This is a genomic window from Sulfuritalea sp., from assembly GCF_017302275.1.
Lineage (GTDB): Bacteria > Pseudomonadota > Gammaproteobacteria > Burkholderiales > Rhodocyclaceae > Sulfuritalea.
The window spans coordinates 171468-228459 of the sequence record NZ_JAFLDR010000002.1 but is presented as its reverse complement, the minus strand read 5'-3'; the positions used below and the strand labels follow the sequence as shown (position 1 = coordinate 228459).

The following is a 56992-nucleotide window of genomic DNA, read 5'->3' as shown; positions in this document are numbered from 1 at the left end:
GTTGATGACCTTGGCGGGGTTGGGATTGGCGGGCACGCCGGAAACCGAAAGGCCGGCGGCCCAGCGCATCCCGGCGATGATGTCCGAGTCGTAGCCGCCGCACTTGCCCAGGGCCCGCACCGGCAGGATGCGGGTGGCGCCGCCGATGCCGGCGATGCCGCGGCCGTTGTTGGTTTCGGCCCCGATGATGCCGGCCACCTGGGTGCCATGCCACGAGCTGGCATGGGTGCTGGCGGGGTTGCCGCACAGGGTGCGCAGGGCGGTGTTGGCCAGATCGGCCGACGAGAGGTAGTCGCCGGGATCGTTGGCGTCGGCGTCGCGGCCGGTGTCGCTGTCGCCCGAGAGCAGATCGCTGGCGATGAAGTCGTAGCCGGGCAGGAGCTTGGCGGCGAGGTCTTCGTGGTCGAAGCGCACGCCGGTATCCACCACGGCCACCACGACGCTGGCCGAGCCTGGGGTCAGGCTCCAGGCGTTCTGGGCGCCGGTGGCGGCGGGCTGGGTGCTGCTGGCGGCCTGCAGATACCACTGGTGGCTGAACAGCGGGTCGTTGGGTGTGGCGCGGATGGTCTTGATGCGGTCGGGCACCGCGTAGGCCACGTCGGATTCCTGGGCCAGCCGGGTGGCGAGGGCTTCCGAGGTGATGGGATGTCGCCATCGACGATGTACTGCTTGGCGCGGCGCACCGCGGCCTTGAATTCCTCTTCACCGAATTCGGATACGGCCGGAGCCGAGGGCACGCGCACGTCCTCGGGGATAGCCACCGGCGAGCGTAGCCGCCCGAGCAGTTCCTTGAGCCGCGCCTGCGCCTGTTTCCAGGCGCCGGGAAAGCCCGGCTCGGCATACACCACCAGACTCAGCTTGCCCGAGAGGTTGTCGACGATGGCGATTTCTTCCGAGAGCAGCAGCAGGATGTCGGGCACGCCTTCCAGGCCGGCGGCTTCCGGCTTGTGCGTCCGGGCCAGCTTGGGCTCGACGAAGCGCACCGTGTCGTAGCCGAAAACGCCCACCAGGCCGCCGCAGAAGCGCGGCAGGCCGGGCAGGTCGGGCACCTTGAAGCGGGCCATGAATTCCGAGATGAAACTCATCGGGTTGGTGTGGTCGCGGCGCTCGGCGACGCGGTTGCCGCTGAGCACCATGATCGCGCCGTCGACCACGGCGATGCGCGTGCCGGCGGCCAGGCCAATGAAGGAGTAGCGGCCGAAGCGCTCGCCGCCCTGCACCGATTCGAGCAGGTAGGAGTAGGGGCCGTTGGCCAGCTTGAGGTAGATCGACAGCGGCGTGTCGAGGTCGGCGAAGGTTTCGAGCGTCACCGGAATGCGGTTGTAGCCCTCCGCCGCAAGGCGGTTGAATTCGATTTCGGTCATGGGTAAAGCTCCGGAATAACGGTACTGCAACGACGGGCGCGGGCCGTGGGCCGGCGCGGGGAAGGATCAGCGGCGCGAAAGCGCGAAGGCGAGCCAGGGCCGCCAGGGCCAGGCCTCCGCCCCGAGGGCGTGTTTCCTTGTCGTATGCAGGTTGCGGTGGAGCATGGGGATCAAGCGGTCTTTCGAGAGTCGGTGCCGGCGATACGGCGATACGCCTCGGCCAGCGACGCGACTATAGCATCGCAGTCGATTCCCTGCACGTCCTCGCCCTCGTTGTAGCCGTAGGGGACGATGAACACCGGGCAGCCGGCGGCGCGCGCGGCGACGGCATCATGGTGGGAATCGCCGATGTGCAGGTTCTCGCCGGGCTGGGTGCCCATGCGCTGGCAGGCGTTCAGCAATTGCGCCGGATGCGGCTTCTTGTGCGCCAGGCTGTCGCCGGAGACGGCGAACTCGAACCAGGGCGCAAGGCCGGTGGCGACCAGCAGCGGTTCGGTGAAGGCCGCCGCCTTGTTGGTGATCACCGCCAGACGCAGGCCGGCATCGCGCATCGCCTGCAGGCCCTCGATCACGCCGGGGAAGATCGTCGAGCAACGTCCGTTCTCGATCGCGTAATGGTGGCGGAAGATGGCCTGGGCGGCTTCCACGCCGGCCTCCTCGAGATCGGGCAGGCAGCGGGCCACGAGCTTGGGGATGCCGCGGCCGACGAAGCTGGCGATGGTTTCCAGCGGGTATTCGGGCCGGCCAAGCTCGCGCATCATGGCGTTGGCGGCGGCGGCGAGGTCGGGAACGGTGTCGAGGAGGGTACCGTCGAGATCGACGGTGACGGAGCGTATCGGGTTCATGGGCGCGACGATAGCATGGTGCCGGCCGACCTTCGGCATGACCTGCCGATGGAGGCATAGCCCGGTTTTATGGGGCATGCGGACAGGGTTTCAGGCCGGCTTCAATCCCAGCATTTGGCGGGCCTCGGCCGCCGTTGCGACTTCGCGTCCGGCGCGACGCGCACAGGCCGCCAGCGCCTCGATCAGGGCGCCATTGCCGCCGGCCCGGCTGCCGTCGGGCAGGTAGAAGCTATCTTCCAGCCCGCTGCGCAGCATGCCGCCGAGTTCGGCCGTACGCTGGTGCAGGGGCCAGATTTCGGCGCGGCCGATCAGCGTGGTCTGCCAATGCGAGCCGGGGGCTATCCAGCGCAGCAGCAGTTGCAGCAGGTCGGCATCGGCCGGCATGCCGGATGCCACGCCCATGACGAAGTTGTATTCGGCGTGGTCCGCGAGTTGTGGTGACATGCCGGCCTTCTGGTACATCGCGACGGAACGCACGATGCCGACGTCGAAGCATTCGAACTCCGGCCGGGTGCCGGTCTCCTGCATCACGTCGAGGAAGGCCTGCACCTTCTCCACCGGATTGTCGAAGACCATCGGCGGCCAGGCCCAGCGTCCGTCGTCCTTCAGCTTCAGGTAGTTCAGCGTGCCGGCGTTGCAGGCGGCGACTTCGGGCTTCACGCGGCGGAGGCAGGCGGCGGGACCGGCGATGTCGGGGCCGATGACGCCGGTGGTGAGGTTGATGATGACGCCGGGGCAGGCGGCGCGGATGGCATCGACGATGGTTGCGGCGACTTCCGGGTCCCAGGATGGCAGGTGGCCCTTGCCCGGAACCTGCTGGCGCAGATGCACGTGCATGATGCTGGCGCCGGCGTCGTAGGCCTCGCGCGCCGAGGCCGCCATCTGTGCGGGCGTGACGGGCACCGGGTATTGCGCCGGGTCGGTCAGAACCCCGGTCAGGGCGCAGGTCAGAATGGCTTTGTCATGGGCAGGCATGGGGCTTCCTCGATGTCCAGTTCCATCAGTATCGCGCCGGCCTCCACCTGTGTGCCGGCCAGCACGCGCACCGCGGTCACGATTCCGGCGGCGCCGGCGGTGACGCGAATTTCCATTTTCATGGCCTCGATCACGGCCAGCGTCTGCCCGGCAAGCACCGTGTCACCGGCGCCGACTTCCAGGCGCGCGACGGTGCCGGCGACGCTGGCGCGGGCGATGGCAGGATCGTTGCGCTTTGCGGCGGACGGCAGCGGCGAGGCTTCGCGGAAGACGAAGACCGCCGCATCGCGCGCAAGGTGAAGCGTGTCGTCGTCGCGATGCAAGGTCGCGTGGCGGGTGATTCCGTCCTGGGTGTAGCGCAGGCGGCCATGGGCGTCGACCTGCCACTCGATCGCCGCAGCGCCAGCGCCGACTCTCATGTTCCGCGCCTCTCCGCCGCAACTCAGCGTCAAGTCGAATGCGGCGACGCTGCTTGGGCGCCAGCCCTTGGGTCCCGCGAACAGGGCCGCGGCCAGTCGCCAGTCGGCCTCCGTCGGATGGGGTCGTTGCAGGATGGGTTCGTCGCCGGAAGACCACTCGTCGAGCAGCGCCGTGTGCATCGTCGCGCTGCGAAAGCGTTCGTGATCGAGCAGGTCGCGCAGGAAGCGGCCGTTGTTCGCCACGCCCAGCAGCGGTGCATCTTCGAGTGCCGCGATCAGGCGCCGGATGGCGTCGTCGCGGTTGCGGCCATGGGCGATCACCTTTGCCAGCATCGGGTCGTACCAAGGCGCCACCCTGCCGCCTTCGACGATGCCGGCGTCGATGCGCACCCCCGGCCGCAGCGCGTCCGCGGGGCGGAAGTGCAGCACGGCGCCGGTCTGCGGCGCAAAGCCGGCGTAGGGGTCTTCGGCATAGAGGCGTGCCTCGATGGCATGGCCGCTGAACACGATTTCGTCCTGCGCCAGCGGCAGGGCTTCGCCGGCGGCGACGCGCAACTGCCATTCGACGAGGTCCAGCCCCGTGAGCATTTCGGTCACCGGATGCTCGACCTGCAGCCGCGTATTCATTTCCAGGAAGTAATGCCTGAGTTGGGCATCGACGATGAACTCCACCGTGCCGGCGCCGCGATAGCCCACCGCAAGGGCCGCGGCCACGGCATCGCGCCCCATGGCCTCGCGCAAGGCCGGCGTGACGATGGGCGAGGGCGCTTCCTCGATCAGCTTCTGCCGCCGGCGCTGGGCGGTGCAGTCGCGCTCGCCGAGGTGCACGGCGTGGCCGTGGGCATCGGCGAAGACCTGGATTTCGATGTGGCGGCCAGCTTCGACCAATCGCTCCAGCATCAGTGTCGCATCGCCGAAGGCGGCTTGTGACTCGCGCCGCGCGCCGGCGAGCGCCTCGGGCAGTTCCGCCGCTGAAGTGGCCAGCCGCATGCCGCGTCCGCCGCCGCCGGCGACCGCCTTGACCAGCAGCGGGAAGCCCAGTGCTTCGGCTTCGGCCATCAGCCTTTCGTCGCCCTGCTCGTCGCCGAGATAGCCGGGCACGGTCGGCACCCCGGCGGCGATCATGCGCCGCTTGGCGCCGGCCTTGTCGCCCATGGCGGCGATTGCCTCGGCGGGCGGGCCGATGAAGGTCAGCCCTGCATCGGCGCAGGCCTGGGCAAAGGTAGCGTTCTCGCTGAGGAAGCCGTAGCCGGGATGCACGGCATCGGCACCCGTGCGCCGGGCGGCATCGAGGATGGCGGCGACGTTGAGGTAGGACTCGGCGGCGGGCGCGGCGCCGATGCGTACCGCCTCGTCGGCCATCGCTACATGCGGCGCTTCGGCGTCGGCGTCCGAATACACGGCGACGCACCGATAGCCCAGCGTGCGCGCCGTGCGCATGACGCGGCAGGCAATTTCTCCCCTGTTGGCGACAAGGATCTTGCTGAATTTCATGGACGCGGCAGCGTGCCTTCCAGCTTGCAGATGATGCCCAGCATCACCTCGTCGGCGCCGCCGCCGATCGACACCAGGCGGCCGTCGCGCCAGGCGCGCGAGACGGGATTGTCCCAGGTGTAGCCCATGCCGCCCCAGTACTGCAGGCAGGCATCCGCCACCTCGCGGTCGAGCCGTCCGCATTTCAGCTTGGCCATCGAGGCCAGGCGCGTCACATCCTTGCCGCCGATGTATTCCTCGACCGCGCGCCAGGTCAGGGCGCGCAGGGCCTCGACCTCGGTGCGCAGTTCGGCCAGGCGGAAATGCACGACCTGGTTGTCGAGGATGGATTTGCCGAAGGCCTGGCGCTCGCGGGTGTAGGCGATGGTCTGGTCGATCATGTTGTCCATCATGCGCAGGCTGCTCGCCGCGCCCCACAGCCGCTCCTCCTGGAACTGCAGCATCTGGTAGGTGAAGCCCATGCCTTCCTGGCCGATGACATTGCGCTGCGGCACGCGCACCTCGTCGAAAAAGATCTGCGCCGTGTCGGACGCGTCCATGCCGATCTTGATGATCTTCTGCCGGCTGATGCCGGGCGAGTCCATCGGCACCATGATCAGCGACTTGTTGCGGTGGGGGCCGCCCTCGGCCGAGGTATTGGCCAGCAGGCAGCACCAGTCGGCCTGCATGCCGTTGGTGATCCACATCTTGCTGCCGTTGATCACCCAGTCGCCGCCGTCCTTCTTCGCCGTGGTCTTCACCGCGGCGACGTCGGAGCCGCCGCCGGGTTCGGAGACGCCGATGCAGCCGACCCTGTCGCCGGCGATGGCCGGGACGAGGAACTCGCGTTTCAGTTCGTCGGTGCCGAATCGGGCCAGCGCCGGGGTGCACATGTCGGTCTGCACGCCGATGGCCATGGGCACGCCGCCGCAGGCGCATTCGCCGAGCGCCTCGGCCATCACCATCGAATAGGAAAAGTCCAGCCCCTGGCCGCCGTAGGCCGGGTCGTACTTGAGCCCGAGCAGGCCGAGCTGGCCGAGCTTCCTGAACACCTCGTGAGACGGGAACTGTTCGGCGGCCTCCCACTCGGCGACATGCGGATTGAGCTCTTCGCGCACGAAGCGCAGTACGGTGTCGGCAAGCTGGCGGTGTTCGCTGGTGAGTTGCATGGAGGCTCCTTACATTCTGGCGACGCCAAAGGTATTGGGTCGCAGGGTTCGCGCTTCGCCTTCGGCGCAGACGTCGAGGCAAAGGCCGAGGATGCGGCGCGTGTCGCGCGGGTCGATGATGCCGTCGTCCCACAGCCGGGCGGTGGCGAACAGCGCCGTGGATTCGGATTCGAGGCGGCGGCGCAGGCCTTCGCTCATGGCCGCCAGCGCGGCTTCATTGACCGGCTGACCGGCGCGTTCCAGTTTGCCGCGACCGACGATTTCCATGACCTTGGCGGCCTGCGCGGCACCCATCACGGCGGTGCGCGCCGAGGGCCAGGCGAAGATGAAGCGCGGGTCGAAGCCGCGGCCGCACATGCCGTAGTTGCCGGCGCCGAACGACCCGCCGAGCACCACGGTGAGCTTGGGCACGCGGGCGTTGGCCACGGCCTGGATCATCTTCGAGCCGTGCTTGATGGCGCCGGCGCGTTCCGCCGCCGCACCGACCATGTAGCCCGTGGTGTTCTGCAGGAAGAGCAGCGGCGTCGCGCTCTGGTCGCAGAGCTGGATGAACTGCGCGGCCTTGGTCGAGCCATCGGGCTGGATAGGCCTGTTGTTGCCGAGAATGCCAACGGCGTGGCCGTGCAGCCGCGCGTGGCCGCAGACCGTGTCGGGCGCGCAGCCGGCCTTGAATTCGAGGAAGTCGGAAGCATCGACCAGGCGGGCGATGACTTCGCGCACGTCATAGGGTTCGCGGTCGTCGGCAGGGACGAGGCCGAGGAGTTCCTCTGTTGCGTATCGAGGCGCTATGAAAGTCGGCGCTGGCGGTACGCCGTTCCAGTTCAGTTTGTCCATCACCTCGCGCGCCGTGGCGATGGCGTGGGCGTCGTTCTCGCAGAGGTACTCACCCAGGCCGGTCACCGTGGCGTGGGTCTCGGCGCCGCCCAGGGTTTCTTCGTCGCTGTCCTCGCCGATCGCGGCCTTGACCAGCGGCGGGCCGGCGAGATAAATGCTCGAGCGCCCGCGCACCAGGATCACGTAGTCCGATAGCCCCGGCAGGTAGGCGCCGCCGGCGGTGGAGGCGCCATGCACCACGGCGATCTGCGGGATGCCGGCCGCCGAAAGCCGGGCCTGATTGGCGAAGCTGCGCCCGCCCTCGATGAAGATTTCGGCCTGGTAGATCAGGTTGGCGCCGCCGCTTTCAACGAGATAGATCAGCGGCAGCTTGTTCTCCCGTGCCAGCTCTTGCGCGCGCAGGCTCTTCTTCAGGCCCATCGGCGGGATCGTGCCGCCCTTGATCGCGCTGTCGCTGGCCAGCACCACGCAGCGCTTGCCGGCGACGGTGCCGATGCCGATGATGGAGCCGCCGCCGAGCACGGCATCCTTGCCGTCGTCGTCGTGCATGCCCAGCCCGGCGAGCGTGCAGAACTCGATGAAGTCGCTGCCGCGGTCGATCAGGCGCGCCACGCGCTCGCGGGGCAACAGTTGGCCGCGCTTCTCGAACTTGTCGCGCTTGGAGGCGGATTCCTCGCGCACCCTGGCTTCCAGCGCGCGCACCTCGGCCAGGCGCTCGGCCATGCGCGCGGCGTTGGCGGCGAAAGCGGGCGACGCAGCGTCGATCAGGGACGCGATGACCGGCATCAGTCCTCCTTCAGCACGTCGGGCGTGACGCCGCGATGGAAGCCGTCGAAGGGTGCGGAGCGGCTGTGGTCGGCAATCGGGAACAGCGGCGTGTCAAGCGGCGCGCCGCCGTCGATGGCCAGCGTGACGCCGGTGATGAAGGCCGCGCCGGGCGAGAGCAGGAAGCAGATCGTCGCGCTGACTTCGGATTCGGTGCCGAGGCGGCGCAGCGGCACATGGCGCTTGAGCCTGGGGATCATCTCGCGCACCGGGCCCTTGTAGGTGTCCATGCCGCTGGAGGCGATCCAGCCCGGGGCGACGGCATTCACGCGCACGCCGCTGGCCGCCCATTCGACGGCCGCCGTTTTGGTCAGGTTGGCCATGCCGGCGCGCGCGGCCCCGGAGTGGCCCATGCCGGGCATGCCGTTCCACATGTCGGCCGTCATGTTCACGATGGCGCCGCCGTGGGCCTGCATCGATTGCAGGTAGAGCTCGCGCATCATCAGGAAGCCGCCGGTCAGGTTGCTGGCCAGCACCGTCTCGAAACCCTTTTTGCCGATGGCCATCAGCGGCGCCGGAAACTGGCCGCCGGCATTGTTCACCAGGCCGTGGATGCGTCCGTGCCGGGCGACCGCGGCATGGACCGCGCTGTTGACGGCTTCCTCGACGCGGATGTCGAAGGCGGAAACCTCGGCGCGGCCGCCGTCCTCGGCGATTTCGGCGGCGACCCTGTGCAGCTTCTCTTCGGTGCGCCCGGTGAGGATCACCGTGGCGCCCAGCGCCGCCAGTTCGTGGGCGACGCAGCGGCCGATGCCGCTGCCGCCACCGGTAACCCAGTGCACCTCGCCGGCGAACAGGCCGGGGCGCAGCACGCTGGCGTAGCGCGAGAAGGGGATTTCTTCGTCGGGCGGGGAACTGCTCATGCACGAGTCTCCTGGTCTGGCCGGTGTTGATGTCGGCCATCCTAGCCACAGGTGCCGTTAACGTCAACAGGCGTCAGTAAGCGGCATGATCATCTTGCATGCGACATGTCTGCTTGCTAGGATGGCGCCATGACCGCCGCCCGCCGCCAGCTTCCACCCGCGCCCGATGACACGCTTTACGGCATCACCGAGCTTGCGCGCGAGCACGGCATTTCGCTGCGCGCGATCCGTTTCTACGAAGACAAGGGTCTGCTGGCTCCGCGCCGCATCAACGGCGGCCGCGCGTATACGCGGCGCGACAAGGTGCGATTGGGTTTGATCCTGCGCGGCAAGGCGGTGGGCATGTCGCTGGCCGAGATCGAGCACATTCTTTCGCTCTACGGCGAGCACGGCGAAGGCCATGCCCGCCAGCTCGACTACCTGGTGTCGCGCATCGATGCGACGATCGCGGAGTTGAGCGCGCGCAAGCGCCACCTCGAAGACATGATTTCCGAACTGGCCGCGGCACGCGCGCAGTTCAAGCGCACGCGGGCGGCGGAACGCCGCGCCGGCAAGGCCTGATCAGGCCTTGGCCAGTTCGGCGCGTAGTGCCGCGATCACCGTGTCGTAGCGATTGGGGTCGGAATCCCTGGCCGCGCCGAACACGGCCGAGCCGGCAACAAAGGTGTCTACGCCGGCCATCGCCACTTCACGGATGTTGGCCGGGCCGACGCCGCCGTCGATCTCCAGGCTGACATCCAGCCCGCGGGCATCGATCATCTGGCGCACCTTGCGTGCCTTGTCGAGCACGTAGGGGATGAACTTCTGCCCGCCGAAGCCCGGGTTCACGCTCATCAGCAGCACCATGTCGAGCTTGTCCAGCGTGTACTCGAGCACGTCCAGAGGCGTGGCCGGGTTGAACACCAGGCCGGGCTTGCAGCCGCATTCGCGGATCAGGGCGATGGTGCGGTCGATGTGTTCCGAGGCTTCCGGGTGGAAGGTGATGTAAGTGGCGCCGGCCTTGGCGAAGTCGGGGATTATGCGATCCACCGGCTTGACCATCAGGTGCACGTCGATCGGCGCGGTGACGCCGTGCTTCTTCAAGGCCTCGCAGACCAGCGGGCCGATGGTCAGGTTGGGCACGTAATGGTTGTCCATGACATCGAAATGCACGATGTCGGCGCCGGCGCGCAGGACATTGTCGACCTCTTCGCCCAGCCGGGCGAAGTTGGCGGAAAGAATGCTGGGGGCGATCCTGAAATTCCTGGCCACGGCGAACTCCCTGAAAAGTATGCGGCGATTCTACCGGCGCCGGCGCGGGTGGGATTCAGGATTTGTGATGGTTGGCATAAGCGCTGGCCGCAAGCCGTCGAAAAATCGCCGTGTAGCTAGCACCGACTCCGGTTTTGCTCAGGGCAGGCGGCCCGCGGCGACCATGCGGTTCAAAAGGGTGCCCTTCGACAGCCAGACTATCTGGTCGTCGAAATTTGTACCCTGTTGGGCATTGACGAAGGCGCGGTCGGCGGCGGTGATCGATCGCGGATTCGGGTTGTGGGTTTCGTCGGCGCCAGCGCCGCCGGTTCCGGCATTCTTGCCCAGCGAATAGATGACGGCGACGGCATCCTGTGCCAGGCGCGCCGACGGATGGCAGTACATGGTGGTCGTATCGGGCGCGGTGATGACCGGCGGGATGCGGACTTGAGCGCCACTGTTGCAGATTTCCAGGTCAGGAAGCAGTGCCGTGATGCCGGTGGTCTTCATGCCCGATACGGTGGTCAGGGCATTGGTGTTGGCGGTACTCACTGCGTAGCGCACCCGGTTGTCGATGTCGCTGCCCCAGCCATCGACCAGGTAGCCGCTGCCGTCGACAGGCGCCATGCCGACCGTGGCCGCGGGAAAGAAGCCATCATGGGGATTAGTGCAAACGCCGCCACCCACTGGACTTTCTACGCCGTTGCTTGCCGCGGATGCCGGACAGGGCAGGCGGTCGTTGGCCATGGCGAAACCCTGCAAGGCATCCCGCGCGTCGCTCAGGAGTTTCTGTGTGTCGCCGTAGGAGCGAACATCCTGCTGGGCCGACAGTGGCAGCAGCATGCCGCCCAGCAGCAGGGCGACGATGAACATCACGATGGCGAGTTCGACCAGTGTGAAACCACGCTGGGCAAGAGTCGGCGCCCCACAGGGACTTCCTTCGGTCGCTGGCGCTACGGTATCGTTCATGGCAGCCATGTGGTGGCCCGGTTGGTGACTTCGATCAATTGGCCACGGGCGGTGAGATTGTTGGTGGTTGGGCGTTCCGCGGTGGTGAAGCCGAGGCGAAGATTGCGGAATGATGGTCGGTAGCACCTGTTCTCGGGGAGAGGGCTGCAGCGTTGTCCGGTCGGGCAGGCTTGCCCGCTTGACGCACATTCTTCCATCCGTTCATCGTAAATCGTTGCCGAGTGCGAGACAAGGGGCTTGAATGTCGCATCTAGCACGCTCATGGGCCGCGTTGTGTTGGCCAGCGCGATCTGTCGCGGGGTCAGTGCCTTGGGGGCGGCGACGGCCGGCTCCATGCTGCCGGGCTGGGCCGACAACTCAAGGCCGAAACGGTAGGTGTCGTTGTCGATGCGGGTGATGACGTGGGTACCGTTGAACTCCGTCGGTACCGCGCCGGCAATGACCACCGTGGCGCCGTCGGAGAGGCCGTGGTTGGCCGAATACACCGTGGCCTGGTCCGTGGTGCCATCGACGTTGAGCCAGGTGATGGATGATATGTAGGGTCCGGGGTTCGGGGTACCGGCGGACAGCGTTGCCGTGAATCGGTCTGCGTCGATCTTGGTGATCACGAACTCGCCGTTGTAGCCGGCGGGCACGGCGTCCCGGATTACGACGTAGGTCGGGTTCGCCGCAGTTCCTGTTTCCAATCCATGGCCCGCCGCCGTGACCGTCAGGGTCGGCGCCGAGCCGGGGTTGTAGCTCATCGCTGAAATGCGCTTGGCGGAATGCGGCTCGATCCAGAACTGCACCTGCACTGCCGTGGTGCCGTCCTTGGCATCGACCGGCTCGGCGAAGCTGCGGGTCACTTCGACGCGGGCGTGGAATTCGCGTTGCGAGACGTCGGTGACGCCCATGCGGTCGAGTGGCGCGATGCCGGGGATGACGGCCGGGTTGGTGACATAGGGAAGCACCGGCGCCGGGTTGCGCGGGCCCGGGCGCGGCGACGGGTCGGTGGGCATCGGCGTGTCCGGCGTAAAGCTTGAGAAGTCGTCGGCCTGGTCATGGACGTTGTCGTCCTGCGTCGGTTGGGTCAGCGCCGCACCATAGCCCCAATAAACGATGGCGATATGGCTGCTGTTATCGTTGCTCTGACCACCGCAACTGCTCGTGTAGCAGGGATCATTCCGGCCGTTGCGCAGGGTGTCGCCACCCTCGTCGAAGTCGCAGGCCGGTCGTCCCGCGGCATTTATGTAGGGCGAGTTGCACTGCCGCGCCGTGTCGAATTCGATGGCGAGTTTCGGCGCCTGGATGTAGGGCGTGGCCGCATTGCCGTTGTCGCCCGAGTAGCCGAGGTGCTGCCGCGCGGCGCCGCAGACGTTGGTGCCGTTGCGGTCGCCGTCGATCAGGGCAAAGGTGAAGCCCTCGCCGACGCGCCGGATGCGGAAACGGAAGAAGCTGCGCAGGCCCGAACCGGCGGCCTGTATCTCGGGCGTCCAGGCACAAGCGTAAAGCGCGGAGGCGACGGCGCCGTAGCTGGACTCGTCGCCCGCGCTGCCCAGGGTCAGCACACCCGTGCCGGGGGCATAGCTTGCCAGGGCGATGCTGCCCGCATCGGTCGCCACGGCCGGTGCGACGACCGTCAGGCTGGCTCCGGACGGGATGCAACGCACGATGTCCTGGCCGGCGGTTTGCGTCGCCGATGCGATCGCGCTTACCTGGGAAAACTGGCTGGGCCCGGCAAAGGCCAGGGCACCTGTAGTGATGAATCCCGCGAGGTTGTTGCCTTCCAGGTAGTTGGCCGGCGTACTCCTTTCGGTAGCCGTGCTGCGGGACTGTCCGCTGTCGCGCTGGCTGGCTAAAAGCAGCACGCCCGGACAGGACGCAGTCGTGTCGTCGCCCGCGGCCGGTGTGTTCTTGGTATCCGTCACGTTAAAGGGCGACACGGTTTGCACCGCGACGAAGATCTGGTCCGAGTAATGGCTGAAATAGCCGCGCGGATTCTGCGTGCTGTCGTAGCAGGTGCTGGCCGGAATGCGACCGACGGTCTTGTCGGTCGGCGGCGTGAAGCCGGTCAGGGGAATGGGCGTGAGGCTGCCACTCGCCGCGATCTGGTCGCGCAGGCAGGTCGTCATGCGATCGAGCATGGCATTGATGTCGGTGCGGAAACTCGACGACTTGCGCAGCGCGCCGAACAGGTCATCGCTGGTTACGGCGAGGCCCTGGTCGTTGGCGACGGTGGTGCAATTTGCGCTGCGCTGGCATTTGCCGTGCAAGACGTTGGCGGCGTCCTTTTCGATGCTGCCCTGGATCGCCACCGCCATCGGAGTGACGCTGGCATCGACGCTGCGGTTGCCGGGGAAATAGACACTGGCGCCGCCCTGCACGGCGGCGATCGATGGGTCGAGGTAGTTGGCCGGATTGTAGTTGCCGCCGCACTGCGACACGATGTCACCGGGAACCGCGGACGCGCTGCGGTCCTGTCCCGTCAGCGGCGGGCCGGGCGCGAAGATGATCGCCACCGGGCGATCGTGCGGGCGGGTGGCGAGCGCGCTGGCGAGGTCGGACGAGGTGCCGCCGGCGACGACGACGTCTATCTGGCCGAGCGTGTCCCAGTTCATCGTGCCGGCATTGGCCAGGCTGCGGTGGCCACCGGACACGATATACCAAAGGCATTCACCGTTGCCGTCGCGCAAGGGTTCCGTGCCCAGCGTGCGCCACGGAAAGCGACCGATGTAGGTATGGCCGGTGGTGAGCCCCGCGGGGTTCAGCTTGGCGCAGCCTTCGCCGGGGCAGGGGGAATTCACGAGGGCGCTGTTCTGGTTCTGCGCTTCGCCGAGGTCCGGCATCGGCAGGTAGCCGTAGACGCTGTCGGTGCCGGTGCCAGCCTGGTATTCGCGGTACTGCAGCGCATAGCCGAGCAGGGCATCGCGCGCCAGCGTGAGGGCCTTGTCGGTTTTCTGCTGGGTGTTCGCGCGCAGGATTTCCGGCGACAGGTTGCTGATGAAGAAGTAGAGGCCGCCGATCGTCAGCAGTGCGATCAGCGTGATCAGCACGAATCCTCGACCGGACCGTGGCGCGGCACGCCAGTTGCGGCGACGACGGTGGGTCACGGCGCTACCTGCCGACTTCGAGGGGGGTGTCCAGCTCGGAGGCCGATTCCGGCGCGGCACGCATGCCGGAATCGGCATTCGGAACCTGGGGTCTGGGCGGGAATGGCCGATGGCTACCGGTGATCACGATGCCTTGGGCTCAGCGCGCGGTGTCGCGGTTGCCGGGCGTTACCACCACACCGCCACCGAGGCGGGTATTGCGTTCTCCGGTGGCCCGGTTCAAGGCTTCGCCAACCTTTAGCCTGGCGGGCGCTTCCTCGCCTGGCGCCAGCAGGGCGCTGCCTGGTGTCTTCGCCGAAACGGCCGCACTGACGCCGGTGCGTCCGCCGTCGTTTTCGTTCTGCGCCTGGCGGTTGATCCAGACGGTGGATTTTCCGCTGGAGCGTTGGACGACGCCGTCCAGGCTCATTGTGGTGCCCTGCAGCGTCTGCGCCTCCCGGACGTTGTGGGTACGCTGGCGTTCCAGCGCGAGGCGCCGTTCCGGGGTGAAGAACAGGCGGCCCAGTTCGGGCGTCTCGGCGGCGCCGGCGGGTGCGAGCAGGGTCAGGCAGGCCAGGCCCGGCACGATGCGCGATGCGATGTTCATTTGGCGTCCTTCAGCGTAATCCATTCGAGCGTGCATTCGGCCTTGACTTGGGCGCTGTTGCTGCGTTCGGTCGCGCTCGGCGGAAGCCGCTGCATGTTGCAGGACCGGATCTGGATCAATGCTTGCACCGAACTGCGGATATCCTCGATGAGGCCAATCAGCTCGGCCTCATGCAGCAATTCGGCCTGCAGGCGCATCTGGCTGGACATGAACAGAAGGCCGCCCGCGGCCGCTCCGCCCGGGAGTATTGCACTCTCCACCGGGCGTTGCGGCGTGAATTCATAGTCCAGGCTGAAGACGCGACGCGCCACCTTGATCCGGGCGATGGCTTCGATCCAGTCCAGACGCTTTTCCGGTCCGATATAGCCACTCGACTGGAGTTTCTGGTAGCGGTCGATCTTGTCGCGCAGTTCGGCCTGTTCGTCACGAGCCCGTGCCAGTTTGGTCTGGATGTCGCCACGCGCGGCCGTGGCCTCCTTGAGCGCCCTGTCGCTGCTCTTTTTCATCTGCAGCGCGGTCCATACGGAACCGCCACCAACCGCGCCCATGAGAATGAGGAATGAGATTGCCCATTGCAGGCGTCTGAAATCCTTGGCTTCCAGTTTCATGGCGTGTCCTGCGCTTCCTTGCCCGTCTTTCCCTCGACACGCTGGCAAGCCGGAAATGGGTTGGCAAGCGCCATGGCGACAGGGGAGGGGAACATGCGGCTCATGGGTTTCTCACAGGGTCCGCGCGATGCGCAACGAGAACTTCGGCTCTGCGGCGGGCTGCGCCTTGTTCGCGTCGCTGGCGCTGCGCAATGGTTTGTCGGATTCGATATCGAAGGGGCGGCTCAGTACCCGGACATCGGTCTTGGCGTCGCGCAGCCGCGAGGCAAAGTTTTCGATCAGTTCGATCTGTGCGCGTTGGTCGCTGACCATGACCAGAGGCAGTTGCCCCTCGAGTTCGAGGATGGCCCATCCCGCTCCGACCGCCGGCACGACGGCAGGCGGAGCGGATGTGCCGGACGCCGCGCTGCCCGGTGCTGGCGCCGCCGCGTCGAGCACGTCGGCCAGTTTCCAGCTCAGGCGCACGAGCTCGATCCGTGGGCTCTCGTTCAATGCGCGGCCCAGATGCGTCAGCAGCGGCGTCATGGCCGGCATGCGCTTCTGCAATGCCTCGTGGCGACCGGTCAATGCGCGCAGGTTTTCCGGGGTCAGGTTGATCTTTGGCAGGTCCGCGAGGAGGCCGTTGTAGCGCTGGGTGTCGGCGCCGGTCGCAATCCGGATGGTATCGGTCCGGTCCATCACTTCCTTGATTTCCAGGGCGGACTTGCCGGCATACAACAGGCAGCCGGCGAGTATGAGCCAGCCCACGCTTGTGATCGCCGAGCGGATCTGCCACAACTTGTGGAAGCGAGTAACTCTTGCCGGCGCGAATTGCTGGGGCGGTGTCTTGGTGATCAGGCAGTGAATGAACAGCTTGTCGGCGCTGCTGTCATTGAGTGGGTCCTTTAGTCCCTGCTTGCGCGCGGCCGCCGAAAGATCGATGAATTCGAACTGGAGTTCGGCGCTGCTGTGGCAGAAATCCTGCAGAGCCTGCATCTGCGCGGAATGCGCGAGGACTACGGTACGCAGTGTGGTGCCCCGCGGCAGTTGGCGCTGGGCGACCAGGTACTGGTAGATCTTGGCCGACTCGTTGGCGCATGCGCGACCGATTTCCTCCACGCTTTGCGTCGCAAGCTGCGACAGGCGCGAAAAGTGCAGCCTGCCGCCATCAAGGAAGCTTTGCCGCACGCCGCCATGGGTCAGGCTGACGAACAGCACCGTGCCGCCGGCGCCGACAACCTGGGGACCGCATCCGGCGAGTACCAGCGGGATCGAATAGACGCCCGCAAGCATCGCCTCGGCGGCTTCGATGGCTTCCAGCCATGGCGTGAAAGACTCGATGCGGGTGAGCGCCGCGAACAGGATCTTTTCGTCGCGCCGGCCGCCTGTCGCGCGGCCCAGCGGGATGGCGGTCGCCAGCGGCGTATTGTAGAAGTACTGGCTGAGCCTGCGCTGCAGCAACGCGGCGCGGTCGCTGCCCTGCACATAGGGCAGATCCTCCAGCTGGAAACCCTCGTCGCCCGTGTCGGCCAGCAGGTAGAACAGGCTGGCGCGATGCTTCTTGAGGTAGCCGGCGAAGGCTTCGATGCCCACCGGTTCCGGACTGAATTCGCCTTCGACCTTGATCCGGCCGCCGTTCCAGTGGTAAGCGGTGAGCGAGGACCCGTCGAGCAGGAGTATGCGTCTGGCGGCCATCAGGTCTTCATCTTCGTAATGATGTCGTAAATCGGTCCGAGCACGGCGATCATGATCCAGCCGAGTATGAGGCCGATCGATACGGTCATGACCGGTTCGATCATGGCCTGGACCTTTTCGATGGATTCGCGAACGTCGCGATTGTAGAAGTAACTGACGTTGGTCAGCGCCGTGTCCAGGGCGCCGGTGTTTTCACCGACGCGCAGCATGCGCAGGACCAGCGGCGGGAATATTCCGGCGTTCTGAAAGGCGACGGTCACGTTTTGACCCTCGGCGATGAAGCCGCCCACCCTTTCCAGTCCTTCCCGTATCACCAGGTTGCCGACGACTGCCTCGGTGGATTTGATCGAATCGAGGATGGTGATGCCTGATGAGTACATCATGGCGAATACCGAGGAAAAGCGCGACAGGATGATCTTGCGCAGGATGTCGCCGATGTAGGGAATGCGCAGCTTGAAGTCGTCGAAGCGGTAGCGTGCCGCATGGCTGTGCTTGACCAGAAAGTAGACCACGGCAGCTACGAGGGCGGGCAGTCCGATCACGACGAACCAGTAGTTGACGAAGAACTCGGAGGTGGCGATCAGTATCTTGGTCTGGGTCGGAATTTCCTGCCCCATGTTGCGGATGAAGCCGGCCATCTTCGGCACCAGGTAGATCATCATGAAAAACACGATGGCCACCACCACGGTGCCGAGGAACGCCGGATACATGATGAGCTTCTTGGTGTGGGCCGCCAGCTCATCCTGCCACTTCAGCGATTCCAGCAGGTTGTTCAATACTTGCGGCAGGGCACCGGTTTCCTCGCCAGCACGGATCAGGCTGACCATTACTTCGTCGAAGGTCTGCGGGTGTTCGGCGAGCGCCTGGGAAAGGGTCTTGCCACCTTCGATGCTTTCGATCATTCCGGCGATGACTTCGCGAAAGCGCGGATTCTCGATGGAGTCGCGCAGGTCGGTCAGGCTTTCGATCAGCGATACGCCGGCCCGCGCGAGCTGTTCCATGTGGAAGCAGAAGTTGATAAGTTCCGGGCGGCTGATTTTGCCGCGATTCATCAGTCCGCCCTGTTTCACCGGGTCGCCGTTGATGAAGTCGAGCTCCATGCGCTTCAGGCGCATTTCGAGGTCGATCTGGTTGATCGCTTCGAGGCGGCCCAGAACCATGCGGCCCTGGCCGTTCATTGCCTTGTAGGAGTAAAGGGCCATGATGCGTCCGGCTTCGCCGCGCTTACATCCGCTCGGTCAGGTCGATGACCCGGCCGACTTCCTCGACCGAGGTGGACCCGTCGAGTACCCGCCGCAATCCGTCGTCGGAGAGAGTGCGGAATCCCTTTTCGTGTGCCAAGTTGCGAATCTCGCGTTGCGGCGCCCGGCGGCTGATAAGGTCGTCGAGGTCGTGGTCCAGGCGCAGCATCTCCATGATGGCGATGCGGCCTCGATAGCCCTGGTAGCCGCAGTGGTCGCAACCGGCCGCGCGGTAGATGATCGGCGCCGGCTGGCCGCTGCCGACGCCGATAAGCTTGCATTCATGGGCTTCGGCCGGATAGGGCTTGCGACAGTGGGTGCACAGGCGGCGCACCAGGCGCTGGGCGACGATACCGATGATGTTGCCGGCCATGATGTCGGGCAGGACGCCGATGTCGAGCAGGCGCGGGATGGCGCCCAGTGCCGAGTTGGTGTGCAAGGTCGAATACACCTGGTGGCCGGTCATCGCCGCGCGAAAGGCCATTTCGGCGGTATCGGCGTCGCGGATTTCGCCGACCAGGATGATGTCCGGGTCCTGGCGCATCATCGAGCGGATGCCGTTGGCAAAGTCGAGTTTGGCGGATTCCGCCACGGAGGTCTGGCGAATCATCGCCATCGGATACTCGACCGGATCTTCGAGGGTCATGATGTTCACGCCTTCCTCGTTGATGTGGTTGAGCACCGAGTAGAGCGTCGTGGTCTTGCCGCTGCCGGTCGGGCCGGTGACGAGGATGATGCCTTCCGGACGCGCCACCATCAGCTTCATCAGGCTCATCTGCTGGTCGTCGAGCCCAAGCCGGTCGAGCGGCACGATGCCCTTTTGCCGGTCGAGGATGCGCAGGACGATGTTTTCGCCGTGGATGGTGGGTTGCGAGGCGACGCGGAAATCGACGGCGCGACCGCTGATGTTGATTGAAATGCGGCCGTCCTGCGGGGCGCGCGTCTCCGCGATGTTCATGCCGCTGATCACCTTGATGCGCACGGCCATCGCCGCCCAGTAGGTTTTGTGCAGGGCGCGGATCTGGCGCAGGATGCCGTCGATGCGATAGCGGATGCGCAGGAAACTGGCTTCTGGCTCGAAGTGGACGTCCGAGGCATCGTGCTTGACGGCGTCGGTGAGCAGCGCGTCGACCAGGCGCACCACTGGCTGGCTGTACTCGTCGAGCGAGGCCGACAGGCTGCGGTAGTCTATTTCGCCGGTTTCGATCTCGTGCAGGATGCCGTCGATCGAGAGTTCATGGCCGTAATACTGGTCGATGGCGCGGGCGATTTCCGATTCGCCGGCAATGAGCGTGTCGACCAGCAGTTCCGGGTGGATCAGGGTACGCAGCTTGTCCAGCGCGACGATGTCGTTTGGGTCGGCGATGGCGATCTTCAGGCGCTGTTCGCGCTGCGAGTAGCTCAGCGCGAGGAACATGTGGCGCTTGGCGAGTTCGCGCGGCACCATGCGCAAGGCATCGGGATCGATGATCGAGTTGGCGAGATCGACCGACTTGTGGCCCAGCGATTCGCCCAGGGCGTCGCGCAAGGTAGCTTCGGATACGAATCCAAGGGCGACCAGCAGCTTGCCGACCGGCTGGTTGGATTTCATCTGCTCGAGCAGAGCGATCCTTAGCTGATCCTCGCTGATCACGCCTTGCGTGATCAGGATCTGGCCTATGGGTCGACGGGCAGAAGGAGAATTCATACGGCTTTCATTATCCCGCATCTGCCGTCTTGGGCAAGCCCTTGTCGTGGGACATGGAATGGAAGCGGGCAGCTCCGGGATTCGCTGTGCCGGGGGCTTGCCGGCATCGATGGTTTCAAGCCGTTGTCAGGCTTTCTGGTCAGGGTAGCAAGGCTTTCAGGCGCGCGGCAGCCTGTGCCTTGTCGAACCCGGCCGGGCGGTTTTGCGCGGCGGCGATGGCCTGGCCATAGTACTGGGCGGCCAGCTTGTTCTGTCGCAGGTGCTCGAGGCTGATCGCGAGGTTGTAAAGGATGTCGGGATTGTCGGGTTCGGCGGTGTGGGCACGGAAATAGGATTGCTGAGCTTCGTTCCAGCGGCCATGGCGCGCATAGAGGTTGCCAAGGGAAAAATGCGGCGCGGCCAGGTCCGGTTGGGTGGCGGCGAGCGTCTTCAGGCGACTTTCGGCGGCGCCGGGATCGGCCTGGCCCCGGCTGTTGATCAATGCTGCCTGAGCCACCGTGTCCTGCGGGTCGGCTTCGGCGATGCGGCGGTAGATCTGTTCGGCTTGCTCCATTCGTCCCTGGCGCAAGGCGATCGCCGCCAGGCCGTGCAGGGCATCCGGATTGCGTGGATCCGCCTTCTGCGCGCGTTCGTATTCAGTTTGTGCCGCCGCCAGATCGCCGCGGTTGAACGCGTCGAAGCCCTTTATCAACGACGGGTTGACCTTCAGTGGCACCTTGGTGACGCGAATCGGGCTGTCCTCGTCTTGCGGTGGAACCGCCAAGGTTGAAGGACGACGAACCCGAGCGACAGGTTTGGTTGTCGTCGCCGCAGCATCTTCTTCATCATCGTCGGGTGCGCGCTTGCCGGCTGCGGTCACAGTAACGGGTGCCGCCGGCGCGGCGGCGATCGGCGATGCCACGGAAGTCGGCGCTGACGACACGGCGGCCGGCGCTGCCGTTGCGGCTATCGGGGCGCTGGGCAGCGGCCCGCGACTGGCGACCAGCGACGATTTCGGCTGCAACTGCCACCAGAAATATCCACCGATGCCACAGATGGCAAGCACCGTGATCGCACCCACCACCACGGCAAAGGTCTTGCGCGCCGGCGTCGTATCCGCCTGCTTGGCGGCGAAAAGGTTCTGGGCGGCCGTTTTCCCAGTGGGCGGCGTGGAATTCTTTTCGGGCGCGTTCTTTCGCGGCTCGGTGGCGGCAACCGACAGCGGTCGCGGTGAGCTCTCGATCCCAGGCGCCTGCGGTGCAGGCGTCACCGGCTGGGCGCCCTTCAGGCGTGCGGTCGCCGCCAGCTCGGCTTCGGCGAGGAATCGCGCGTCGAGTTCTTCGAATTGCGACGATTGCGACGGAACGGCCGGGGTCGGGACGCCGACTTCCGGCAGAGCCAAGGTCGAGTCGGTGAAATCGGGCTCGGTTAGCGGTTTGAGGCTCAATTCGCCAGCGCCCTCGGGCGCCTTGGCATCGCCTGTGTCCTCGGCATGCCCCTGGCGCTTTGCCAGTTCGGCCTTTTTCAGGGCGTCCATCAACAAGCTCATTGCGCGCCTGTTCCCTGCGTGTCCATCGGTTGTTGCATCCGGCGCGGACTGTCGGCAAAGAAATCCTTGGTCGGCAACTGGCCCCGGAAGCTTCGATAGTCGCCGTCGATGCTCGGATCGCGAATGATGGTGGGCTTGAGGAAGATGACCAGTTCCGTTTTGGTGCTCGAGTCGTTTCGATTGCGGAAGAAATTGCCGATCCCGGGAAGGTCGCCCAGGCCCGGAACCTGGTTGGTGGTGTTGCTGACCTTATCCTCCATCAACCCGCCCATCACCGCCACCTCTCCGTCGGAAAGGCGCAGCATCGATTCCATTTCGCGAGTCTGGATCTCCGGCACTCGATTCACAAACGCCAGACCTGGTGTCGGGTCGGGTTTGCCGTCACCCTTTTGGCTGGAGATCGTCGGGCGGACGTTGAGCAGGATAGTTCCGTTCTCACTGACCTGGGGCGTTACGCTCATCACCAGCCCGACCGACACGGACTGGGCGGTGGAGGTAATGATGCTGACGGTACCCGTGGCGGTGGTGGTCGTGTCGTTCTTGATGTTGAAGTAAACGACGTTGTCAACCACTTTCAGCATGGCTGTCTGATTGTTCAGGACGCTGATCTTCGGGCTCGACAGGACACGGACCTTGCCGAAGTTCTCCAGCAGATTGAGTGTCGATGACAAGCCAAGGCCTGGCGCGACGAAGTTAAGCAAGAAAGCGAAGGCCCCGGGAGGCGTCGCGAAACTACCGGATGCCGTGGCGAACGGGTCCGGCACGGCGCCGAGAACGAGACCGGTCGGATTCTGCGCCGCGGAAAACCCCGCCTGCGGATTGCCGGGACGCAAGGAGCGCAAGCTCTGCCAGTTGATCCCCTGTTGGTAGGCGTCGCTCAAAGTGACTTCCGCAATGGTGGCTTCGATGATCACCTGGCGTCGCGCGCTGGAGAGCACCATGTCCAGATATTCCTGGACTTTTTCGTGCTGCCGGGATGTGGCGCGAACCACGACGACACCGGCTTCCGGGTTAACGATGATCGATGCGGCTTCACGGAAGGTCGTTCGCTTGACGACGGTCGTGCCCTGCTGCTGGAGGGTTGCCGGATTCGGACTGCCGGCAAGGTTGGTGGTGGTGCTTCCGGACCGAGCGGCGCCTTGGCCGCCCTGGGCGCCGGTACCCGTGGTGGCCTGCTGGTCCGAGCGCTCTATCACGGTTTCGCTGGAACCTTCGGGAAGGATCTTGTCACTTTCGCGCAGGATGTCCTTCAGGTTCTTTTCCAGCGACTGCCAGAAGTTGTTCTGCGCGGTGCTCTTGACGGATGTGCTGGAGTTGTTGCCGCCACCCCCGGCGGCGGAACCCCCTGTCGCACTGGTGCTGGTCGAGGCTATCTGCGTATTGATGGATACGGCACCGCTCACCTCACGCGACATATTGACGTAATCGACCCTGTAGTTGCGCAGGAAGGGCGAATCGGGCATCACTACCAGATTCGGACCATCCAGTTCCCAGCGCATGTCGACTTGCTTGGCAACGCGAGTCAGGATTTGCTGCAACGTCTGGTCGATCGCGTTGATGGTAACGACACCGTTGATTCCGGGATGGATGTCGATGTTGAGTTTCGCGTCGCGCGCAAGTGCAAAAAGCAGATCCTGAACCGGGATGTTGCGAACCACGACCGAGTAGGCCTCGGTTTTTGCGCTGGCCTTCGGTCGCGCGAGGCTCACCGTGGCGGCAACAGGTTGCGGAATTCCCGGACTCGGCGCGGCCTGAGCTTCGGCGCGAATGTGGCCAGAGGACGGCGATTGCGGCGGCAGGCTGCCGCATGCTGCAAGCATCGCGCTTGCGACGAGCGCAACTCGTAACGGCGGGATCAGAAGTGGGCGCAAACGAATCCCCGATCAAGTAAAAAGCCAATCTTAGGATAGCACATTATGTATACACGGCAACTCAATGATTTGATTGGGAGCATAGGTGCCTGATGGGTGTTGTGATTTTGCACTAGCGTAACCGGAGTACCTGGCGGGGGTAGGGCTTGCTTGCCTTCAGGGATTTGGGCAAGTTGCGCAGCGCCATCGCCGCAGCCGCACCGCTTGCATAGCTGCCGAAAGTGACGCCGAAGCGCGGCGCTCCGCTGAGTTCGGAAAAATAGACGTGGACGTTACCGAATTCCTCGTTCTCGCGCTTCACCTTTTGCAGCAGTGTTTCAATCTCGGCGTGTCGCCTGGCATCCGCGTCATAAACCTGGACGAACCAATGATCATTGGGCACCTGCTCAAGCCAGGTGCGCCCCGCCTCAAGGCGCTCGCTGGTGAGGGGGCCGACCTTGGGCATACCCGCTGGTTGCAGGAAGGCGGGTTTGGCAGGTATCGGGCTCGTGGTGGCCGGTGTCGAGGGTTCGCTCGCGTCGGCTGGAACTGCGGCGGTCGCAGGCACGGCGGCTGGCGCGGCGGCGCCTGTCGTCGCAGCGGTGCCAAGCGTGGCCGATCCGGCCGTCACGGGGGTGGCTGTAGCCGGGGAAGGATTACCGCTGCCGGTCACCGGCGTGGCGGTTGCGGCGGGAGGCGTATTGCCGGCGATCGTGTGTGGACTGACCGGATCCGGCGATTTCGTAGCCGCCGGTGCCGGGAAGTTGCCATTGCTCTGTGCCGAGAGCAACCAGACGACACCGGCGAGGATTGCGATGCCGATTGCGGCTGCGATCCAGGCATTTCGCCCGATGTTGCCGACTTTTCCGCCATAGGTGGCTTCGCTGAATTCGGAGTCGCGGATCGCAGCCTGGACCTCCTTGGGGCCGATCTCGTGGCTGCCCGAGGAAAAGGCAGCGAGCAGGGACTTGTCGGCGAGGATGTTGATACGGCGCGTGAGGCCAAGCGAACTGCGCTCGATCATTTTCAGCGCCGGCGGCATGAAGACGCTCGGCCCGCGATAGCCTGCGGCGCGCATGCGGAAGTCGAGGTACTGGCTGATGTCATCGCGCAGCAGGGGCGCCAGGCCGAAGTTGTGGGTGATGCGCTCCTTCAGCTGCCGCATGTCGGGACGGGCAAGTACGTCATTCAGTTCAGGCTGGCCGAACAGGACCAGCTGCAGGAGTTTGTGGCGGTTGGTTTCGAGGTTCGACAGGAGGCGAATCTCCTCGAGGGTTTCCACTGGCATCGCATGGGCTTCGTCGATCAGAACCACGACCTGACGGCCCTCGCCGAACGAAGCAATCAGGTGGTCTTGCAGGGCCCGCATCACCGCCGAAGTCCGCGCATTCTCGGCAATGCTGAGGCCGAGTTCGTCAGCGATGGCAAACAGGATGTCGTCGCGAGACAGCGACGGGTTGGCCAGATAAATGATGTTGACGTTCCGCGGCAGGCGTTCCATCAGCACCCGGCAGAGCATGGTCTTGCCGCTGCCGACTTCACCGCTGACCTTGACTATGCCTTCGTCGTGGGTGATCGCATAGACGAGCGCGTCGAGCGTTGCGCCGCGATTGGCCCCGTCGAAGAAAAAATCGGTATGGGGCGTGATGCGGAACGGCGGCTCGTTGAGTCCGAAATGTTCGAGGTACATGGCGTCGGGCGTTCGTGCGGGGCAGTATTCCGGTCAGAAAAGGCTGCGGTTGGGGCCGGGCCGCTTTTCGCGGGTCAGCGCGTCGATGCGATTGTAGAGCGTGGTTCGATTCACACCGAGCAGGCGCGCCGCCTGGCTCATATTGTTGTGGGCCAGCTGCTGCGCCGCTTCGATGTAAGCCTCTTCCCAGAGCCGCAGCGTGGCATCCAGGTTGAACTCGTGCCGGGTCTGGAGGTCGTTCAGGGCAATTGCCATCAATTCCGCCCGGCCGGCCAGGGTTGGCGTCGGTGCAATGCCGCTTGCCCGGGGTTCATTGCCAACGTCGAGTTCGGCTTCCAGTTCATCGACGCCGACTTCCCTGCCGGCATATTTTGTCGTCAGGCGAATGGCAATGTTGCGCAGTTCCCGCACGTTGCCGGGAAAGGAATAGGCAAGCAGCCGTTTCGACGCGGCCGCGGCAAGCTGAAATAGTTGCAAATTTGCTTGAGCCGCGTAAATCGAACGGAAGTGCTCCAGCAGCAGCATCCGATCGTCGCCGAGATCGCGCAACGGCGGAATCGAGATCGTGAACACAGATAATCGATGGTAAAGATCGGCCCGGAATCGGCCTTCGCGGACCTCCTTCCTCAAGTCACGGTTGGTCGCCGTGACGACGCGTGCCGACGAACGCCGCGCATGGGTTTCGCCGATGCGTTGGAATTCGCCGTTCTCGAGGACGCGCAGCAGTTTGGGCTGCAAGTCCAGGGGCAGTTCACCGATCTCGTCGAGGAACAGGGTTCCGTCCGAAGCATCCTCGAAATATCCGGCGCGGGGCCCGCTGGCGCCGGTAAACGCGCCCTTGGCATGGCCGAACAGCGTCGCTTCGACCAGGTTGGGCGAAATGGCCGCGCAATTGAGCGCCAGATAAGGCTTGGCCGCCCGCTCTGACAGTCGATGCAGTGCGACGGCAGCGAGTTCCTTGCCGCTGCCGGATTCGCCTTCTATCAGTACCGGAAACGGTGAACCGGCGAACTGTCGAAGCTGGGCACGTAGTTTTTGCAACGGTTCGCTGACCCCGATCAGGCCGTCTTCGACCACGGTAGAGGTGTCTCTAAAAGACAACACCCGCTGTATGAGTTGGCGCAGCATTTCGGGATCGGCGGGCTTGGCTACAAACTCGGTAGCGCCCAAGGCACGCGCGTGACGGGCATTGGGTTCATCGCTTTGTCCGGAGAGGACGACGATTCGGGTTTCTGGAGCGTGCGCCAGTATGTCCGCGATCAAGGCGAAGCCCTCGTCGGGTCGGTGCGGGGTCGGCGGCAGCCCCAGGTCGATCAACGCCAGCGCCGGGGCAAGGCCTCGCTCGCGCAAGAGCTTGACCGCTTCGCTGCGGGTGGCAGCGGTGCTGACGGCGTATTCCCGGCCCAAAAAATAGCCCAGCGCGTCGACAATGAGGGGGTCGTCGTCGACGATCAGAAGCGGGGTTTTTTCTTGCGGAGAGTTCAAGGAGGGGAGTCGGGCAAATTTGATCGAACCATCATAAATCGAATCACCGTCGAAATTTCCGGTTTGTTAAGGTCCTCCAGCCGTTACTTCGGCAATTGTCCCACGTGTCGCCGAAGGCGATTCTGCTAAAATTCGCAGCCGCAAGTCCAGCTGAAAATCCACCGGCGTCACAATGTCCTCGGACAATCTTGTCGAAATCCGCGATCTGAACTTTACCTACGATAGCCGGCCGATCCTGACTGGAATCAACATGATGATTCCTCGCGGCAAGGTCGTGGCTGTGATGGGGAGTTCCGGTTGCGGAAAGACCACGACGCTGCGCCTGATCGGCGGACAGCTCAAGCCGACGTCCGGCGAGGTCAGGGTCGGTGGGCAGGTCGTACATCAGCTTGATGCCGATGGGCTTTACGGATTGCGCCGTCGGATGGGGATGCTGTTCCAGTTCGGCGCCTTGTTTACTGACATGTCGGTGTTCGACAACATCGCATTTCAGATGCGGGAGCATACCGATTTGCCCGAGACCGTGATTCGCGACCTGGTCTTGATGAAGCTGAATGCGGTGGGTTTGCGCGGCGCACATGACCTGATGCCGGGGGAACTGTCGGGCGGCATGGCGCGGCGGGTGGCGTTGGCGCGCGCCGTGGCGCTCGACCCGATGCTGATCATGTACGACGAACCATTCGCTGGCCTTGACCCGATTTCGTTGTCGATCATCGGCGAATTGATTCGCAAGCTGAACGACGCGCTGGGCGCGAGTTCCATCGTAGTCACCCACGACGTGCAGGAGTCCTTGAAAATCGTCGATTACGTCTATTTCGTTTCCGCGGGAAAGATCGTGGCCGAAGGCACGGCGGATGACATCAAGAACTCCAAGGTGCCCTATGTGCATCAATTCGTCTGGGGCGAGGAAGATGGCCCGGTGCCGTTCCACTATCCGTCCCGTCCCTATGGCGAGGAACTGATGGAACGGCGAGCGCGACATGGATAACGGCCTGTCTGGAGCCCTGCGTGGCCTGGGGCGACGGGTGACCTCCCGTATCTGGCGCCTCGGCTATGCCAGCCGCTTCTTCCTGGCAATCATGCTCAATTCCGCCACGGCGCTGCGGCGCGTGCACCTGACGATGCGCGAGATCTATTTCACCGGCGTGCTTAGCCTGATCATCATCCTCGTGTCCGGCCTCTTCGTCGGCATGGTTCTCGGCCTGCAGGGCTACGACACCTTGCAGCGCTATGGCTCGACCGAGGCACTTGGAGTCCTGGTGTCGCTCTCGCTGGTGCGGGAACTGGGTCCGGTGGTCGCGGCCCTGCTGTTCGCCAGTCGTGCCGGATCGGCGATCACGGCCGAGATCGGCATGATGAAGGCCACCGAGCAGTTGTCGGCAATGGAAATGATGGCGGTCGATCCCATTGCCAGGGTGGTAGCGCCGCGTTTCTGGGGGGGCGTGATTTCAATGCCCTTGCTGGCGGCGCTGTTTTCAGCCATGGGTATCTTTGGTGGCTATCTGGTCGGCGTGCAACTGATTGGCGTCGACGAGGGATCGTTCTGGTCGCAAATGCAGGCGTCGGTCGATTTTCGGGAAGACATCCTCAATGGCGTGATCAAGAGCTTCGTCTTCGGCATCATCGTCAGCTGGGTCGCCGTATTCGAAGGTTACGATGCAGAGCCCACCGCCGAGGGTGTGTCGGGGGCGACCACGCGCACCGTTGTAACATCGTCGCTGGCCATTCTGGCTGCCGACTTCATTCTCACCGCCTTCATGTTTACAGGGACATGACATGAGTCGCACGACACTTGACCTCTGGGTCGGATTTTTCGTTGCCGTCGGACTGGGGGCGCTGCTGTTCCTTGCGCTGAAAGTTGGCAACATGGCGTCATCCAGCAGTGGAGATACTTATGCAATCAAGGCCAAATTTGATAACATCGGAGGCCTGAAGGTGCGTGGTGCCGTCAAAAGCGCGGGTGTCGTCGTCGGTCGGGTGGGGGAAATCCGGTTTGACCCGGAGGCTTACCTCGCCGTCGTGACCATCAACGTCGATACCCGTTACAAGTTTCCGCGCGATACGTTTGCAACAATCAATACATCAGGTTTGTTGGGAGAGCAGTACATCGGATTCGAAGTGGGTGGCGATACGGAAATGCTCAAGGCGGGCGATACGATCAAAAAGACGCAGTCCGCAGTGGTTCTTGAAAAATTGATCGGCCAGTTCATGTTCAACAAGGCCGCCGAGGATGGCGGCAAGAAGTAGTCAACAGGTGACCGAATAGAATGAATAAAACGCTGCCCACCCGTCTGAAGTCGGCTACCTTGGCGCTGCTGGCGGCTGGACTGCTGGCCGGATGTGCCAGTTCCGGCAATCCCAAGGATCCGATCGAAGGCTTCAACCGAGCCATGTTCGCCTTCAATGAAGGGCTTGATTCGCTGATAGTGAAGCCTGTTGCCACGGGGTATGACGCAGTACTGCCTTCTCCCATCCGGACCGGAGTCACCAACTTTTTCGGCAACATTGACGACCTTTTCATCGGCGTGAATAACCTGTTGCAGGGGAAGATCCCGGAGGCGTTTAGCGATCTGGGGCGGGTCGCGATCAATACCACGATCGGCTTGCTCGGCGTTCTTGACATTGCCACGGATGCGGGACTGGAGAAACACAATGAGGACTTCGGCCAGACGTTCGGTCGCTGGGGCGTCGGCAACGGCGCCTATGTGGTGATTCCCGTTTTTGGGCCGCGCACGGTGCGCGACACGGTAGGTCTGGTTCTGGATGTGCAAGCGGATCCGGTGGCGAACCACAGGCCGAAGGGCGAGCGCGATTTTGCCCAGGTGCTGCGCTTGGTAAATGGTCGCGCCAATCTTCTTGCTGCCGACAAGGTCGTCGAGGAAGCCGCGCTGGACAAGTATTCCTACGTGCGCGACGCCTATCTACAGCGTCGCCGCAACCTGATTCACGACGGCAATCCGCCGCGCGAATCGGAGGCGAGCCTTGACACCGATCGATCGCTTTCGGTCGATGCTCGATTGGAAGAACCGCGTGCCGAGGCACCCTCTGGCGGCGCTGTTCTGGTCGTTCGCATGGAACCCGTCGATACCAAGTAGCGCAACTACCGGGGGTGACACCCCGTTCCCGAAATTCCAGGAACCCACATGAAATACCTGTTTGCAATTCTCTGCGGCTTTATTGTTGCCACGACGCCGATGGCACAGGATGCCACCGCCCCCGATGTCCTGATCAAGACGGTCACCAACGAAGTACTCGATATCGTCCGCAAGGACAAGGACATCCAGTCCGGCAATACGCGCAAGGCGATCGATCTGGTGGAAGCGAAGGTGCTGCCACACTTCAACTTCACGCGCATGACCCAGCTTGCAATGGCCCGCGATTGGCGCCAGGCCAATCCGGCTCAGCAAAAGGTTCTGACCGACGAGTTTCGCCTCCTGCTGGTGCGTACCTACTCGAAGGCGCTGACCGAATACAAGAACCAGACCATAGGCTTCAAGCCGTTTGCGTTGAAACCCGGGGAGACCGACGTCAGGGTTCGCACCGAGATCAAGCAGTCCGGTGCTGGCAAGAACATCGAACTGGACTATTTCCTTGAAAAGGCCAGTTCCGGCTGGAAGGTTTACGACATCGAGGTCGGCGGCATCAGTCTCGTGACCAATTATCGGGAATCGTTTGCCGCCGAGGTTCGCAATGGCGGTATCGACGGTCTGATCAAGTCCCTGCAGGCAAAGAACAAAACCGGCGAGGCGACGTCGGTCAAGAAATGATCCGAATCTCCGGCGATTGCGTCGAAGTATCGGGCCCGATGACCATGGCTGGAGCGCGCGCCTTGCTCGCGGAAGGCGAGGCGGCGATCGCCGCCGAGGTGTCGGCTTTTGATCTCAAAGCGGTCACCGAAACCGATTCGTCCTGCCTGGCTGTCGTCTTCGGCTGGACGCGTGCGGCCATGGCGGCCGGGAAATCCTTGCGCGTGCTGAATCCGCCGCAGAGCCTGCTGAGCCTGGCCGCCGTTTACGGCGTCGCCGATCTGCTCCCGCAGGGCTGAGATTTCAGCCGCTTCGGCTTTCCGATTGACGTGATGTCGGTCGCGATCCGCATTCAGCAGGTCTCCAAGTCCTTTGGAGCAGTCCAGGCGCTTGATCGGGTCGACCTCGAGATCGAACCCGGTGAATTCTTTGGCTTGCTTGGCCCCAATGGCGCCGGCAAGACGACCCTGATTTCGGCACTGGCCGGTCTGGTCCGCGCGGACCACGGCACGCTTCGCGTGATGGGCCACGACGTTCAGTCCGATTACCGCGCGGCGCGCCGCCAACTCGGCGTCGTGCCGCAGGAACTGGTGTTCGATCCGTTCTTTACCGTTCGCGAGTCCCTGAAGATACAGTCGGGATATTTCGGCATCAGTAACAACGACGCTTGGATCGACGAGATCCTGGAGAATCTCGGCCTCACGCCGAAAGCCAATGCCAACATGCGCATGCTGTCCGGCGGCATGAAGCGCCGAGTGCTGGTGGCCCAGGCCCTTGTGCATCGCCCGCCGGTAATCGTGCTCGATGAACCGACCGCCGGTGTCGATGTCGAACTGCGCCAGACCCTGTGGGCCTTCATCAGACGCCTTAACGAGGCCGGCCATACCATTGTCTTGACCACGCATTATCTGGAGGAAGCGGAGAGCCTGTGCAGCCGTATCGCGATGCTCCAGTCCGGTCGCGTGGTCGCGCTCGATACGACGGCCAACCTGTTGCGCCGTTTTTCGTCCCATACCCTGCGCTTGCGCAGTCGCGGCGAAATGCCTGTGGACCTGGTCCTCGGCGCGGCGCAAAGCGGCGGCTGGTGGTCGTTGCCTTTCGATCGTTACGAGGAGGTGGAGTTGCTGCTGGCACGCATACGCGAGGCCGGATGCGGCATCGAGGACCTGGAGATCGGCAAACCCGACCTGGAGGAGGTCTTCGTGCGCGTGATGCAGGGTGAATCGAAGGGCGGGGGCGGCTGAGATGGGCCATGGCTTTTCCACCCTGTTGTGCAAGGAAGTGCTGCGTTTCTGGAAGGTGGCGTCGCAGACCGTCGCGGCGCCTGTGCTCACTGCGCTGCTCTACCTGCTGATCTTTTCCCATGTGCTGGAGGGCCACGTGAAGATTCACGGCGTGGCCTATACATCCTTCCTGATTCCCGGGCTGGTGATGATGTCGGTATTGCAGAATGCCTTTGCCAATTCCTCGTCATCGCTGATCCAGTCCAAGGTGACGGGGAATATTGTCTTCGTCCTGCTGCCGCCAATTTCCTACCTTGAATTCTTCTCGGCCTACGTGCTCGCCGCCGTGGTGCGGGGGGTCGTCGTCGGGACCGGCGTCCTGCTGGCCACCTGCTGGTTCGCTCCGCTCCACTTCGCAGCGCCGTTGTGGATCCTGGCCTTTGCCCTGATGGGCGGTGCGATCCTCGGTAGCCTGGGCGTGATCGCCGGTATCTGGGCCGAAAAATTCGACCAGCTGGCGGCATTTCAGAACTTCCTGATCATGCCCTTGACCTTTCTCTCGGGCGTGTTCTACTCGATCAATTCCCTGCCGCCATTCTGGCAGCAGGTGTCGCACTGGAACCCGGTCTTCTACATGATTGATGGCTTTCGCCACGGCTTCTTCGGCGTGTCCGATGCATCGCCGTGGCACAGTTTCGCCGTGGTCGCAGCATGCTTTGCGCTGCTGACCGCATTTACCCTGCATCTGCTGAAGCGTGGCTACAAGCTGCGCGCCTGAGGAGTTGGAACATGCTAGACCCAAAACAAATCGAGACCTGGATCGCTGCCGGTCTGCGTTGCGAACATCTCTCGGTCGATGGCGACGGGCACCATTTCGCCGCCGTCATTGTCAGCAGCGAGTTCGCCGGGCTCAATCGCGTCAAGCGCCAGCAGCGCATCAACGCGATCCTGAAGTCGCGCTTCGACTCCGGTGAATTGCATGCGCTGTCGATGCAGACCTTCACCCCAGAGGAATGGAAAGCCAATGGATAAACTGCTGATCGCCGGGGGTATCCCGCTTTCGGGCGAGGTGGCGATATCCGGCGCGAAGAACGCAGCGCTGCCATTGCTGTGCGCGGCGCTGCTGACGAGGGAGCCGGTGACTTTCACCAACGTGCCGCATCTGAACGACATCGGCACCATGTTGAAGCTGCTGGCGCAGATGGGCGTCAAAGTGTCGCGGCAAGACTCAAGAGTCGGCGCCGGCGACACGGTGACGCTGGATGCTTCCGGGCTGATCAATGCCGTGGCGCCCTACGAAATGGTCAAGACCATGCGCGCCTCGATCCTCGTACTCGGCCCGCTGGTCGCTCGCGCCGGCGAAGCCCGCGTTTCGCTGCCTGGCGGCTGCGCCATCGGCGCGCGGCCGGTGGACCAGCACATCAAGGGGCTGGCCTCGATGGGCGCCGAAATCGGCGTGGAGCATGGTTATGTGCACGCGCGCGCCGCGCGGTTGAAGGGCGCGCGATTGTTCACCGACATGGTGACCGTCACCGGTACCGAGAACCTGATGATGGCGGCCTGCCTGGCGCAGGGCGAAACAGTGATCGAGAACGCGGCGCGCGAACCGGAGGTGGTGGATCTGGCCAACTGCCTGGTCGCCATGGGTGCCCGCATTTCCGGCGCCGGCGGCGACGTGATCCGCATCCAGGGTGTCGATGCCCTGCATGGCGCGACACATCGCATCATGCCCGACCGCATCGAGACCGGCACCTACCTGTGCGCGGCGGCGGCGACGGGTGGCACGATACGGCTGACGGGCGCCTCGGCGACCTCGCTCGACGCCGTGATCGACAAACTGATGGATACCGGCTGCGAGATCGTCGCCGAGCGCGATGCGATCCGCCTCAAGGCGCCACGGCGCCTTGCCGCCGTCAGCATTCGTACCGCGCCCTACCCGGCCTTTCCCACCGACATGCAGGCCCAGTTCATGGCCATCAACGCGGTCGCAGAAGGCACCGCCGTGATGCGCGAAACCATATTCGAAAACCGCTTCATGCATGCCGTGGAACTGATCCGCCTAGGTGCCGACATCAAGATCGACGGCAACACCGCCTTCGTCACCGGCCGGCCGAAACTCGACGGCGCCACGGTGATGGCCACCGACCTGCGCGCCTCGGCCAGCCTGGTCATTGCCGGCCTCGTGGCACAGGGCGAAACCCTGATCGAACGCATCTACCATCTCGATCGCGGCTACGAAGGGCTGGAGAAAAAGCTGGCAGCTTTGGGCGCCGACATTCGACGGGTAAAATGAGTCGATGAGCGGATTAACCATCGCCCTGTCCAAGGGCCGCATCTTCGAGGAAACCCTGCCGCTACTGGCGGCGGCCGGCATCGTGCCGGCCGAGGATCCGGAAAAGTCGCGCAAGCTGATCATCGCCACCAATCGCGCCGACGTGCGCGTCGTCATCGTGCGCGCCTCGGATGTGCCGACCTATGTGCAGTACGGCGCGGCGGACATGGGCATCGCCGGCAAGGATGTTCTGTTGGAGCACGGCGGGGCAGGGCTCTATCAACCGCTAGACCTCCAGATCGCCAAGTGCCGGATGTGCGTCGCGGCACCGGCCGGATTCGACTACGCCGCCGCCGTGCGTCGGGGAGCGCGCCTGCGCATCGCGACGAAATACACCACGGTCGCGCGCGAGCATTTCGCCGGCAAGGGCGTGCATGTTGATCTGATCAAGCTGTACGGCTCCATGGAACTCGCTCCGCTGGCCGGGCTGGCCGAAGCCATCGTGGATCTTGTCTCCAGCGGCAGCACGCTGAAGGCCAACAATTTGCTCGAGGTTGAGGAAATCATGGACATCTCGGCGCGCCTGGTGGTCAACCAGGCCTCGCTCAAGATGAAGCGCGAACGGCTGCAGCCCGTGATCTCCGCCATCGAGGGCGCGATCCGATGATTCGCCGTTTCACCAGCGCCGACTCTGGTTTCGCCGCGACGCTGGACGCGTTGCTGCACTTCGACAACTCCACCGACGAGGCGATCGAGCGCACGGTCGCGGAAATCCTCGGCCGCGTGCGCGGCGAGGGCGATCCGGCGATACTGGATTACACCCGCCGGTTTGACAAGCTCGACATCGGCAGCATGGCCGAACTGGAACTGCCGCGCGCCGAGTTGAGGCATGCGCTGGATCGTTTGCCGGCGGCGCAGCGCAAGGCACTCGAAGCCGCTGCGCAGCGCGTCACCAGTTATCACGAGCGACAGAAGTCCGAGTCCTGGGATTTCACCGAAGCCGACGGCACGCGCCTGGGGCAGAAGGTAACGCCGCTCGATCGCGTCGGCCTGTATGTGCCCGGCGGCAAGGCCGCCTACCCGAGTTCGGTGTTGATGAATGCCCTGCCGGCCAAGGTGGCGGGAGTCGGCGAACTGATCATGGTGGTGCCCACGCCGCGCGGCGAGAAGAACGCGCTGGTGCTGGCGGCGGCCTGCCTTTCCGGCGTGGATCGCGTATTCACCATCGGTGGTGCCCAGGCCGTGGCGGCGCTGGCCTACGGTACGCAAACCGTGCCGCAGGTGGACAAGATCGTCGGCCCCGGCAACGCCTATGTCGCCGCCGCCAAGCGCCGCGTTTTCGGCACCGTTGGCATCGACATGGTGGCCGGTCCGTCGGAGGTGCTGATCATCGCCGATGCCACGGCCAATCCGGATTGGGTGGCGATCGACCTCTTCGCCCAGGCCGAACACGACGAATTGGCGCAATCCATCCTGCTCTGCCCGGATGCCGGCTTCATTGCCAAGGTGGCGGCCAGCATCGAACGCCTGCTGCCGACCATGCCGCGACGCGAGGTCATTGCCGCTTCGCTGAAGGGCCGTGGCGCGCTGATCCAGGTCGCCAATCTCGACGAAGCCTGCGAAATCGCCAACCGCATCGCCCCCGAGCACCTGGAGCTTTCCGTATCCGATCCCGGCCCGCTGGTCGAAAAGATACGTCACGCCGGGGCCATCTTCATCGGCCACTACGCCTCGGAATCGCTCGGCGACTATTGCGCCGGCCCCAACCATGTGCTGCCCACCTCGCGCAGCGCACGCTTTTCCTCGCCGCTCGGCGTCTATGACTTCCAGAAGCGATCGAGCATCATCGAGGTGTCGGCCGCCGGAGCGCAAACGCTAGGCCCGATAGCTGCGACCCTGGCGCACGGCGAAGGTCTCACCGCGCACGCCAATGCGGCGGAGTTCCGGCTGAGGTAGTCGTTCGGCGCCGTGTCGCCGGCGCCGACTTCCGGGCGTCGCCGCCAGCAGCAGTCCGGCCGGTCAGCCGACGATTTCCTGCAGGGCCCCGATCAGCGCCGAACATTGCGCGTCCGTGCCCACGGTTATCCGCAGGTATTGGTCTATCCTCGGCAGCTTGAAATGGCGCACGATGATGCTGCGTTGTCGTAGCGCCAGCGCCGACTTTTCGGCGTCGTGCCGCGGGTGGCGGGCGAAGACGAAATTCGCTGTCGAAGGAATGACCTCGTAGCCGAGTTCTTCGAGGTCGGCCACCAGCTTTTCGCGGGTGGCGATGACGGCGCGGCAGGTCTGCTCGAAATACTCACGGTCTTCGAAGGCGGCGACGGCGCCGGCGATCGCGAGGCGGTCGAGCGGGTAGGAATTGAAGCTGTTCTTGACCCGCTCCAGCGCTTCGATCAGGTCGGCATGGCCGACCGCGAAGCCGACGCGCAGGCCGGCCAGCGAACGTGACTTGGACAGCGTCTGCACCACGAGCAGGTTCGGATATCGGGTCGTCAGGGGAATCGCGCTTTCGCCGCCGAAGTCGATATAGGCCTCGTCGATCGCCACCACGCAGTCCGGGTTGCCCTGCAGCAGCGATTCGATGTCGGCCAGCGCCAGCTGGCGCCCGGTCGGCGCGTTGGGATTGGGAAAGATGATGCCGCCGGCTTGTGCGCCCGGCGGGCGCGCATAGTCAGCGACGCGGATCGAGAAATCCGCGAGCAGAGGCACCGTCTCATAGGCCACCTGATACAAGCCGCAATACACCGGGTAGAAGCTGTAGGTGATGTCGGGAAACAGGATGGGTCGGGTGTGACGCAGCAGGCCGAGGAAGACATGGGCCAACACTTCATCGGAGCCGTTGCCGACGAATACGTTGCCGCTTTCGACGCCATGGCAGTCCGCGATGGCGCGCTTGAGCTTTTCGGCATTGGGGTCGGGGTAGAGCTTCAGCGAGTCGTCGGTGGCGGCACGGATGGCTTCCAGCGCGCGCGGCGAGGGTCCGTAGGGATTCTCGTTGGTATTGAGTTTCACCAGGTTGGCGAGCTTGGGTTGCTCGCCCGGCACGTAGGGCGTGAGCCCCTTGACGACATCGCTCCAGTAGCGGCTCATGGTCAGGCGGAATGGTTTGCAGGGCAGTGGTGATCGGGGTTCGCGCCTGTCGTGCAGGCTGCTAAGCCGATGGTATCATGCAGGCCTCGAACACTTGCTTGACCCTCAGGCCATGCGCCAAGCCGACATCTCGCGCAACACCCTCGAAACGAAAATACGCGTCACCCTCGATCTGGGCGGCACGGGTGTTTCCAGACTGGCGACCGGCGTCGGCTTCTTCGACCACATGCTGGACCAGATCGCGCGCCACGGCCTGATCGACCTCAGCGTCGAGGCGGCGGGCGACCTGCACATCGACGCGCATCACACCATCGAGGATGTCGGCATCACCATCGGCCAGGCGCTGGCCAAGGCCCTCGGCGACAAGAAAGGCCTGCGCCGCTATGGTCACGCCTACGTGCCGCTGGACGAGGCCCTGTCGCGCGTGGTGGTGGACCTTTCCGGGCGACCCGGCCTGGTCTTCAACGTGCCCTTCACGCGGGCCACGATCGGCGAATTTGATGTCGACCTGGTGCGCGAGTTCTTCCAGGGCCTGGTCAATCACGCCAATATCACGGTGCATATCGACGCCCTGCGCGGCGAAAATTCGCACCATCAGGCGGAGACGGTATTCAAGGCCTTCGCGCGGGCCTTGCGCATGGCGGTGGAAACCGATCCGCGCGCATCCGGTGCCGTGCCATCCACCAAGGGTTCGCTCTGATCCTTCCATGAGCAAGGTTGTAGTAGTCGACTACGGCATGGGCAACCTGCGCTCGGTGGCCAAGGCCATCGAGCACGTTGCGCCGACGGCCGAGGTTCGGGTCAGTTCCGCCGCGGCCGAGATCATGGCCGCCGATCGCGTGGTGGTTCCCGGCCAGGGGGCGATGCCGGATTGCATGCGCGAATTGGCGGCGCGCGGGCTGCGCGACGCGGTGGTCCGCGCCGCCGCCGAACAACCTTTCCTCGGCATATGCGTTGGCTTGCAGATGCTGTTCGGCCACGCCGAAGAGGGAAACGTCATGGGGCTAGATATCCTTCCGGGCCGCGTGCCGCGCTTTCCCGAGGCCGCCATGGCGGCAGCCGACGGTTCGCGCCTCAAGGTGCCGCACATGGGCTGGAACCAGGTGCATCAGGCCGAGGCTCATCCCCTGTGGGACGGCATCGCCGACGATGCACGCTTCTATTTCGTGCACAGCTATTACGTCGAACCGCAGGACCCCGAGGTGATTGCGGGCTCGACCCACTACGGCATCCCCTTTACCAGCGCGATTGCCCGCGCTAACATCTTCGCTGTTCAATTCCACCCGGAAAAAAGCGCCCAGGCCGGATTGCGACTGCTCGGCAATTTCATGCGCTGGAATCCCTGATCCGACCGCCCCCAGGCATTTCATTCATTGCACACCTCCTATGCTGCTGATACCCGCGATTGATCTCAAGGACGGCCACTGTGTCCGCCTGAAACAGGGCGACATGGATGACGCCACGGTGTTCTCCGAAGACCCGGCCGCCATCGCTCGCCACTGGATAGGCCAGGGCGCGCGTCGCCTGCATCTGGTCGACTTGAACGGAGCTTTTGCCGGCAAGCCGAAGAACGAAACCGCGATCAAGGCGGTCCTGAAGGAAGTGGGTGACGACATCCCCGTGCAACTGGGCGGTGGCATACGCGACCTCGACACCATCGAGCGCTGCCTCGACGACGGCGTCAGCTACGTCATCATTGGCACGGCCGCGGTGAAGAACCCGGGTTTCCTGCATGATGCCTGCGGCGCATTTCCGGGCCACATCATCGTCGGACTCGACGCGCGCGACGGCAAGGTGGCGGTCGATGGATGGTCGAAAATGACCGGTCACGACGTGATCGATCTGGCAAAGAAGTTCGAGGATTACGGTGTCGAGGCGGTGATCTATACCGACATCGGGCGTGACGGCATGCTGTCCGGAGTCAACGTGGATGCCACGGTCAAGCTTGCCCAGGCGCTTCGAATCCCGGTTATTGCCAGCGGCGGCATCGCCAACCTGAAGGACGTCAAAGCGCTGTGCGCGGTTCAGGGCGAAGGCATTTCCGGCGCCATCACTGGCCGCGCGATCTACGAAGGCACGCTGGATTTCAAGAAGGCCCAGGCCGAGGCGGACAAGCTTTCCAAGCCTTGACCCCGGCCATGCTCGCCAAACGCATCATTCCCTGTCTCGACGTCAACGCCGGCCGCGTGGTCAAGGGCGTCAATTTCGTCGAACTGCGCGACGCCGGGGATCCGGTGGAAATCGCCAAGCGCTACGATGACCAGGGCGCCGACGAGATCACCTTCCTCGACATCACGGCCAGTTCCGACGACCGCGACATCATCCTGCACATCGTCGAGGCCGTCGCCTCGCAGGTCTTCATCCCGCTTACCGTGGGCGGCGGCGTGCGCCAGGTGGACGACGTGCGGCGCCTGCTGAACGCGGGTGCCGACAAGGTCAGCATGAATACCGCCGCCGTCAACAATCCGCAACTGGTGGCGGATGCCTCGGCCCGGGTCGGCGCACAGTGCATCGTGGTCGCGGTGGATGCCAAGCAGACTTCGCCCGGACGCTGGGAAGTATTTACCCATGGCGGCCGCAAGAATGCCGGCCTCGATGCCATCGAGTGGGCGCGCCGGGTGGAAAGCCTGGGCGCGGGAGAAATCCTCCTTACCAGCATGGACCGGGACGGCACCAGGGTCGGCTTCGACCTGGCGCTGACCCGTGCTGTGGCCGATGCCGTTGGAATTCCGGTGATCGCCAGCGGCGGCGTCGGCAACCTGCAGCACCTTGCGGACGGCGTCACCCAGGGGCGCGCCGACGCGGTTCTGGCGGCAAGCATCTTCCACTACGGGGAATTCACCGTGCGCCAGGCCAAGGAGTACATGCGGGAGCGCGGCATCGAGGTCCGGCTATGAGCGGGATGGCGAGTTCGAATTGGCTGGACGAGGTCCTCTGGGATGCGCAAGGCCTGGTGCCCGCCATCGCGCAGGATGCCGTGACGGGCGAAGTGCTGATGTTCGCCTGGATGAACCGGGAATCGCTCGCCATCACCGCGGAAACCGGTCATGCCGTGTATTGGTCGCGTTCGCGTGGAAGGTTGTGGCGCAAGGGCGAGGAATCCGGCCATGCGCAGAAGGTGCTGGAATTGCGCGTGGACTGCGACAAGGACGTGGTGCTGATGAAGATCGAGCAGGTGGGCGGCATCGCCTGCCACACCGGGCGCCGCAGCTGTTTTTTCAACCGATTGGAAGTCTCGGGCTGGCTGGATGTCGAGCCCGTCCTCAAGGACCCGAAGGAGATATACAAGTAAGCCGGCGCCGGGCCGTCCCAAGGCGGCTTGAGTCATTCACGGAGCGGGCTTGACCCGCGAACAGTCGTCATCCCCTTCCTCGGGAAGGGGGGGCGGGGGAAAGGAACAAGGAAATGATTGACCTCGAAGTGATCCATCGCGTCCAGGCGACGCTGCGCGAGCGCAAGGGCTCCGCACCCGATTCGTCATACGTCGCCAGTCTGTACGCCAAGGGTACCGATGCCATTTGCAAGAAGGTTGCCGAAGAGGCGGCCGAAACCATCATGGCGGCCAAGGACGGCGATCGCCTGCACCTGGTGCGCGAAGTTACCGATCTGTGGTTTCACAGCATGATCCTGCTTGCCCATTTCGACATCGGTGTCGACGACGTGATGGTCGAGTTCCGGCGCCGGGAAGGCATTTCCGGTATCGACGAAAAGAAAAGCCGGAGCGAATGAGCATGGGCGACTGCATCTTCTGCCGGATTGCCCGTGGCGAGATCCCGTCGAAGAAGATCTATGAGGACGAGGAAATTTTCGCCTTCCACGACATCAATCCGATTGCACCGGTGCATTTCATGATCGTGCCGAAAGTGCATGTCGCCTCGCTGGCCGATGTGAACATGAGCCACCAGATGGTACTCGGGCGGATCCTGGTCAAGGCGAACGAACTGGCCAGAAGCCAGGGACTCGTTGAGGGCTTTCGCACCATCATCAACACCGGTCGGATCGGGCATCAGGAGGTGTATCATCTCCACGTTCACATCCTGGGCGGCCCCGAGCCGTTGGGATCCATGCTCAAACGCAAGGCGCCTTGAGGCTTCACTGGGCGCGAGGAGAATCGCAATGGGATCTTTCAGCATCTGGCACTGGTTGATCGTGCTGGTGATCGTCATGCTGGTGTTCGGAACTAAAAAGCTGCGCAACATGGGATCGGACCTCGGCGGCGCGGTAAAGGGTTTCAAGGACGGCATGAAGGAAGCGTCGGCCGACAAGCCGGCCGAACCGCAGCAAGTCGCTGGCCAGACCATCGACGTCGAGTCGCGGCGGGAACAGACCAAGACCTGATTCCGAATGCGCAGAGAGCGGTGGCAGCAGCGTGAAGGGTAGGGGCCAAACCCTTCCCGCGCGTCCCTCGATGACTCGACCCGCCCGGTTCCCCAACTAAAAAATGTTCGACGTCGGCCTAACCGAGTTGATGGTGATTGCCATCGTGGCACTGGTCGTCATCGGTCCGGAGAGACTGCCCAAGGTTGCGCGCACCGCCGGGCATATCCTGGGCCGCTTGCAGCGCTATGTCAGCGATGTCAAATCCGACATCAACCGCGAGATGCAGCTTGACGAGCTGAAGAAGCTGCAGCAGCAGGTGAGCAGTCAGGTGTCGAGCCTGCAGACTTCCGTTACCCATGAGATGCGCGAAATCGAGTCGTCGGTCAATACCGCAGTTGAGCCCCTGACGTCCGACGCGAAACCCAATGCTGCCGTGGCATCGGCGCCGACTTTCGACCCTGTGGCCGGTACGCCTGAAAACATACCGATCGCTGCAGTTCCGGCAACCACCGAAGTGCAAAAGCCCTGATGGTCGAAGAGCAGGAAACCTTCCTCTCGCACCTGGTCGAGTTGCGCGATCGCCTGATTCGCATCCTGATTTCCGTCGGCGTGGTTTTCGTGCCGCTGGCCTTCTATGCCCGCGAGCTTTACTCGGTGCTGGCCGCGCCCCTGTTGGCCACGCTTCCCGCCGGCGGGCAGATGATCGCCACCGACGTTGTGGGGGTATTTCTGGTGCCGATGAAAGTGGCGTTGATGGTCTCGTTCCTGATCGTCCTGCCCTATGTTCTTTACCAGTTGTGGGCCTTCGTCGCGCCCGGGCTCTACGCTCACGAGAAGAAGCTGGCCATGCCGCTGCTCGGCGCCTCGGTGCTGCTGTTCTTCATCGGCATGGCCTTTGCCTACTTCGCCTTCTTTCCGATGGTTTTCGGCTTCATGGCCCAATTCGCGCCCGAAGGCGTCGCCTGGATGACGGACATCGAGAAATACTTCTCCTTCGTCCTCACCATGTTCCTCGCCTTCGGCGTCACTTTCGAGGTGCCGGTGATCGTCATCGTGCTGGTCAAGGTCGGCATCGTCGACGTGGTCAAGCTGCGAGAGTGGCGTCCCTACGTGATCGTCGGCGCCTTCGTGGTCGGCGCGGTATTCACGCCACCGGATGTCATCTCGCAGTTCATGATGGCGGTGCCCTTGTGGCTGCTCTACGAGCTTGGAATCGTTCTGGCCAACCTCATCGTGCGTCCGGCGGTTGCCGGCGAGTCCGACTACAGGCCGCCGGGCGACGAGGAAATGGATCGGGAACTCGATCGCGCGGAGCAGCAGTCGCGCGACCAGAAAACCTGATCGTGGTCGTGGCCACGCAGGTTCCCCCACGCCTGTCCAGCGATGCCGAGGTGCGCAGCCTTGCGGCGTCCTCCCTGGTCAAACTGTTCGACAGCCTCTACGAGGGCGCCGTGGTGATCGACATCGCCGGGCGCATCACCTGGATCAACGACAAATACAAGGCACTGATCGGCTGGAATGGCAGCGAAGCGATCGAGGGACGCGCCATAGAGGAAGTGCTGCCGAACAGCCAGTTGCGTCGCGTCGTCGCGACCGGACAGGCCGACCTGCTCGACGTGTTGACCATCGGTGGGCGCCAGATGGTGGTATCGCGCATTCCCCTGCATGGCGAAGCAGGCAACGTGATTGGGGCATTGGGTGTGATCCTTTTCGATCGACTGCAGGCACTGAAGCCGATCGTGTCCAAGTTCCAGCGCATGCAGACGGACCTGGCTACGGTGCGCAAGCAATTGGCGGAAGGGCGCCAGGCAAAGTATCGGTTCAGCCAGTTCATCGGCGCCAGCCGATTGGCCGTGGACACCAAGGAGCAGGCGCGCCGTGCGGCGGAGCGTGAGGGCGCCGTACTGCTGCTCGGCGAAACCGGGACCGGCAAGGAACTGCTGGCCCATGCGATCCATGCCGCCAGCCGTCGCGGCCATGGACCGCTGGTCAGTATCAACGCCGCAGCTATCCCTGAGGCTCTGTTGGAGGCAGAACTGTTCGGCGTCGAGCCCGGCGCCTACACCGGCGCCGGCACCCGGTCGCGCAGCGGCAAGTTCACCCTCGCCGATGGCGGTACCCTGTTTCTCGACGAGGTCGGCGACATGCCTTTGGCCCTGCAGCCGAAGTTGCTGCGGGTGCTGCAGGAGGGCGAGGTCGAACCGGTCGGCGGCAATCAGTTGAGAGCCGTGAATGTCCGTGTGATCGCCGCCACCAGTCGCGACCTGAAGTCGATGATCGAAGCCGGCACGTTCCGCGCAGACCTCTACTACCGGCTCAACGTCCTGCCCATCCGCCTGCCACCCCTGCGGGAACGGCGTGAGGATATTCCGATTCTCTGCGAGTCGCTGCTCGAACAGGTTGCGGAACAGGGTGGCGAAGCGCCGTGTACCCTGGCGGCGGATGGCTTGGCGCGTCTCACCGCTTACGACTGGCCGGGCAATGTCCGCGAATTGCGCAATGTGCTGGAACAGGCGGTCGCGCAGTCGGACAGTCGCCGTCTCACCGGCGCCGACTTTCACATGTTGCCGGCAACATCGACTGCCACAATGGTGGTGCCAGGGCAGGTCGGCGACTCTGTCCTGCGCCCGGTGCGGCCCTTGCGTGAGGTTGTCGCAGCAGCGGAACGCAGCGAGATCCTGCGCGCACTGGAGGCGACCGGCGGGGTCAAGATGCACGCGGCCAAGTTGCTGGGGATCAGTCGGGCGCAGTTGTATGAAAAGCTCGGCGCATTCGGCGTCACGTCAGAAGATCCGGACATCAAGCAGTCTGTCTGATTTTCAGGACGGCAACTTATCTTATTGTGTTTATTTGGTAAATGCCCTGGTTGCTGCTAATTTGTCCGGAAAACCGGACAGCTAAGCAGCTGAATGCTTATCGGGTTCTGGGTCATCTAGATGAGTTTCCCGTCTATCACAGGCTTGGCACGGTTTCTGCGTGTGGGGTTTCGACCCCGTTTCCCCCGGGGAGTCAAACCACGAACGGAGGACCCGAGATGAAACTCAAGTCACTGGCTATTGCAAGCTTGGCGGCAGCGGCCGTCACCCTGACCGCACCGGTCAGCGCGCAGGAACTGAAGATCGCCCTTATCGCGGGCAAGACCGGGGCTCTCGAAGCCTACGCCAAGGAAACCGAGCTCGGTTTCATGATGGGTCTCGAGTACCTGACCAAGGGCAGCATGATGATCAATGGCCGCAAGGTCAAAGTGATCGTCAAGGACGACCAGGGCAAACCGGACTTGGCCAAGGCAGCCCTGGCGGAGGCCTTCGGCGACGACAAGGTGGACATCGCCGTTGGCACGACTTCATCCGGGGCGGCGCTGGCCATGCTGCCGGTGGCCGAGGAGTACAAGAAGGTGCTGGTGGTCGAGCCTGCGGTGGCCGACGCGATTACGGGTGACAAGTGGAACCGCTACATCTTCCGCACCGGGCGCAACTCGTCACAGGACGGCCTGGCTGCCGCGGCAGCCCTGATGGGCGAGGCCAGCGTTGCCTTCCTGGCCCAGGACTATGCTTTCGGTCGCGATGGCATCAAGGCCTTCAAGGATTCGCTGGCCGCAGTAAAGAGCAAGGCCAAGGTGGTCCATGAGGAATATGCGCCGCAGACCGCCACCGATTTCACCGCCTCGGCGCAGCGGATCTTCGACGCGCTCAAGGACAAGCCGGGCCGCAAGATCCTGTCCATTTACTGGGCCGGCGCCAATCCGCTGACCAAGATCGCCGACATGAAGCCCGAACGCTATGGCATCGAGCTCGCCGCGGGCGGCAACATCCTGCCGGTGCTGAAGGGCTGGAAGAACCTGGTCGGCATGGAAGGCAGCATCTACTACTACTACGCCTTCCCGAAGAACGCGATGAACGACTGGCTGGTGGCGGAGAACCAGAAGCGCCTCAAGCAGCCGCCGGATTTCTTCACTGCGGGCGGGTTTGCCGCGGCCAGTGCTGTCTACACCGCACTGACCAAGGCGGGATCGAGCGATACGGAGAAGCTCATCGCCACCATGGAAGGCATGGAGTTCGACACGCCCAAGGGCAAGATGACCTTCCGCAAGGACGATCACCAGGCATTGCAGCCGATGTTCCATTTCCGCATCAAGAAGGTACAGGCCAACGAATGGGACCTGCTGGAACTAGTGCGCGAATTCCCGGCGTCCGAACTGCCGCTGCCGATTCGCAACAAGCGCTGATCCTTTGTTCGCTCTGTCCGGTGGGTTCGTTCTGGCCCACCGGATGAATCCTCGCGCGGAAACATTTCGATGAATAGCCAGCAACCCGTGCTTTCGACCCACGGCCTGAGCATTCGCTTCGGCGGCCACGTCGCGGTCAATAACGTGAGTTGCGAGTTCCGTCCGGGAACGCTTACGGCGATCGTCGGCCCGAATGGCGCCGGCAAGACGACCTATTTCAATCTGATGTCGGGCCAGTTCCCGCCGACCTCCGGCACAGTGCGTTTGCATGGGGAAGATGTGACCCATCTGGGGGCGCCGCAGCGGACCAAACGCGGCATCGGCCGTGCGTTTCAACTGACCAATCTGTTCCCCAACCTGACCGTCCTGGAAAATGTGCGGCTGGCGGTACAAGGGCGCGCCGGCATGGGGCTGAACATGACTTCGATGTGGGCTGGCCACCGCGGCTTGATCGACAAGGCGGAGCATTTTCTGCGTTCCACCGCCCTGTACGAGCGGCGGCTGGAACTTGCTTCGGCCCTTTCCCACGGAGACAAGCGCAAGCTTGAAATCGCCATCCTGCTGGCCCTCGAGCCGGAGATCTTCATGTTCGACGAGCCCACCGCCGGGATGAGCGTTGACGAAGTGCCGGTGGTACTGGACCTGATTCGCCACATCAAGATCAAGGGTGACAAGACGATTTTGCTCGTGGAGCACAAGATGGACGTGGTGCGTTCGCTGGCGGACCGCATCATCGTGCTGCACAACGGCTATCTGGTGGCGGACGGCGACCCGGCCGAGGTGATGGCCTCGCCGATCGTGCAGGAAGCCTATCTGGGCACGGGAATGGCCGACCATGTCTGAGCCACTTCTGCAGCTCGATGGGGTGCATACCCATATCGGCCAGTACCACATCCTGCAAGGCGTGGATCTGGCGGTACCCAAAGGCGGCATCACGGTACTGCTCGGCCGCAATGGTGCGGGCAAGACCACCACGCTGCGAACCATCATGGGCCTCTGGCATGCGTCGCGCGGCACGGTCCGGTTTGCGGATGAAGACATCACTCAGACCCGCACGCCAGACATCGCCTGTGCAGGCATTTCGTATGTGCCGGAAAGCATGGGCATCTTTTCAGATCTCACGGTGCGTGAAAACCTGTTTTTGGCCGCGCGCAGCGTGAAAAAGGCGGATCAGATGGACGAGGCGCGCCTGGAATGGATCTTCGGTTTTTTCGACGCGCTGAAGAAGTTCTGGAACCAGCCCGCAGGCACGCTGTCCGGTGGGCAAAAACAGATGGTGGCGATCGCCCGTGCCATCGTCGAGCCGCGCAAGCTGATCCTGATAGACGAACCGACCAAGGGCTTGGCGCCGGCCATTATCCAGGGCATGGTCGCGGCTTTCCGCGAACTCAAGCGGACCGAAACCATCCTGCTGGTGGAACAGAATTTCAGCTTCGTCTGCGCCTTGGGCGATACCGTGGCGGTGATGGACGGTGGGCGCATCGTCCATTCCGGCGCGATGGCCGATCTCGCGGGCGACCAGGAACTTCAGCACAGGTTGCTGGGGCTTTCCCTGGATTCCCATCAATAGGGTGAGACCATGACAACCATCCCGCATCCCGTGACTCAGGATTCGCCGCTGGCCAAAGTCAGAGTGGACGTGGTGCCGCTGCTGCTGGTGCCGATGCTGGCCCTGCTGATGCTGCCGCTGGTGGGCAGCTTCCCGACCTGGGTGACGCTAACGGTGGCGGGCCTGGCGATGGGCATGATGGTATTCATGATGGCCAGCGGCCTGACGCTGATCTTCGGCCTGATGGATGTGCTCAATTTCGGCCATGGTGCTTTCGTCTCGGTGGGCGCCTTCACCGCTACGCTGGTCCTGCTGCCCATGAAGGGCTGGGTGGAGACCGAATCGGTCTGGATGAATCTTTCCGTGGTGGGCATGGCCATCCTGCTGGCCATGCTTGTCACCGGCCTGCTGGGCTGGGCCTTCGAGCGCATCATCATCCGCCCGGTGTATGGCCTGCACCTGAAGCAGATACTGATCACCATGGGCGGCATGATCGTCGCCGAACAACTGATCCACGTCATATGGGGCGCCGAGCAGATTCCGCTGCAACTGCCGAGTACCTTCCGCGGTGCTTTCATCATCGGCGACGCCGCTCTGGAAAAATACCGGCTGATTGCCGTCGGCGTCGGCCTGACGGTCTTCGTCACGATGTTCCTTGTACTCAACCGGACCAAGGTCGGTTTGCTGATTCGTGCCGGAGTCGAAAACGGCGAAATGGTGGAAGCGCTCGGCTACCGCATCCGCCGCCTGTTCGTCGGCGTGTTCATGGCCGGCTCGGCGCTGGCCGGCCTCGGCGGCGTGTTGTGGGGCATGTACAAGGAAACCCTGACCGCGGCCATCGGCGGCGAGATGACGGTGCTGGTGTTCATCGTCATCATCATCGGCGGCCTCGGTTCGGTCGGCGGCTGCTTCATCGGCGCCATGCTGGTGGCGCTGGTGGCCAACTATGCCGGCTTTCTGGCGCCCAAGGTTGCGCTGGTATCCGACATCCTGCTGATGGTGACGGTCCTGCTCTGGCGTCCGCAGGGCCTGTATCCAGTCGCGAAGCGCTGAGCGAACCATGATGAACAATCTGCTCTCCGGTGACCTGCCACGCAGCCGCCTGCTCTCGGCGATGCTGCTCGCGGTTCTCGTCGGTCTGGCCTTGGCACCCTTCCTGTTTCATGGCGCGCGCTCGCTGAATGTCGCGGCGACCATCTGTGTTTTCATCGTGCTGGTCGCCTCCTACGACCTGCTGCTCGGCTATACCGGCATAGTTTCATTCGCCCACACCATGTTCTACGGCATCGGCGCTTACGGCGTCGGCCTCGCCTTGCATGGCATGGGCCCGACCTGGTCGGCGGTGCTGGTCGGGACTAGCGCGGCCCTGGTCGTGTCGCTGCTACTGGCGCTGGTTATCGGACTATTTTCCCTGCGGGTACGGGCGATCTTCTACGCCATGATCACGCTGGCGGTGGCGGCCGCTTTTGCGGTGCTGGCATCGCAGCTGTCCGACTACACCGGCGGCGAGGACGGCCGCACTTTCAAGGTGCCGGACCTGCTGCAGCCGGGCTTCCACCTTTTGGAGGGTGAATTCTTCGGGCGTGCGCTCGATGGCAAACTGATCACCTATTACCTGGTGTTCTTCTCGGCGCTGGCGCTGTTCCTCTTCATGCTGCGCATCGTGAATTCACCTTTTGGCCGGGTGCTCCAGGCCATCCGTGAAAACGATTTTCGCGCCGAGGCACTGGGCTATCGCACCGTGATCTATCGCACCCTGGCGAATTGCCTTGGCGCCCTGATCGCAACCTTGGCTGGTGTCCTGATGGCACTCTGGTTGCGCTACGTCGGGCCGAAGACCATGCTCTCGTTCGAGGTCATGACCGACATCCTGCTGATCGTGGTGATCGGCGGAATGGGAACCGTTTATGGCGCGGTGATCGGTTCGGCGCTGTTCATCCTGATGCAGAACTATCTGCAGGTTCTGATGAAGGAAGCGTCGGCTGCAATGGTCGGCATTCCCTTGCTGGCCAACCTGTTTCATCCCGACCGCTGGCTGTTGTGGCTGGGCGTGCTGTTTGTACTCTCGGTTTATTTCTTTCCCGCCGGCATCGTCGGCAAGTTGCGCGCGGGGGCACAGGCCAGGTCTCAACGCAAGCCCTGATCGGGGCTCCGGCAGCCATGCGTGAGCGGACATCATTCATGGAGGGATTGCCATCATGGGCAGCGGATTCGACTACGGAAACAAGCTGATCAGCGTCGAACAGGCGCTGTCGAAGATCAAGTCCGACGACTGCATCGTCTGCGCGCTCGGTGCCGCGGAGCCGAACGGCCTGCTCGACCAGTTGCACACCATCGCGCCGCGGGTCACCAACGTGGCCGTATCGACCTGCCTGCCCATGCGTCCGTTCAAGTGGTTCATGGACCCGGCGATGCGGGGCCACATCGAGCACCACGCCTGGTTCTATTCGGCCGGCATCCGCAAGGCGGCGGCCGAGGCGCGTACCTCCTTCTACGTGCCCAACCACCTGCATTCCGCGGCCATGGACCGTGTCCTGTTCCGCAAGCCGACCGTCTTCATCGGGACCTGCACCCCACCGGACCGCTTCGGCTACGTCTCTCTGGCCTTCTCGGTGGTCTACGAACGGGAACTGATGGACGCGGCGGACATCGTGATCCTCGAGATCAACGAACAGGTGCCCTACGTCTGGGGCGACACCGTGATCCACATCGACCAGGTGGATTACCTCGTCGAGCATTCCTCGGCGCCGTTCGAACTGCCCGCACCCGAGACCGAGGAGCGCGACCGGAAAATCGGCAGCTTTATCGCCGAGCACATCGAGGACGGTTCGACCATGCAACTCGGCATCGGCGGCATCCCCAACGCGGTCGCCGGCGAACTGCTGCACAAGAAGGACCTCGCGATCCATACCGAAATGCTGACCGACGGCATGGTGGACCTGTTCGAAGCCGGCGTCATCGCGCGCGCGCCGCGCAGCCTGGACAAAGGCATCATGCGCGGCAAGATGGTGGCGGCCTTCGCCCTGGGCACGAAGAAGCTCTATGACTTCCTCGAGCACAATCCCGGGCTGGCCCTGATGCGCGGCTCCTGGGTGAACAATCCCTACGTGATCGCCCGCAACCACAAGCAGGTGTCGATCAACACCACGCTGGAGGTCGACCTGACCGGCCAGGTCTGTTCCGAGTCGATTGGCCATCGTCAGTATTCCGGTACCGGCGGACAATCGGACACGGCGATCGGCGCCCAGATGTCCGAGGGCGGCAAGTCCTTCATCGCGCTGTATTCGACGGCCGAGGTGAAACAGCCCGACGGCACGCGCAAGACAGCGTCGAAGATAGCACCCATGCTGGCGTCGGGCGCCGCAGTGACGCTGCATCGGGCCAACGTCGATTTTGTCGTCACTGAATACGGTGCCGTGCGCCTGCGCGGTGCGCCGGTCAACGAGCGGGCCCGACGGCTGATTTCAATTGCGCACCCGGACTTCCGCGCCGGCCTGCAGGAAGAAGCGGAGAAACTGGGCTACATCTAACGCTAATGACGGCTCGCTCCACCCGCGGAAGATGAAACACGCTAAAGGCGAAATGATGGCCCGCCCCCCCATCCCCCCTCACGGGGGGCTACTTTTCAGCTCGCTTCGCCCGGCTCTTGCCAAAATCGCCGAGCGCCGCCTTCCGTTAGCCTCGGGAACCGAATCATGATTGGCGTCATTGCATCATGGGAGCAGCCATGAGCCTGGTTCGCATCGAGACGCTCGGCGCCGGCGTGGTGCGACTGGTGCTGGCCCGTCCAGACATGCAAAACGCGCTGGTGCCCGAGTTGCTCGACGACTTGCTCGGCGCCCTGGAAGATATTGCGCGTTCCCCCGATTGCGCCACGGTGGTGCTGGCCGCCGACGGGCCAGCATTCTCCATCGGTGGCGACATGCGGCGTTTCCAGCGCGAACGCGCGGGCGAACTGCTTGCCTATTCCTCGGGCCTGGTGGGCAAGCTGAACGAAACCATCCTGGCCCTGGTCGACCTGCCGCAACCCGTGGTGGCCGCCGTGCATGGCGTCGTCACCGGCGGCTCGATCGGACTGGTGCTGGCCGCCGACCTGGTCTACCTGGCTCCGGAGGCGGCGTTCAAGGCCCATTACGCCACGGCTGGCTTCGGTCCCGACGGCGGCTGGACCGCGCTGGTCGGCCGCCTCGCCGGGCAGCGCCGGGCAGCTGGCGCGCTGCTGCTCAATCGCACCATCCGCGCCGAGGAAGCCGTGGCCTGGGGCTTGGCCAACGAAGTGGTTGCCGCCGAGAAATTGCAGGAGGCCGCCGCCGCAGCAGCACACAAGATCGCCGCCTATCCCGCCGGCACCATGCGCGCCGCCAAGTCCCTGCTGCGCGGCGACCGTGAACGCCTGGCGGCCGAGCTCGAAGCAGAGCGCAAGTACTTCCTCGAACTGATAGCCACGCCGCAGGCGCAGGCCGGCGTCGATGATTTCCTGCGCCGGTTCCAGGACTATCCCGATGCAACCGAACCCTAGGACGAACAGGAGGACGCCATGCAAGTACCCGATTACCTCGTAAAACACGCGCGCCAGTTCCCCGCCAAGACCGCCCTGGTGGACCTCCACAGCGGCCGTCGCGTCAGCTATTCCCGGCTCAACGAGCGGGCCAGCCGCTTCGCCGAGTTCCTGCGCGATCGCTGGCAGATCAAGCCCGGCGACCGGGTGGCTTTGCTGGCGCACAGTTCCTCCGACTACGTCGAGATGCTCTACGGTTGCGGCAAGATCGGTGCGGTGGTGATCTGCCTCAACTGGCGGCTTTCGGTCGACGAACTCAAGGGTGTGCTCGGCGATGCACAGCCGGTTGCGCTGGTCTGGGGCGAGGAGTTCGATGCCGCCGGGACGGCCCTGGTCGATGCCCTTAAGATCGGGAATCGCATGGTGACCGGTGCCGCACGGCCACGGGTCGCCGGCTACGAGAGCGCCCTGGCGGAAATGTCCGGTTCCACGGTGGAAATGCCCTGGCGCGAACACAACGACGTCTGGTACCTGCTCTACACCGCCGGCAGCACGGGCAAACCCAAGGGGGTGCCGCAGACCTGGGGCATGAACGTCACCAACACGCTGACCAACACCATCCACGCCAGCCTGCGGCGCGACGACGTGATGCTCTCGGTCTTGCCCTATTTCCACACCGGCGGCCTCAATCTCTACATGAACTGCCTGCTGATGCTCGGCGCCACCACGCTGATCATGCGCCAGTTCGACGTGGACAAGACCATGGAGCTGCTGGAGACGGAGGCCACCGTGATGTTCGGCGTGCCCGCCATCTACCTGTTCCTCAGTCAGCATCCCCGTTTCGCCAGCGCCGACTTTTCGCGGGTGCGCAGCTGGGCGGCCGGCGGCGCCCCGGTGCCCAGGGTGCTGCTCGAAGCGTACCTGGCCAAGGGCGTCACCATCTGCTTCGGTTTCGGCATGACCGAAACCGGACCCACGGTCTTCCTTACTGACGAGGATACGGCGCGCCGCAAGGTGGGCACGGTCGGCAAGCCGGTGATGTTCGTCGAGGCCAAGGTGGTCGATACCCAGACCCGACAGCCGCTGGGTACCAACCAGCGCGGCGAAATGCTCTTGCGCGGACCGGCCATCTCACCGGGCTACTGGAACAACCCCGAGGCCACAGCCAAGTCCTACGAGGACGGCTGGCTGTGCACCGGCGACATCGTCTACTTCGACGACGACGGCGACTTCTACGTGGTGGACCGCTCCAAGGACATGTACATCTCGGGCGGCGAAAACGTCTACCCGGCGGAAGTCGAGAACGTGATCTTCCAGATCGAAGGCGTGGCCGAGGCCGCGGTGATAGGCATCCACGACGCCAGGTGGGGCGAGGTCGGCAAGGCCATCGTTGCCCTCAAGCCGGGTGCGCAGGTCAGCGAGGAGCAGGTCATCGCCTACTGCAAGCAGAAGCTGGCCGCCTTCAAGGCACCGAAGCAGGTTCAGTTCGTCCCGGCGCTGGCACGCAACGCCGCCGGCAAAGTGGACAAGCCCAGGTTGCGTGCCGAATTCGGAGACCAGGCATGACACTGCCCAGCACCACCCAGCGCGTCCTGCTGCAAACGGATTTCGACCGCTTCGCGCGGCTCAGCCACGACGACAATCCGATCCACTGCGACCCGGACTTCGCCGCCAGGAGCCATTTCGGCGCCACCGTGGCCCACGGCATGATGCTCTACAGCTGCATCTGCAAGGCGCTGGCGGAACAGGTCGGACCGGGGGTGGTGCAACTGGAACAAAGCCTGATGTTTCCGAATGCCACGTATGTCGGCGATCGCATCCATGTCGACTTGCGGCTGGAAGCGGAAGCAGAAGGCCTGCTGGACATCGTCACCGAAATCACGAAAGTCGGCGCTGGCGGCACGGCGCTTCCCACGGCTGCGGGCCGCTGTCGCGTGGTGGCGCCCGCCGCGCCTTTGCGTGTAGTGGCACCCGCGCCGCTTCCGGCGGAGGAGGGCGATGCCGAGCTCTACGGCCTGCGCCCCGGCATGAGCGCGAGCACCACGCGCAGCTTCGCCAACGCCGACCTCGACGAGTACGGCGACCTCACCGGCGACCGCAACCCGATCTTCCGCGACGACCTCGAAGCCGCGGCGCGCGGCTTCAAACGCCGCATCGTGCCCTGGCCGCTGCTGGCAGGCATGTTCTCCGACCTGCTCGGCACCCGCCTGCCCGGGCGCGGCACGGGCTGGATGAAGCAGCAATTGCGCTATCCCTCGGCCGCCCATCCCGGCGAGGCCTTGACCTCGACGGTGACCATCACGCGCCTGCGCGCGGCGAAGGAGCTGGTCAACCTGTCCACCCGCGTTTGTGCCGCCGACGGCCGCCTGGTTTGCGACGGCGAGGCGCTGGTGCTGGTGCGGAATCTGGAAAACAAGCTCGAAAGCAAAATCGGGGCATGAACGGAGTAGTCATGAACGATGTTGGAATCCTCGGCTACGGCTTCTACCTGCCGGAAAGCTGCATGAGCGCGGCGGACATCGCCGCAGCCACCGGAGGCACCTGGAGCGAACAGGCGGTACGCGACAAGCTTGGCATCGTGCGCAAGAGCATCCCGGGTCCCGCCGACGGCACCCAGGAGATGGGCGCCCGTGCCGCGCTGGACGCCATCGCGCGAACCGGCATCGATCCGCTGGAGATAGACCTGATCCTGTGCATGGGCGAGGAGTGGAAGGAATATCCGCTGACCACCTCGGCCATCTACATCCAGGAGCGCATCGGCGCCCACCGCGCCTGGGGCATAGACATACAGCAGCGCTGCAACACCAGCGTGGCGGCGATCAAGATCGCCAAGGACATGCTGATCGCCGATCCGGACATCGCCACGGTGATGATCGTCGGCGGCTACCGCAACGGCGACCTGATCGATTTCCGCGATTCGGCCGTGTCCTTCATGTTCGACCTCGCCGCCGGCGCCGGTGCCTTGCTCCTGCGCCGCGACCTCGGGCGCAACCGGGTGCTGGGCTCGCACATCATCACCGACGGCTCGCTGGCGCGCGACGTCGGCGTCTGGTACGGCGGCTGTGAACATCCGATCGAAACCCTGCCGGAAGCGGAACTCGCGGCGCTGCGCGCGCGCGGCAACCTCAGCCTGCGTGTTTTCGAACCCGAGCACATGAAGACTCGCCTCAACGAAGTTTCGATGCCGAACTGGCTGGCCTGCATCGACAAGGCGCTTGAGAAGAGCGGGGCGACGCGGGCCGACATCGACTTCCTGAACGTGCTGCACTTCAAGCGCTCGATGCATGCCAGCCTGCTGGAGACTCTCGGGCTGAGGACAGAGCAGTCGGTTTACCTGGAGAATTACGGCCACCTCGGCCAGGTTGACCTGATGCTGTCGATCCACGAAGGCCTGCAGCAAGGAAGGCTCAAGGATGGCGATCTGATGGTCGCCATCGCCGCCGGAATCGGTTATGTCTGGGGTGCCACTGTGATCCGCTGGGGGCCGATTGCCTGATGGGAAACCCTCGCCGAGGCCTCAGCCTTCGCTGAAGCCGAAGCGTTCGACGAAATGCACCGGATCAAGCGCCGGACCCTTGAAATCGGCCTGCATGTAGTCGCAGCGCAGTTCCTTGAGCCGCGCCGCTGCCGCATCGTCGGTGACCCCGACGGCGACCACCGCCAGCCTTAACTGGTGTGCGAGTTCTATGATCGACTGGAGGATGCGGTCGGACTTCGGCGTGACCGCAAGGTCGCCCGCCGCCGAAACGTCGAGCTTGATCTCCTGGAACGGCATCGCAGCGAGTTGGAACAACGATTCCATGGTCATGCCGTGGTCGTCGATCGAGAGCTTCACCCCCAGTTCGCGCAATCGACCCAGGGTCTCCCGCGCGACTGGATCGCTGTGCAGCACCTTGGTATCGCCGATACCGAGGATCAATGTTCCCGGGCGCCGGCTCCAGGTGCCGAGCGAACGCTGCACTACATCCAGCAACTCGGGGTGGCACAGCACGCTGGCCGGAAGCCTGACGCCGATGCGCAAGTCGAGCCCGGCACTGTAGCGAAATTCGGATACGTTGCGCAGGGCGCGATTCAGGATGGATGAAACCAGGCCGGTCACCATGCCCGCCGAGTCGGCGGCGGCGAAAGCCTGTTCCGCCGAAATCAGGCCGGCGGCCGGGTCTTGCCAGCGCAACAAGGCTTCCGCACCCATGACTTGTCCGAGGCGCAAGTCGTACTGCGGTTGAAACACCAGTTCCAGCGCGTTTTCCGAGACCGCGGTGCGTAGGCGATTCTCCTGCAGCAGCTCCGACTCGGCCGAATTGTTTCGGTCCTCAGCATAGTCAGCGACCAGCCCAGGCAAGGTTCTGGCCAGAGCACAGGCGCTCTTGGCCCGCTGCAACAGCACTTCCGCCTGGTCGCCATGCTCTGGAAATACGGCGATGCCGATGGCTGGACTGGCAAAGATTTCCTCTTCGCCGATCCAGAACGGGGCACCCAGCACACGCAGGGTTTTCCTTGCTGCAAGTACCGCTACCGCCGGGTCATCCACCTTCGACAGGACGCAGGCGAAGTCGTCGCGCCCCATGGATCCGACGAAATCGCCCGGGCGAAGCACTTCTGCGCAGAGCAAAGAACTGACGCGACTGCGAACGGCATCGCCGACGTGATAACCCCAAACGGCATCGATCCGGCCGATGAGTCCGCAGTCGACGATCAGGATGCCTAGGTTGCCGGAATCGCCCTGTCGTGCCGCGAGCTTGCCGCGCAAGTATTCGAGAAAAGCGACTGGCTCCGCTGCGAATGGATCACGCGATCCGTCAGCCGATCCTTCGGAGTCGGCACCACTCACAGAAACAGCTCGCGCGGATCGATCTTGACCGAGTTGTACTCGAGCGAGCGCAGTATCCGGTACGGTTCGTCGGGGCGGACCTTGGGTTCCTTCATCAGGTCGAGCATCTTGTAAGGCACCATCGGGTTGCCCTTGGCATCCTTGACCACCATGATGCGCGGCTGCATGCGACGCACCATGTTCTGGGCGACCACGATCGCGACTTCGCCGCTGTTGAGTTCGACCACCCCACCGACAGGGTATACGCCGATGCACTGGATGAACTGTTCGACCAACGCTGGATGGAACTGCCTTCCACGTTCCTTGTAAATGAGACTGAGCGCGTTTGCCGGGGACATGTTTTCGCCGAACGGCTTGGGTGCGGTCAGCGTGTCGAAGGTATCGACAATGCCGGCGATCAGCCCGGGCAAGGCGATCGCGTCGCCACGCAATCCGCGCGGATAGCCGGTGCCGTCGAAGCGCTCGTGGTGCAACGAGGCCAGGCCGGGGAGCTCCGGCGGCAGGCCGGCGGTATCGCTGAGGATGCGAACCGAGTGATTGACGTGGGTCCGATACAGCTCGGTCTCGGCCTCGTTGGCCGGCCCGCTGGTGGCGAGTTGGGTGGGCAGCTTCAGCTTGCCGACATCCTGCAGCAACCCGAGCATGCCCAGCATCAGGATGCGATCCTGCGGCAATTGGAGGAAGCGTCCGAAAATGGTCATCATTACCGAAATTCCGACCGCGCGACTCAGGGTTTCGCCACTTTTCTCCTGCAGTTTGATGAGCAGTGCCATGGCATCCGGATTGCGTACCACGCTCTCGGTAATCTGCGCGGCGGCTTCGTGCGAGCGCGCG

The 56992-nt window shown here is 64.0% G+C and carries 57 protein-coding genes (2 of these 57 only partly in view); 34 read left to right on the top strand and 23 right to left on the bottom strand.

Annotation, left to right across the window (positions count from 1 at the left end):
• The 8 genes from J0M27_RS02100 to J0M27_RS02065 all read right to left on the bottom strand — a co-directional run.
• A protein-coding gene (locus J0M27_RS02100; protein ID WP_294986977.1) for a S8 family serine peptidase crosses the window boundary here: on the bottom strand, positions 1-435 show its beginning. Its footprint begins 993 nt before the window's first position; 435 of the gene's 1428 nt are visible here — the first part of the coding sequence; its start codon is at positions 433-435; its stop codon lies off the left edge, out of view.
• Between the two features lie 23 nt (positions 436-458).
• Positions 459-1364: a hypothetical protein gene (locus J0M27_RS02095; RefSeq protein WP_294986953.1), complete on the bottom strand. Its 906-nt coding sequence runs from the start codon at positions 1362-1364 to the stop codon at positions 459-461.
• A 170-nt stretch (positions 1365-1534) separates the two neighbouring features.
• A complete protein-coding gene (locus tag J0M27_RS02090) occupies positions 1535-2209 on the bottom strand; it encodes a phosphoglycolate phosphatase (RefSeq protein ID WP_294986951.1) in 675 nt (224 codons plus the stop codon).
• A 90-nt stretch (positions 2210-2299) separates the two neighbouring features.
• Positions 2300-3184 (bottom strand): 3-keto-5-aminohexanoate cleavage protein, encoded by an 885-nt coding sequence (locus J0M27_RS02085; protein WP_294986950.1) that lies wholly within the window; start codon positions 3182-3184, stop codon positions 2300-2302.
• On the bottom strand, positions 3157-5097 hold the full coding sequence (locus J0M27_RS02080) for a biotin carboxylase N-terminal domain-containing protein (RefSeq protein ID WP_294986948.1): 1941 nt from the start codon (positions 5095-5097) through the stop codon (positions 3157-3159). Before J0M27_RS02080 ends, J0M27_RS02085 begins: the two co-directional genes overlap by 28 nt.
• On the bottom strand, positions 5094-6245 hold the full coding sequence (locus J0M27_RS02075) for an acyl-CoA dehydrogenase family protein (RefSeq protein WP_294986946.1): 1152 nt from the start codon (positions 6243-6245) through the stop codon (positions 5094-5096). The genes J0M27_RS02080 and J0M27_RS02075 overlap by 4 nt, the downstream gene beginning before the upstream one ends.
• A gap of 9 nt (positions 6246-6254) precedes the next feature.
• Positions 6255-7865 carry an acyl-CoA carboxylase subunit beta gene (locus J0M27_RS02070; protein WP_294986944.1) on the bottom strand — a complete coding sequence of 537 codons (1611 nt, stop codon included), beginning with the start codon at positions 7863-7865 and terminating at the stop codon, positions 6255-6257.
• Positions 7865-8767: an SDR family oxidoreductase gene (locus J0M27_RS02065; RefSeq protein ID WP_294986943.1), complete on the bottom strand. Its 903-nt coding sequence runs from the start codon at positions 8765-8767 to the stop codon at positions 7865-7867. Before J0M27_RS02065 ends, J0M27_RS02070 begins: the two co-directional genes overlap by 1 nt.
• A 129-nt stretch (positions 8768-8896) precedes the next feature.
• Between J0M27_RS02065 and J0M27_RS02060 the strand changes: the two genes are divergently transcribed.
• Positions 8897-9328, top strand: a complete 432-nt coding sequence (locus J0M27_RS02060) for a MerR family DNA-binding transcriptional regulator (RefSeq protein WP_294986941.1) — start codon at positions 8897-8899, stop codon at positions 9326-9328.
• Here J0M27_RS02060 and rpe read toward each other — a convergent pair whose 3' ends face one another.
• From rpe to J0M27_RS02000, 12 genes are all read right to left on the bottom strand, one after another.
• Positions 9329-10018 (bottom strand): ribulose-phosphate 3-epimerase, encoded by a 690-nt coding sequence (rpe, locus tag J0M27_RS02055; protein WP_294986939.1) that lies wholly within the window; start codon positions 10016-10018, stop codon positions 9329-9331.
• Between the two features lie 138 nt (positions 10019-10156).
• Positions 10157-10975, bottom strand: a complete 819-nt coding sequence (locus tag J0M27_RS02050) for a prepilin-type N-terminal cleavage/methylation domain-containing protein (RefSeq protein WP_294986936.1) — start codon at positions 10973-10975, stop codon at positions 10157-10159.
• Positions 10963-14055 carry a hypothetical protein gene (locus tag J0M27_RS02045; protein ID WP_294986934.1) on the bottom strand — a complete coding sequence of 1031 codons (3093 nt, stop codon included), beginning with the start codon at positions 14053-14055 and terminating at the stop codon, positions 10963-10965. Before J0M27_RS02045 ends, J0M27_RS02050 begins: the two co-directional genes overlap by 13 nt.
• A gap of 139 nt (positions 14056-14194) precedes the next feature.
• Entirely contained in the window at positions 14195-14641 is a 447-nt protein-coding gene (locus tag J0M27_RS02040; RefSeq protein WP_294986932.1) for a hypothetical protein, read from the bottom strand.
• Positions 14638-15249 carry a hypothetical protein gene (locus tag J0M27_RS02035; protein WP_294986931.1) on the bottom strand — a complete coding sequence of 204 codons (612 nt, stop codon included), beginning with the start codon at positions 15247-15249 and terminating at the stop codon, positions 14638-14640. The genes J0M27_RS02040 and J0M27_RS02035 overlap by 4 nt, the downstream gene beginning before the upstream one ends.
• A 111-nt stretch (positions 15250-15360) precedes the next feature.
• Positions 15361-16923, bottom strand: coding sequence for a hypothetical protein (locus J0M27_RS02030; protein WP_294986929.1), 1563 nt, complete (start codon positions 16921-16923; stop codon positions 15361-15363).
• Positions 16923-18125 carry a type II secretion system F family protein gene (locus tag J0M27_RS02025; protein ID WP_294986927.1) on the bottom strand — a complete coding sequence of 401 codons (1203 nt, stop codon included), beginning with the start codon at positions 18123-18125 and terminating at the stop codon, positions 16923-16925. The genes J0M27_RS02030 and J0M27_RS02025 overlap by 1 nt, the downstream gene beginning before the upstream one ends.
• Positions 18126-18147: 22 nt before the next feature.
• Positions 18148-19851 (bottom strand): ATPase, T2SS/T4P/T4SS family, encoded by a 1704-nt coding sequence (locus tag J0M27_RS02020; RefSeq protein WP_294986925.1) that lies wholly within the window; start codon positions 19849-19851, stop codon positions 18148-18150.
• A 139-nt stretch (positions 19852-19990) separates the two neighbouring features.
• A complete protein-coding gene (locus tag J0M27_RS02015) occupies positions 19991-21367 on the bottom strand; it encodes a tetratricopeptide repeat protein (protein WP_294986923.1) in 1377 nt (458 codons plus the stop codon).
• An 8-nt stretch (positions 21368-21375) separates the two neighbouring features.
• Positions 21376-23250: a pilus (MSHA type) biogenesis protein MshL gene (gene mshL, locus J0M27_RS02010; RefSeq protein ID WP_294986921.1), complete on the bottom strand. Its 1875-nt coding sequence runs from the start codon at positions 23248-23250 to the stop codon at positions 21376-21378.
• 112 nt (positions 23251-23362) lie between these two features.
• A complete protein-coding gene (locus J0M27_RS02005; protein ID WP_294986919.1) occupies positions 23363-24919 on the bottom strand; it encodes an AAA family ATPase in 1557 nt (518 codons plus the stop codon).
• Positions 24920-24952: 33 nt separating this feature from the next.
• Positions 24953-26404, bottom strand: coding sequence for a sigma-54 dependent transcriptional regulator (locus J0M27_RS02000; protein ID WP_294986917.1), 1452 nt, complete (start codon positions 26402-26404; stop codon positions 24953-24955).
• A gap of 172 nt (positions 26405-26576) precedes the next feature.
• On the opposite strand from J0M27_RS02000, the gene J0M27_RS01995 reads away from it, so the two are divergent.
• Genes J0M27_RS01995 through hisD form a run of 12 tightly spaced genes read left to right on the top strand, consistent with a single transcriptional unit; the run spans position 26577 to position 35601 of the window.
• Positions 26577-27392, top strand: a complete 816-nt coding sequence (locus J0M27_RS01995; protein WP_294986916.1) for an ABC transporter ATP-binding protein — start codon at positions 26577-26579, stop codon at positions 27390-27392.
• Complete coding sequence (gene mlaE / locus J0M27_RS01990; protein WP_294986914.1) at positions 27385-28179, top strand: lipid asymmetry maintenance ABC transporter permease subunit MlaE; 795 nt, start codon at positions 27385-27387, stop codon at positions 28177-28179. The genes J0M27_RS01995 and mlaE overlap by 8 nt, the downstream gene beginning before the upstream one ends.
• 1 nt (position 28180) lies before the next feature.
• Positions 28181-28651 carry an outer membrane lipid asymmetry maintenance protein MlaD gene (mlaD, locus tag J0M27_RS01985; protein ID WP_294986913.1) on the top strand — a complete coding sequence of 157 codons (471 nt, stop codon included), beginning with the start codon at positions 28181-28183 and terminating at the stop codon, positions 28649-28651.
• Between the two features lie 20 nt (positions 28652-28671).
• Positions 28672-29499: a VacJ family lipoprotein gene (locus J0M27_RS01980; protein WP_294986911.1), complete on the top strand. Its 828-nt coding sequence runs from the start codon at positions 28672-28674 to the stop codon at positions 29497-29499.
• Between the two features lie 48 nt (positions 29500-29547).
• Positions 29548-30171, top strand: a complete 624-nt coding sequence (locus J0M27_RS01975; protein WP_294986910.1) for an ABC transporter substrate-binding protein — start codon at positions 29548-29550, stop codon at positions 30169-30171.
• Positions 30168-30449: an STAS domain-containing protein gene (locus J0M27_RS01970; RefSeq protein ID WP_294986908.1), complete on the top strand. Its 282-nt coding sequence runs from the start codon at positions 30168-30170 to the stop codon at positions 30447-30449. The genes J0M27_RS01975 and J0M27_RS01970 overlap by 4 nt, the downstream gene beginning before the upstream one ends.
• Before the next feature lie 33 nt (positions 30450-30482).
• Positions 30483-31394, top strand: a complete 912-nt coding sequence (locus J0M27_RS01965) for an ABC transporter ATP-binding protein (protein WP_294986906.1) — start codon at positions 30483-30485, stop codon at positions 31392-31394.
• A 1-nt stretch (position 31395) separates the two neighbouring features.
• Positions 31396-32151, top strand: coding sequence for an ABC transporter permease (locus J0M27_RS01960; RefSeq protein ID WP_294986904.1), 756 nt, complete (start codon positions 31396-31398; stop codon positions 32149-32151).
• Positions 32152-32162: 11 nt separating this feature from the next.
• Entirely contained in the window at positions 32163-32405 is a 243-nt protein-coding gene (locus tag J0M27_RS01955; protein WP_294986902.1) for a BolA family protein, read from the top strand.
• The gene (murA, locus tag J0M27_RS01950) at positions 32398-33666 is read left to right on the top strand and encodes a UDP-N-acetylglucosamine 1-carboxyvinyltransferase (protein ID WP_294986901.1); all 1269 of its coding nucleotides are present in this window, start codon (positions 32398-32400) and stop codon (positions 33664-33666) included. Before J0M27_RS01955 ends, murA begins: the two co-directional genes overlap by 8 nt.
• Positions 33667-33670: 4 nt before the next feature.
• A complete protein-coding gene (hisG, locus tag J0M27_RS01945) occupies positions 33671-34312 on the top strand; it encodes an ATP phosphoribosyltransferase (protein ID WP_294986899.1) in 642 nt (213 codons plus the stop codon).
• Positions 34309-35601 (top strand): histidinol dehydrogenase, encoded by a 1293-nt coding sequence (gene hisD, locus J0M27_RS01940; protein WP_294986897.1) that lies wholly within the window; start codon positions 34309-34311, stop codon positions 35599-35601. Before hisG ends, hisD begins: the two co-directional genes overlap by 4 nt.
• A gap of 63 nt (positions 35602-35664) precedes the next feature.
• On the opposite strand, the gene hisC is transcribed toward hisD, so the two are convergent.
• Entirely contained in the window at positions 35665-36735 is a 1071-nt protein-coding gene (gene hisC / locus J0M27_RS01935) for a histidinol-phosphate transaminase (protein ID WP_294986895.1), read from the bottom strand.
• A gap of 112 nt (positions 36736-36847) precedes the next feature.
• Here hisC and hisB point away from each other — a divergent pair, with 112 nt between their 5' ends.
• The 21 genes from hisB to J0M27_RS01830 all read left to right on the top strand — a co-directional run bounded on the left by hisB (position 36848) and on the right by J0M27_RS01830 (position 54823).
• On the top strand, positions 36848-37435 hold the full coding sequence (gene hisB / locus J0M27_RS01930; RefSeq protein ID WP_294986893.1) for an imidazoleglycerol-phosphate dehydratase HisB: 588 nt from the start codon (positions 36848-36850) through the stop codon (positions 37433-37435).
• A 7-nt stretch (positions 37436-37442) separates the two neighbouring features.
• Positions 37443-38081, top strand: a complete 639-nt coding sequence (gene hisH / locus J0M27_RS01925) for an imidazole glycerol phosphate synthase subunit HisH (RefSeq protein WP_294986891.1) — start codon at positions 37443-37445, stop codon at positions 38079-38081.
• A gap of 40 nt (positions 38082-38121) precedes the next feature.
• Positions 38122-38865: a 1-(5-phosphoribosyl)-5-[(5-phosphoribosylamino)methylideneamino]imidazole-4-carboxamide isomerase gene (gene hisA / locus J0M27_RS01920; protein WP_294986889.1), complete on the top strand. Its 744-nt coding sequence runs from the start codon at positions 38122-38124 to the stop codon at positions 38863-38865.
• Positions 38866-38873: 8 nt separating this feature from the next.
• Entirely contained in the window at positions 38874-39632 is a 759-nt protein-coding gene (hisF, locus tag J0M27_RS01915; protein ID WP_294986887.1) for an imidazole glycerol phosphate synthase subunit HisF, read from the top strand.
• A 5-nt stretch (positions 39633-39637) separates the two neighbouring features.
• A complete protein-coding gene (hisI, locus tag J0M27_RS01910) occupies positions 39638-40027 on the top strand; it encodes a phosphoribosyl-AMP cyclohydrolase (protein ID WP_294986885.1) in 390 nt (129 codons plus the stop codon).
• A 113-nt stretch (positions 40028-40140) separates the two neighbouring features.
• The gene (locus J0M27_RS01905) at positions 40141-40464 is read left to right on the top strand and encodes a phosphoribosyl-ATP diphosphatase (RefSeq protein WP_294986883.1); all 324 of its coding nucleotides are present in this window, start codon (positions 40141-40143) and stop codon (positions 40462-40464) included.
• The gene (locus J0M27_RS01900) at positions 40461-40823 is read left to right on the top strand and encodes a histidine triad nucleotide-binding protein (protein WP_294986881.1); all 363 of its coding nucleotides are present in this window, start codon (positions 40461-40463) and stop codon (positions 40821-40823) included. Before J0M27_RS01905 ends, J0M27_RS01900 begins: the two co-directional genes overlap by 4 nt.
• A gap of 28 nt (positions 40824-40851) precedes the next feature.
• On the top strand, positions 40852-41073 hold the full coding sequence (gene tatA, locus J0M27_RS01895) for a Sec-independent protein translocase subunit TatA (protein WP_294986879.1): 222 nt from the start codon (positions 40852-40854) through the stop codon (positions 41071-41073).
• Between the two features lie 103 nt (positions 41074-41176).
• The gene (tatB, locus tag J0M27_RS01890; RefSeq protein ID WP_294986878.1) at positions 41177-41584 is read left to right on the top strand and encodes a Sec-independent protein translocase protein TatB; all 408 of its coding nucleotides are present in this window, start codon (positions 41177-41179) and stop codon (positions 41582-41584) included.
• A complete protein-coding gene (tatC, locus tag J0M27_RS01885; RefSeq protein WP_294986876.1) occupies positions 41584-42396 on the top strand; it encodes a twin-arginine translocase subunit TatC in 813 nt (270 codons plus the stop codon). Before tatB ends, tatC begins: the two co-directional genes overlap by 1 nt.
• 2 nt (positions 42397-42398) lie before the next feature.
• The gene (locus J0M27_RS01880; RefSeq protein WP_294986875.1) at positions 42399-43871 is read left to right on the top strand and encodes a sigma 54-interacting transcriptional regulator; all 1473 of its coding nucleotides are present in this window, start codon (positions 42399-42401) and stop codon (positions 43869-43871) included.
• 218 nt (positions 43872-44089) lie between these two features.
• The gene (locus J0M27_RS01875) at positions 44090-45280 is read left to right on the top strand and encodes a substrate-binding domain-containing protein (protein ID WP_294986873.1); all 1191 of its coding nucleotides are present in this window, start codon (positions 44090-44092) and stop codon (positions 45278-45280) included.
• 69 nt (positions 45281-45349) lie between these two features.
• Entirely contained in the window at positions 45350-46123 is a 774-nt protein-coding gene (locus J0M27_RS01870) for an ABC transporter ATP-binding protein (protein ID WP_294986871.1), read from the top strand.
• A complete protein-coding gene (locus J0M27_RS01865; protein ID WP_294986869.1) occupies positions 46116-46850 on the top strand; it encodes an ABC transporter ATP-binding protein in 735 nt (244 codons plus the stop codon). The genes J0M27_RS01870 and J0M27_RS01865 overlap by 8 nt, the downstream gene beginning before the upstream one ends.
• Before the next feature lie 9 nt (positions 46851-46859).
• The gene (locus J0M27_RS01860; protein ID WP_294986867.1) at positions 46860-47882 is read left to right on the top strand and encodes a branched-chain amino acid ABC transporter permease; all 1023 of its coding nucleotides are present in this window, start codon (positions 46860-46862) and stop codon (positions 47880-47882) included.
• A gap of 7 nt (positions 47883-47889) precedes the next feature.
• Positions 47890-48972 (top strand): branched-chain amino acid ABC transporter permease, encoded by a 1083-nt coding sequence (locus tag J0M27_RS01855; protein WP_294986865.1) that lies wholly within the window; start codon positions 47890-47892, stop codon positions 48970-48972.
• 55 nt (positions 48973-49027) lie between these two features.
• The gene (locus tag J0M27_RS01850; protein WP_294986863.1) at positions 49028-50359 is read left to right on the top strand and encodes an acetyl-CoA hydrolase/transferase C-terminal domain-containing protein; all 1332 of its coding nucleotides are present in this window, start codon (positions 49028-49030) and stop codon (positions 50357-50359) included.
• A 197-nt stretch (positions 50360-50556) separates the two neighbouring features.
• On the top strand, positions 50557-51348 hold the full coding sequence (locus J0M27_RS01845; protein WP_294986861.1) for an enoyl-CoA hydratase/isomerase family protein: 792 nt from the start codon (positions 50557-50559) through the stop codon (positions 51346-51348).
• An 18-nt stretch (positions 51349-51366) separates the two neighbouring features.
• The gene (locus J0M27_RS01840; protein ID WP_294986859.1) at positions 51367-52893 is read left to right on the top strand and encodes a long-chain fatty acid--CoA ligase; all 1527 of its coding nucleotides are present in this window, start codon (positions 51367-51369) and stop codon (positions 52891-52893) included.
• Entirely contained in the window at positions 52890-53768 is an 879-nt protein-coding gene (locus J0M27_RS01835; protein ID WP_294986857.1) for a MaoC/PaaZ C-terminal domain-containing protein, read from the top strand. Before J0M27_RS01840 ends, J0M27_RS01835 begins: the two co-directional genes overlap by 4 nt.
• A gap of 11 nt (positions 53769-53779) precedes the next feature.
• Entirely contained in the window at positions 53780-54823 is a 1044-nt protein-coding gene (locus tag J0M27_RS01830) for a 3-oxoacyl-ACP synthase (RefSeq protein WP_294986855.1), read from the top strand.
• 21 nt (positions 54824-54844) lie between these two features.
• On the opposite strand, the gene J0M27_RS01825 is transcribed toward J0M27_RS01830, so the two are convergent.
• Both J0M27_RS01825 and J0M27_RS01820 read right to left on the bottom strand, forming a co-directional pair.
• Entirely contained in the window at positions 54845-56077 is a 1233-nt protein-coding gene (locus J0M27_RS01825) for an EAL domain-containing protein (RefSeq protein WP_294986853.1), read from the bottom strand.
• Between the two features lie 77 nt (positions 56078-56154).
• A protein-coding gene (locus J0M27_RS01820) for an HD domain-containing phosphohydrolase (RefSeq protein ID WP_294986852.1) crosses the window boundary here: on the bottom strand, positions 56155-56992 show its 3' portion. The gene runs 359 nt beyond the window's last position; the window shows 838 of its 1197 coding nt (coding positions 360-1197); its start codon lies off the right edge, out of view — the gene reads right to left on this strand; the stop codon is at positions 56155-56157.

Coding starts and splice junctions, on each gene's coding strand:
- J0M27_RS02095 (WP_294986953.1), bottom strand. CDS start 1,364: ATGACCGAAATCGAATTCAACCGCCTTGCGGCGGAGGGCTACAACCGC.
- J0M27_RS02090 (WP_294986951.1), bottom strand. CDS start 2,209: ATGAACCCGATACGCTCCGTCACCGTCGATCTCGACGGTACCCTCCTC.
- J0M27_RS02085 (WP_294986950.1), bottom strand. CDS start 3,184: ATGCCTGCCCATGACAAAGCCATTCTGACCTGCGCCCTGACCGGGGTT.
- J0M27_RS02080 (WP_294986948.1), bottom strand. CDS start 5,097: ATGAAATTCAGCAAGATCCTTGTCGCCAACAGGGGAGAAATTGCCTGC.
- J0M27_RS02075 (WP_294986946.1), bottom strand. CDS start 6,245: ATGCAACTCACCAGCGAACACCGCCAGCTTGCCGACACCGTACTGCGC.
- J0M27_RS02070 (WP_294986944.1), bottom strand. CDS start 7,865: ATGCCGGTCATCGCGTCCCTGATCGACGCTGCGTCGCCCGCTTTCGCC.
- J0M27_RS02065 (WP_294986943.1), bottom strand. CDS start 8,767: ATGAGCAGTTCCCCGCCCGACGAAGAAATCCCCTTCTCGCGCTACGCC.
- J0M27_RS02060 (WP_294986941.1), top strand. CDS start 8,897: ATGACCGCCGCCCGCCGCCAGCTTCCACCCGCGCCCGATGACACGCTT.
- J0M27_RS02050 (WP_294986936.1), bottom strand. CDS start 10,975: ATGGCTGCCATGAACGATACCGTAGCGCCAGCGACCGAAGGAAGTCCC.
- J0M27_RS02040 (WP_294986932.1), bottom strand. CDS start 14,641: ATGAACATCGCATCGCGCATCGTGCCGGGCCTGGCCTGCCTGACCCTG.
- J0M27_RS02035 (WP_294986931.1), bottom strand. CDS start 15,249: ATGAAACTGGAAGCCAAGGATTTCAGACGCCTGCAATGGGCAATCTCA.
- J0M27_RS02030 (WP_294986929.1), bottom strand. CDS start 16,923: ATGGCCGCCAGACGCATACTCCTGCTCGACGGGTCCTCGCTCACCGCT.
- J0M27_RS02025 (WP_294986927.1), bottom strand. CDS start 18,125: ATGGCCCTTTACTCCTACAAGGCAATGAACGGCCAGGGCCGCATGGTT.
- J0M27_RS02020 (WP_294986925.1), bottom strand. CDS start 19,851: ATGAATTCTCCTTCTGCCCGTCGACCCATAGGCCAGATCCTGATCACG.
- J0M27_RS02015 (WP_294986923.1), bottom strand. CDS start 21,367: ATGGACGCCCTGAAAAAGGCCGAACTGGCAAAGCGCCAGGGGCATGCC.
- J0M27_RS02005 (WP_294986919.1), bottom strand. CDS start 24,919: ATGTACCTCGAACATTTCGGACTCAACGAGCCGCCGTTCCGCATCACG.
- J0M27_RS01995 (WP_294986916.1), top strand. CDS start 26,577: ATGTCCTCGGACAATCTTGTCGAAATCCGCGATCTGAACTTTACCTAC.
- mlaE (WP_294986914.1), top strand. CDS start 27,385: ATGGATAACGGCCTGTCTGGAGCCCTGCGTGGCCTGGGGCGACGGGTG.
- mlaD (WP_294986913.1), top strand. CDS start 28,181: ATGAGTCGCACGACACTTGACCTCTGGGTCGGATTTTTCGTTGCCGTC.
- J0M27_RS01980 (WP_294986911.1), top strand. CDS start 28,672: ATGAATAAAACGCTGCCCACCCGTCTGAAGTCGGCTACCTTGGCGCTG.
- J0M27_RS01975 (WP_294986910.1), top strand. CDS start 29,548: ATGAAATACCTGTTTGCAATTCTCTGCGGCTTTATTGTTGCCACGACG.
- J0M27_RS01970 (WP_294986908.1), top strand. CDS start 30,168: ATGATCCGAATCTCCGGCGATTGCGTCGAAGTATCGGGCCCGATGACC.
- J0M27_RS01965 (WP_294986906.1), top strand. CDS start 30,483: ATGTCGGTCGCGATCCGCATTCAGCAGGTCTCCAAGTCCTTTGGAGCA.
- J0M27_RS01960 (WP_294986904.1), top strand. CDS start 31,396: ATGGGCCATGGCTTTTCCACCCTGTTGTGCAAGGAAGTGCTGCGTTTC.
- J0M27_RS01955 (WP_294986902.1), top strand. CDS start 32,163: ATGCTAGACCCAAAACAAATCGAGACCTGGATCGCTGCCGGTCTGCGT.
- murA (WP_294986901.1), top strand. CDS start 32,398: ATGGATAAACTGCTGATCGCCGGGGGTATCCCGCTTTCGGGCGAGGTG.
- hisG (WP_294986899.1), top strand. CDS start 33,671: ATGAGCGGATTAACCATCGCCCTGTCCAAGGGCCGCATCTTCGAGGAA.
- hisD (WP_294986897.1), top strand. CDS start 34,309: ATGATTCGCCGTTTCACCAGCGCCGACTCTGGTTTCGCCGCGACGCTG.
- hisC (WP_294986895.1), bottom strand. CDS start 36,735: ATGAGCCGCTACTGGAGCGATGTCGTCAAGGGGCTCACGCCCTACGTG.
- hisB (WP_294986893.1), top strand. CDS start 36,848: ATGCGCCAAGCCGACATCTCGCGCAACACCCTCGAAACGAAAATACGC.
- hisH (WP_294986891.1), top strand. CDS start 37,443: ATGAGCAAGGTTGTAGTAGTCGACTACGGCATGGGCAACCTGCGCTCG.
- hisA (WP_294986889.1), top strand. CDS start 38,122: ATGCTGCTGATACCCGCGATTGATCTCAAGGACGGCCACTGTGTCCGC.
- hisF (WP_294986887.1), top strand. CDS start 38,874: ATGCTCGCCAAACGCATCATTCCCTGTCTCGACGTCAACGCCGGCCGC.
- hisI (WP_294986885.1), top strand. CDS start 39,638: ATGGCGAGTTCGAATTGGCTGGACGAGGTCCTCTGGGATGCGCAAGGC.
- J0M27_RS01905 (WP_294986883.1), top strand. CDS start 40,141: ATGATTGACCTCGAAGTGATCCATCGCGTCCAGGCGACGCTGCGCGAG.
- J0M27_RS01900 (WP_294986881.1), top strand. CDS start 40,461: ATGAGCATGGGCGACTGCATCTTCTGCCGGATTGCCCGTGGCGAGATC.
- tatA (WP_294986879.1), top strand. CDS start 40,852: ATGGGATCTTTCAGCATCTGGCACTGGTTGATCGTGCTGGTGATCGTC.
- tatB (WP_294986878.1), top strand. CDS start 41,177: ATGTTCGACGTCGGCCTAACCGAGTTGATGGTGATTGCCATCGTGGCA.
- tatC (WP_294986876.1), top strand. CDS start 41,584: ATGGTCGAAGAGCAGGAAACCTTCCTCTCGCACCTGGTCGAGTTGCGC.
- J0M27_RS01875 (WP_294986873.1), top strand. CDS start 44,090: ATGAAACTCAAGTCACTGGCTATTGCAAGCTTGGCGGCAGCGGCCGTC.
- J0M27_RS01870 (WP_294986871.1), top strand. CDS start 45,350: ATGAATAGCCAGCAACCCGTGCTTTCGACCCACGGCCTGAGCATTCGC.
- J0M27_RS01865 (WP_294986869.1), top strand. CDS start 46,116: ATGTCTGAGCCACTTCTGCAGCTCGATGGGGTGCATACCCATATCGGC.
- J0M27_RS01860 (WP_294986867.1), top strand. CDS start 46,860: ATGACAACCATCCCGCATCCCGTGACTCAGGATTCGCCGCTGGCCAAA.
- J0M27_RS01855 (WP_294986865.1), top strand. CDS start 47,890: ATGATGAACAATCTGCTCTCCGGTGACCTGCCACGCAGCCGCCTGCTC.
- J0M27_RS01850 (WP_294986863.1), top strand. CDS start 49,028: ATGGGCAGCGGATTCGACTACGGAAACAAGCTGATCAGCGTCGAACAG.
- J0M27_RS01845 (WP_294986861.1), top strand. CDS start 50,557: ATGAGCCTGGTTCGCATCGAGACGCTCGGCGCCGGCGTGGTGCGACTG.
- J0M27_RS01840 (WP_294986859.1), top strand. CDS start 51,367: ATGCAAGTACCCGATTACCTCGTAAAACACGCGCGCCAGTTCCCCGCC.
- J0M27_RS01835 (WP_294986857.1), top strand. CDS start 52,890: ATGACACTGCCCAGCACCACCCAGCGCGTCCTGCTGCAAACGGATTTC.
- J0M27_RS01830 (WP_294986855.1), top strand. CDS start 53,780: ATGAACGATGTTGGAATCCTCGGCTACGGCTTCTACCTGCCGGAAAGC.